This window comes from Fodinicola feengrottensis, from assembly GCF_010993775.1.
GTDB lineage: Bacteria > Actinomycetota > Actinomycetes > Mycobacteriales > HKI-0501 > Fodinicola > Fodinicola feengrottensis.
This window is the reverse complement of sequence record NZ_WOTO01000027.1, coordinates 56,154-111,476: the sequence shown is the minus strand read 5'-3', so window position 1 is coordinate 111,476 and position 55,323 is coordinate 56,154. Positions and strand designations below refer to the sequence as shown.

Annotated in this window: 58 protein-coding genes, 7 pseudogenes and 1 riboswitch (2 of these 66 running past the window's edge); of the genes and pseudogenes, 22 read left to right on the top strand and 43 right to left on the bottom strand. The window is 66.4% G+C overall.

Translation table 11 applies throughout. The features are described from left to right. Together GNX96_RS24395 and GNX96_RS54800 are read left to right on the top strand one after the other, a co-directional pair. Positions 1–393, top strand: the 3' portion of a protein-coding gene (locus GNX96_RS24395; protein ID WP_163569865.1) for a LolA-like protein. The gene continues 357 nt to the left of window position 1, outside the view; the window shows 393 of its 750 coding nt (coding positions 358–750); its start codon lies beyond the left edge, outside the window; its stop codon occupies positions 391–393. A gap of 104 nt (positions 394–497) precedes the next feature. After that, positions 498–716: a hypothetical protein gene (locus GNX96_RS54800; RefSeq protein ID WP_279581340.1), complete on the top strand. Its 219-nt coding sequence runs from the start codon at positions 498–500 to the stop codon at positions 714–716. 78 nt (positions 717–794) lie between these two features. On the opposite strand, the gene GNX96_RS54795 is transcribed toward GNX96_RS54800, so the two are convergent. From GNX96_RS54795 to GNX96_RS24380, 4 genes are all read right to left on the bottom strand, one after another. Next, the gene (locus tag GNX96_RS54795; RefSeq protein ID WP_279581339.1) at positions 795–1,079 is read right to left on the bottom strand and encodes an SDR family oxidoreductase; all 285 of its coding nucleotides are present in this window, start codon (positions 1,077–1,079) and stop codon (positions 795–797) included. Next, on the bottom strand, positions 1,000–1,548 hold the full coding sequence (locus GNX96_RS24390) for an SDR family NAD(P)-dependent oxidoreductase (RefSeq protein ID WP_279581338.1): 549 nt from the start codon (positions 1,546–1,548) through the stop codon (positions 1,000–1,002). Before GNX96_RS24390 ends, GNX96_RS54795 begins: the two co-directional genes overlap by 80 nt. A 102-nt stretch (positions 1,549–1,650) precedes the next feature. Continuing rightward, on the bottom strand, positions 1,651–2,343 hold the full coding sequence (locus GNX96_RS54790; protein WP_279581337.1) for a hypothetical protein: 693 nt from the start codon (positions 2,341–2,343) through the stop codon (positions 1,651–1,653). 98 nt (positions 2,344–2,441) lie between these two features. Beyond that, positions 2,442–2,912: a hypothetical protein gene (locus tag GNX96_RS24380; RefSeq protein WP_163569864.1), complete on the bottom strand. Its 471-nt coding sequence runs from the start codon at positions 2,910–2,912 to the stop codon at positions 2,442–2,444. A 74-nt stretch (positions 2,913–2,986) separates the two neighbouring features. On the opposite strand from GNX96_RS24380, the pseudogene GNX96_RS64700 reads away from it, so the two are divergent. Beyond that, positions 2,987–3,298: pseudogene (locus GNX96_RS64700) on the top strand (toll/interleukin-1 receptor domain-containing protein); the annotation flags it as partial. On the opposite strand, the gene GNX96_RS54785 reads toward GNX96_RS64700, so the two are convergent. Then, positions 3,188–3,547 (bottom strand): hypothetical protein, encoded by a 360-nt coding sequence (locus GNX96_RS54785; protein WP_279581336.1) that lies wholly within the window; start codon positions 3,545–3,547, stop codon positions 3,188–3,190. The pseudogene GNX96_RS64700 and the gene GNX96_RS54785 overlap by 111 nt on opposite strands. A gap of 232 nt (positions 3,548–3,779) precedes the next feature. On the opposite strand from GNX96_RS54785, the gene GNX96_RS54780 reads away from it, so the two are divergent. Further along, positions 3,780–4,430 carry a hypothetical protein gene (locus GNX96_RS54780; RefSeq protein ID WP_279581335.1) on the top strand — a complete coding sequence of 217 codons (651 nt, stop codon included), beginning with the start codon at positions 3,780–3,782 and terminating at the stop codon, positions 4,428–4,430. 157 nt (positions 4,431–4,587) lie between these two features. Here GNX96_RS54780 and GNX96_RS54775 read toward each other — a convergent pair whose 3' ends face one another. From GNX96_RS54775 to GNX96_RS24325, 11 genes and pseudogenes are all read right to left on the bottom strand, one after another. Continuing rightward, positions 4,588–4,950, bottom strand: coding sequence for an adenosylcobinamide-GDP ribazoletransferase (locus tag GNX96_RS54775; protein WP_279581334.1), 363 nt, complete (start codon positions 4,948–4,950; stop codon positions 4,588–4,590). Between the two features lie 76 nt (positions 4,951–5,026). Beyond that, positions 5,027–5,335, bottom strand: a pseudogene (locus GNX96_RS64695) (adenosylcobinamide-GDP ribazoletransferase); the annotation flags it as partial. Between the two features lie 106 nt (positions 5,336–5,441). Then, positions 5,442–5,915, bottom strand: a complete 474-nt coding sequence (locus tag GNX96_RS24360) for a bifunctional adenosylcobinamide kinase/adenosylcobinamide-phosphate guanylyltransferase (RefSeq protein WP_279581332.1) — start codon at positions 5,913–5,915, stop codon at positions 5,442–5,444. Positions 5,916–5,952: 37 nt separating this feature from the next. Further along, positions 5,953–7,038, bottom strand: coding sequence for a nicotinate-nucleotide--dimethylbenzimidazole phosphoribosyltransferase (gene cobT / locus GNX96_RS24355; protein ID WP_279581331.1), 1,086 nt, complete (start codon positions 7,036–7,038; stop codon positions 5,953–5,955). After that, positions 7,035–7,409 carry an aminotransferase class I/II-fold pyridoxal phosphate-dependent enzyme gene (locus GNX96_RS61430; protein ID WP_313885773.1) on the bottom strand — a complete coding sequence of 125 codons (375 nt, stop codon included), beginning with the start codon at positions 7,407–7,409 and terminating at the stop codon, positions 7,035–7,037. Before GNX96_RS61430 ends, cobT begins: the two co-directional genes overlap by 4 nt. 119 nt (positions 7,410–7,528) lie before the next feature. Continuing rightward, positions 7,529–8,356, bottom strand: a pseudogene (locus GNX96_RS61425) (cobalamin biosynthesis protein); the annotation flags it as partial. A 63-nt stretch (positions 8,357–8,419) separates the two neighbouring features. Beyond that, the gene (locus GNX96_RS24345) at positions 8,420–9,646 is read right to left on the bottom strand and encodes a cobyrinate a,c-diamide synthase (RefSeq protein WP_313885772.1); all 1,227 of its coding nucleotides are present in this window, start codon (positions 9,644–9,646) and stop codon (positions 8,420–8,422) included. Positions 9,647–9,745: 99 nt separating this feature from the next. Next, positions 9,746–10,360 carry a cob(I)yrinic acid a,c-diamide adenosyltransferase gene (cobO, locus tag GNX96_RS24340; protein ID WP_163569860.1) on the bottom strand — a complete coding sequence of 205 codons (615 nt, stop codon included), beginning with the start codon at positions 10,358–10,360 and terminating at the stop codon, positions 9,746–9,748. Further along, a pseudogene (locus GNX96_RS24335) lies at positions 10,360–12,348 on the bottom strand (magnesium chelatase subunit D family protein). Before GNX96_RS24335 ends, cobO begins: the two are co-directional and overlap by 1 nt. Next, positions 12,345–13,838: pseudogene (locus GNX96_RS24330) on the bottom strand (cobyric acid synthase). Before GNX96_RS24330 ends, GNX96_RS24335 begins: the two co-directional pseudogenes overlap by 4 nt. After that, positions 13,835–14,773 (bottom strand): cobalamin biosynthesis protein, encoded by a 939-nt coding sequence (locus GNX96_RS24325; RefSeq protein ID WP_163569859.1) that lies wholly within the window; start codon positions 14,771–14,773, stop codon positions 13,835–13,837. Before GNX96_RS24325 ends, GNX96_RS24330 begins: the two are co-directional and overlap by 4 nt. Before the next feature lie 31 nt (positions 14,774–14,804). Continuing rightward, positions 14,805–14,926: riboswitch (cobalamin riboswitch) on the bottom strand. Positions 14,927–15,492: 566 nt separating this feature from the next. Here GNX96_RS24325 and GNX96_RS24320 point away from each other — a divergent pair. Beyond that, complete coding sequence (locus tag GNX96_RS24320) at positions 15,493–16,944, top strand: MFS transporter (RefSeq protein ID WP_163569858.1); 1,452 nt, start codon at positions 15,493–15,495, stop codon at positions 16,942–16,944. On the opposite strand, the gene GNX96_RS24315 is transcribed toward GNX96_RS24320, so the two are convergent. Together GNX96_RS24315 and GNX96_RS54760 are read right to left on the bottom strand one after the other, a co-directional pair. Continuing rightward, entirely contained in the window at positions 16,929–17,378 is a 450-nt protein-coding gene (locus GNX96_RS24315; protein WP_163569857.1) for a hypothetical protein, read from the bottom strand. The two genes, GNX96_RS24320 and GNX96_RS24315, sit on opposite strands and share 16 nt — an antisense overlap. 79 nt (positions 17,379–17,457) lie before the next feature. Further along, positions 17,458–17,613 carry a PadR family transcriptional regulator gene (locus GNX96_RS54760; protein ID WP_279581330.1) on the bottom strand — a complete coding sequence of 52 codons (156 nt, stop codon included), beginning with the start codon at positions 17,611–17,613 and terminating at the stop codon, positions 17,458–17,460. A gap of 134 nt (positions 17,614–17,747) precedes the next feature. Between GNX96_RS54760 and GNX96_RS24305 the strand changes: the two genes are divergently transcribed. Both GNX96_RS24305 and GNX96_RS54755 read left to right on the top strand, forming a co-directional pair. After that, positions 17,748–18,593 (top strand): substrate-binding domain-containing protein, encoded by an 846-nt coding sequence (locus GNX96_RS24305; RefSeq protein WP_279581329.1) that lies wholly within the window; start codon positions 17,748–17,750, stop codon positions 18,591–18,593. Continuing rightward, complete coding sequence (locus GNX96_RS54755; RefSeq protein WP_279581328.1) at positions 18,548–18,745, top strand: hypothetical protein; 198 nt, start codon at positions 18,548–18,550, stop codon at positions 18,743–18,745. The genes GNX96_RS24305 and GNX96_RS54755 overlap by 46 nt, the downstream gene beginning before the upstream one ends. 17 nt (positions 18,746–18,762) lie before the next feature. Here the strand turns inward: GNX96_RS54755 and GNX96_RS24300 are convergent, their stop codons facing one another. Further along, positions 18,763–19,461, bottom strand: coding sequence for a DUF2306 domain-containing protein (locus tag GNX96_RS24300; RefSeq protein ID WP_163569856.1), 699 nt, complete (start codon positions 19,459–19,461; stop codon positions 18,763–18,765). Between the two features lie 266 nt (positions 19,462–19,727). Between GNX96_RS24300 and GNX96_RS54750 the strand changes: the two genes are divergently transcribed. Both GNX96_RS54750 and GNX96_RS64690 read left to right on the top strand, forming a co-directional pair. Continuing rightward, positions 19,728–20,090, top strand: coding sequence for a GntR family transcriptional regulator (locus tag GNX96_RS54750; protein ID WP_279581351.1), 363 nt, complete (start codon positions 19,728–19,730; stop codon positions 20,088–20,090). Further along, positions 20,018–20,518, top strand: a pseudogene (locus tag GNX96_RS64690) (TetR/AcrR family transcriptional regulator); the annotation flags it as partial. The gene GNX96_RS54750 and the pseudogene GNX96_RS64690, both read left to right, overlap by 73 nt. Before the next feature lie 264 nt (positions 20,519–20,782). Here the strand turns inward: GNX96_RS64690 and GNX96_RS24290 are convergent. The 6 genes from GNX96_RS24290 to GNX96_RS24260 all read right to left on the bottom strand — a co-directional run bounded on the left by GNX96_RS24290 (position 20,783) and on the right by GNX96_RS24260 (position 27,563). Then, positions 20,783–21,475: a hypothetical protein gene (locus GNX96_RS24290; protein WP_163569855.1), complete on the bottom strand. Its 693-nt coding sequence runs from the start codon at positions 21,473–21,475 to the stop codon at positions 20,783–20,785. Beyond that, positions 21,433–21,585, bottom strand: coding sequence for a hypothetical protein (locus GNX96_RS24285; protein ID WP_163569854.1), 153 nt, complete (start codon positions 21,583–21,585; stop codon positions 21,433–21,435). Before GNX96_RS24285 ends, GNX96_RS24290 begins: the two co-directional genes overlap by 43 nt. Beyond that, on the bottom strand, positions 21,582–23,561 hold the full coding sequence (locus tag GNX96_RS24280) for a glycosyl hydrolase 2 galactose-binding domain-containing protein (RefSeq protein WP_163569853.1): 1,980 nt from the start codon (positions 23,559–23,561) through the stop codon (positions 21,582–21,584). The genes GNX96_RS24285 and GNX96_RS24280 overlap by 4 nt, the downstream gene beginning before the upstream one ends. A 65-nt stretch (positions 23,562–23,626) precedes the next feature. After that, complete coding sequence (locus GNX96_RS24275; protein ID WP_163569852.1) at positions 23,627–24,472, bottom strand: carbohydrate kinase family protein; 846 nt, start codon at positions 24,470–24,472, stop codon at positions 23,627–23,629. Between the two features lie 49 nt (positions 24,473–24,521). Beyond that, positions 24,522–26,216, bottom strand: coding sequence for an ABC transporter permease (locus tag GNX96_RS54745; protein ID WP_279581327.1), 1,695 nt, complete (start codon positions 26,214–26,216; stop codon positions 24,522–24,524). Positions 26,217–26,222: 6 nt separating this feature from the next. Continuing rightward, positions 26,223–27,563 (bottom strand): ABC transporter substrate-binding protein, encoded by a 1,341-nt coding sequence (locus tag GNX96_RS24260; RefSeq protein ID WP_163569850.1) that lies wholly within the window; start codon positions 27,561–27,563, stop codon positions 26,223–26,225. Positions 27,564–27,798: 235 nt separating this feature from the next. Between GNX96_RS24260 and GNX96_RS24255 the strand changes: the two genes are divergently transcribed. From GNX96_RS24255 to GNX96_RS24245, 3 genes are all read left to right on the top strand, one after another. Then, entirely contained in the window at positions 27,799–28,800 is a 1,002-nt protein-coding gene (locus GNX96_RS24255) for an ROK family transcriptional regulator (protein WP_163569849.1), read from the top strand. Next, positions 28,700–29,017 (top strand): ROK family protein, encoded by a 318-nt coding sequence (locus GNX96_RS24250; RefSeq protein WP_279581326.1) that lies wholly within the window; start codon positions 28,700–28,702, stop codon positions 29,015–29,017. Before GNX96_RS24255 ends, GNX96_RS24250 begins: the two co-directional genes overlap by 101 nt. A gap of 431 nt (positions 29,018–29,448) precedes the next feature. Beyond that, positions 29,449–30,099 carry a glycoside hydrolase family 25 protein gene (locus GNX96_RS24245; RefSeq protein WP_163569847.1) on the top strand — a complete coding sequence of 217 codons (651 nt, stop codon included), beginning with the start codon at positions 29,449–29,451 and terminating at the stop codon, positions 30,097–30,099. Between the two features lie 21 nt (positions 30,100–30,120). Here GNX96_RS24245 and GNX96_RS24240 read toward each other — a convergent pair whose 3' ends face one another. From GNX96_RS24240 to GNX96_RS24230, 3 genes are read right to left on the bottom strand one after another with little or no spacing between them, the layout of a single operon-like run. Further along, complete coding sequence (locus tag GNX96_RS24240) at positions 30,121–30,468, bottom strand: LCP family protein (RefSeq protein ID WP_163569846.1); 348 nt, start codon at positions 30,466–30,468, stop codon at positions 30,121–30,123. Continuing rightward, entirely contained in the window at positions 30,465–30,608 is a 144-nt protein-coding gene (locus GNX96_RS24235) for an LCP family glycopolymer transferase (RefSeq protein WP_163569845.1), read from the bottom strand. Before GNX96_RS24235 ends, GNX96_RS24240 begins: the two co-directional genes overlap by 4 nt. Then, positions 30,560–31,234, bottom strand: coding sequence for an LCP family protein (locus GNX96_RS24230; protein WP_279581325.1), 675 nt, complete (start codon positions 31,232–31,234; stop codon positions 30,560–30,562). The genes GNX96_RS24235 and GNX96_RS24230 overlap by 49 nt, the downstream gene beginning before the upstream one ends. Before the next feature lie 313 nt (positions 31,235–31,547). Here GNX96_RS24230 and GNX96_RS24225 point away from each other — a divergent pair, with 313 nt between their 5' ends. Further along, positions 31,548–31,922, top strand: a complete 375-nt coding sequence (locus GNX96_RS24225) for a hypothetical protein (RefSeq protein WP_279581324.1) — start codon at positions 31,548–31,550, stop codon at positions 31,920–31,922. A gap of 58 nt (positions 31,923–31,980) precedes the next feature. Here GNX96_RS24225 and GNX96_RS24220 read toward each other — a convergent pair whose 3' ends face one another. The 4 genes from GNX96_RS24220 to GNX96_RS24210 form a co-directional block, all read right to left on the bottom strand. Next, complete coding sequence (locus GNX96_RS24220; RefSeq protein WP_163569842.1) at positions 31,981–32,430, bottom strand: hypothetical protein; 450 nt, start codon at positions 32,428–32,430, stop codon at positions 31,981–31,983. Beyond that, positions 32,430–32,897, bottom strand: a complete 468-nt coding sequence (locus GNX96_RS54740; protein ID WP_279581323.1) for an SDR family NAD(P)-dependent oxidoreductase — start codon at positions 32,895–32,897, stop codon at positions 32,430–32,432. Before GNX96_RS54740 ends, GNX96_RS24220 begins: the two co-directional genes overlap by 1 nt. Next, the gene (locus GNX96_RS54735) at positions 32,834–33,205 is read right to left on the bottom strand and encodes an SDR family NAD(P)-dependent oxidoreductase (RefSeq protein ID WP_279581322.1); all 372 of its coding nucleotides are present in this window, start codon (positions 33,203–33,205) and stop codon (positions 32,834–32,836) included. Before GNX96_RS54735 ends, GNX96_RS54740 begins: the two co-directional genes overlap by 64 nt. Before the next feature lie 79 nt (positions 33,206–33,284). Further along, entirely contained in the window at positions 33,285–33,797 is a 513-nt protein-coding gene (locus GNX96_RS24210) for a tetratricopeptide repeat protein (protein WP_163569841.1), read from the bottom strand. A gap of 245 nt (positions 33,798–34,042) precedes the next feature. Between GNX96_RS24210 and GNX96_RS24205 the strand changes: the two genes are divergently transcribed. Together GNX96_RS24205 and GNX96_RS24200 are read left to right on the top strand one after the other, a co-directional pair. Continuing rightward, positions 34,043–34,267 carry a hypothetical protein gene (locus GNX96_RS24205; RefSeq protein ID WP_163569840.1) on the top strand — a complete coding sequence of 75 codons (225 nt, stop codon included), beginning with the start codon at positions 34,043–34,045 and terminating at the stop codon, positions 34,265–34,267. Then, entirely contained in the window at positions 34,258–34,434 is a 177-nt protein-coding gene (locus tag GNX96_RS24200; protein WP_163569839.1) for a hypothetical protein, read from the top strand. The genes GNX96_RS24205 and GNX96_RS24200 overlap by 10 nt, the downstream gene beginning before the upstream one ends. 17 nt (positions 34,435–34,451) lie before the next feature. Here GNX96_RS24200 and GNX96_RS24195 read toward each other — a convergent pair whose 3' ends face one another. From GNX96_RS24195 to GNX96_RS54730, 4 genes and pseudogenes are all read right to left on the bottom strand, one after another. Further along, positions 34,452–34,973, bottom strand: coding sequence for an NB-ARC domain-containing protein (locus tag GNX96_RS24195; RefSeq protein WP_279581321.1), 522 nt, complete (start codon positions 34,971–34,973; stop codon positions 34,452–34,454). Next, positions 34,949–36,124 (bottom strand): AfsR/SARP family transcriptional regulator, encoded by a 1,176-nt coding sequence (locus tag GNX96_RS24190; RefSeq protein WP_163569837.1) that lies wholly within the window; start codon positions 36,122–36,124, stop codon positions 34,949–34,951. The genes GNX96_RS24195 and GNX96_RS24190 overlap by 25 nt, the downstream gene beginning before the upstream one ends. 176 nt (positions 36,125–36,300) lie before the next feature. After that, positions 36,301–36,480: pseudogene (locus GNX96_RS24185) on the bottom strand (DUF732 domain-containing protein); the annotation flags it as partial. Positions 36,481–36,551: 71 nt separating this feature from the next. Beyond that, complete coding sequence (locus tag GNX96_RS54730) at positions 36,552–36,962, bottom strand: hypothetical protein (protein WP_279581320.1); 411 nt, start codon at positions 36,960–36,962, stop codon at positions 36,552–36,554. A gap of 237 nt (positions 36,963–37,199) precedes the next feature. Here GNX96_RS54730 and GNX96_RS24175 point away from each other — a divergent pair, with 237 nt between their 5' ends. Both GNX96_RS24175 and GNX96_RS24170 read left to right on the top strand, forming a co-directional pair. Beyond that, positions 37,200–38,270, top strand: coding sequence for an asparaginase (locus GNX96_RS24175; protein WP_313885775.1), 1,071 nt, complete (start codon positions 37,200–37,202; stop codon positions 38,268–38,270). A gap of 154 nt (positions 38,271–38,424) precedes the next feature. Beyond that, entirely contained in the window at positions 38,425–39,456 is a 1,032-nt protein-coding gene (locus GNX96_RS24170; protein ID WP_163569835.1) for a helix-turn-helix domain-containing protein, read from the top strand. A gap of 186 nt (positions 39,457–39,642) precedes the next feature. On the opposite strand, the gene GNX96_RS24165 is transcribed toward GNX96_RS24170, so the two are convergent. The 5 genes from GNX96_RS24165 to GNX96_RS24145 form a co-directional block, all read right to left on the bottom strand. Further along, on the bottom strand, positions 39,643–40,917 hold the full coding sequence (locus tag GNX96_RS24165; RefSeq protein WP_163569834.1) for an RHS repeat-associated core domain-containing protein: 1,275 nt from the start codon (positions 40,915–40,917) through the stop codon (positions 39,643–39,645). Positions 40,918–40,931: 14 nt separating this feature from the next. After that, a complete protein-coding gene (locus GNX96_RS24160; RefSeq protein WP_279581319.1) occupies positions 40,932–41,753 on the bottom strand; it encodes an RHS repeat domain-containing protein in 822 nt (273 codons plus the stop codon). Between the two features lie 16 nt (positions 41,754–41,769). Beyond that, positions 41,770–43,509, bottom strand: a complete 1,740-nt coding sequence (locus tag GNX96_RS67345) for an RHS repeat protein (RefSeq protein ID WP_163569832.1) — start codon at positions 43,507–43,509, stop codon at positions 41,770–41,772. A gap of 367 nt (positions 43,510–43,876) precedes the next feature. Then, positions 43,877–44,350 carry a hypothetical protein gene (locus GNX96_RS24150; protein ID WP_163569831.1) on the bottom strand — a complete coding sequence of 158 codons (474 nt, stop codon included), beginning with the start codon at positions 44,348–44,350 and terminating at the stop codon, positions 43,877–43,879. 298 nt (positions 44,351–44,648) lie between these two features. After that, positions 44,649–45,959 (bottom strand): hypothetical protein, encoded by a 1,311-nt coding sequence (locus tag GNX96_RS24145; protein WP_163569830.1) that lies wholly within the window; start codon positions 45,957–45,959, stop codon positions 44,649–44,651. Between the two features lie 508 nt (positions 45,960–46,467). Here GNX96_RS24145 and GNX96_RS54715 point away from each other — a divergent pair. The 3 genes from GNX96_RS54715 to valS all read left to right on the top strand — a co-directional run bounded on the left by GNX96_RS54715 (position 46,468) and on the right by valS (position 53,155). Then, entirely contained in the window at positions 46,468–48,276 is a 1,809-nt protein-coding gene (locus GNX96_RS54715) for a hypothetical protein (protein ID WP_279581317.1), read from the top strand. Positions 48,277–48,431: 155 nt separating this feature from the next. Beyond that, entirely contained in the window at positions 48,432–50,519 is a 2,088-nt protein-coding gene (locus GNX96_RS24140) for an RICIN domain-containing protein (protein ID WP_279581348.1), read from the top strand. A 209-nt stretch (positions 50,520–50,728) separates the two neighbouring features. Next, entirely contained in the window at positions 50,729–53,155 is a 2,427-nt protein-coding gene (gene valS, locus GNX96_RS24135; RefSeq protein WP_279581316.1) for a valine--tRNA ligase, read from the top strand. 2 nt (positions 53,156–53,157) lie between these two features. Here the strand turns inward: valS and GNX96_RS24130 are convergent, their stop codons facing one another. Then, complete coding sequence (locus GNX96_RS24130) at positions 53,158–54,480, bottom strand: alpha/beta hydrolase (protein WP_163569828.1); 1,323 nt, start codon at positions 54,478–54,480, stop codon at positions 53,158–53,160. 101 nt (positions 54,481–54,581) lie between these two features. On the opposite strand from GNX96_RS24130, the gene GNX96_RS24125 reads away from it, so the two are divergent. Next, positions 54,582–54,749 carry a hypothetical protein gene (locus GNX96_RS24125; RefSeq protein WP_163569827.1) on the top strand — a complete coding sequence of 56 codons (168 nt, stop codon included), beginning with the start codon at positions 54,582–54,584 and terminating at the stop codon, positions 54,747–54,749. Then, entirely contained in the window at positions 54,749–55,039 is a 291-nt protein-coding gene (locus GNX96_RS24120; RefSeq protein WP_163569826.1) for a hypothetical protein, read from the top strand. Before GNX96_RS24125 ends, GNX96_RS24120 begins: the two co-directional genes overlap by 1 nt. A 52-nt stretch (positions 55,040–55,091) precedes the next feature. Here GNX96_RS24120 and GNX96_RS24115 read toward each other — a convergent pair whose 3' ends face one another. Next, positions 55,092–55,323, bottom strand: partial view of a hypothetical protein gene (locus GNX96_RS24115; RefSeq protein WP_279581315.1) — the 3' portion only. 233 nt of this gene lie beyond the right edge of the window; only the last 232 of its 465 coding nucleotides appear in the window; its start codon lies beyond the right edge, outside the window — the gene reads right to left on this strand; its stop codon occupies positions 55,092–55,094.

Below are 55,323 nucleotides of genomic sequence, written 5' to 3'. Positions count from 1 at the left end.
TGGACGAAGGTGGACCCGACCCAGGCCACTTCCACCGGCGGCAACGACCAGGTCGACTATCTGGGTTTCCTGAAGGGAATCACCGGGGAAGTCGCTTCGGCCGGCACCACGACCATTCACGGCGCGTCAGCGACCGGCTACAAGGTCACCGCGGACATCTCCAAGGCCATTCAGAACTCTCCCGGTGGAGTGAACAAGCTCCTGGAAAAGATCAAGAGCGGCGGCACCAGCAGCTTCCCGATCGAGCTCTGGCTGGACGATTCGGGCCGGCTCGTCCAACTCAAATTCCACTATGACGCGAATGCGCGGGGCGCGGACATCGTCAGCGATGACAGTGTGCAGTATTACGAGTTCGGCACGCCGGTGAATGTGACGGCGCCGCCGGTCGGCTGACGATTTTCCTCACGAAATGAGCGCCCTTCCCATCGCAAGGGCGCTCATTTCGTTTGTTGCCCACCCCCCCCCCGTGATGGTACGGGTCGGATAGCATTCCGCTCATGTCCTATTCTCCGTACCCACCACCGCCGCAGCGGTCGGGTTCTACCGCTAAAATCCTGATCGGTATCGCGGTCGCCGTCGTGGTTCTCGGCATCCTTTGCTGCGTCGGAAGCCTTATCTTCGTCAAGGTCACTGGCGGCGGCAGTGTGAACTGCAGCACCGGCCACGGCTGCACCTCTCGCCCTGGCGGCGCTACCAACACATTTTTCCTGGCCTGACCTGGGCGCGTACGGGCCTCGAAGCGGCCCGGGAAGCATCGGACGGACGACGTCGTCGAGCGGCCGCGTGCTGCTGAGTCATCCTAGTGACCGGCCGCCATCAACGACGATGCGTTGCCCGGTCACGAAGCCCGCACCGTCGGACGCGAGGAAACTCACCACGTGGGCGATGTCCGACGGCGTACCCATCCGGCCCACCGGCACCGTCGCCAAATAGGCGTTCCGATTGTCGTCGGGCACGTCCGCGTGCCGCTCGACCGGAATGAAGCCGGGCGCCACGGTATTAACCGTGATGCCGCCCGGCGCAAGCTCGCGAGCCCAGCTCAGGGTCAGGCCGATCTGCGCGTTTTTTTGCGGTGGCATAAGCGGAACGCCCTGGCGGTGGCCGGTGCGCGACCTCCGAGTCGATCTGTACGATCCGGCCGTGGCGACGCTGTCGCATGCCGGGCAGCACCTCGGCACCGAGCAGAATCGGGCTCTTCACGAAGAAATCCAGCTGGGCGAGATGCTGTCGCCAGGTCACGTCGGCAAGCTCGGCCTCCGGCTGTGGACCGGTCGCGTTGAGCACCAGCACGTCGATCGGACCCAGCACGTCCGAGATAGCCGCCACCAGGCCGGCGACCTGTGACGGATCGGTAACGTCAGCCGGAAAGTACTCGGCGGTGCCACCGCTCTCCCGGATACCACAGACCACATCGGAGAGTTGAGGGTCGCCTCGTAGTCCATTCACCGCGACCGCGAATCCGTCTGTGGCCAGTCGCCGGGCAATGGCCGCTCCCAGCCCGCGCGAGCTGCCTGTCACCAGGGCCACCCGTTCGTACGACCGAGTCATGAAGCCATCCTTCCACGGGTTCGCGCTCAAAGCGCTGCTGGGAAGGCCATTTGCCGCTGCGGATTCCAGAGTGTGCAGACACCGACGATCAGTCGGCCGGCTCTACCCAATAATGCTGTTTGTGCCGGTGCCGCTCAAACTCATCGATCCGCGCCTGCGCTGCCTCTTTGGTGTCGTACCGCGCGACCTCGACCTGGTTCCCGTTGTCGTCCACCCGCCACAAAACCCACCGGGGACGGGCTGTGCGCCGTTCCTCCATCGCCTCAGTGTCGCAGATCCAGCGACATGTGGTGAGAGAGATTCAGCTATCCCCCCCCCCCGACGATTTTCGGGATCAGGAGGTGTTGGGGGTTCCGGAAAGAAGTACGCGACATTGGCCACGTCGGCAAGGAGTTTCGCCAGCTCGAGCAAGGCGACCCGAACTTCCTCGAGCTCGGCGCGCAGCTCGCCGGCACGCGCCCAGGCCCGCTCGTGGGCAAGCGGTCCCACCCCGGCCGGCCGGCCGAACTCCCAGTCCTTCAGCTCTGGATGCCATTTAGTCATGAACAGGCGCAATGCCGTGTTCAGAACGCCGAACGCGACTCGGCCGAACGTGATGTCATCCTGACGGTGTCGCGGTGCCAGGTCGGGCCCGTACTTGCGCAGAATTCCCCTGGTGGTGTCAAAAAGCGAGTAGAGACTGGTCAACGCGTCTCTGAGCAACCCCTGGTCCGGCGGCAACGGCACGACGGAGACTCGGCTTATCAGCTCGGTGTACAACTCCCAGGCCGCCTCGGCCTCAGCTTTGGCTGGCACCCACGTTCCCGTTATGCCACCGATAAACGGGACAGTCAGGTTGACATCGATTTTTCGCGGGCGGGCGGCGCCTCGCCAGTTTCGTCGCCGACGCATATCTACCCCTCGCTCGATTCCGGAAAGAGCAGCGAGGCGGCGTTTGCCAACTCCGCCAGCCGGTCCACCAACGGCCGCAGGCGCACCGAAACCTCAGCAAGGTCGGCTCGGAAGGTGGTTGCGTCAGGCCACCCGCGTTCGCGTGCGGTCATGCTCACGCCAGCCGGCCTGGACTCAATCCACGTACTCAGACGCATTTTCCACCGGGACACCAGCGGGTCCACCACACCCAGCAGAATCTGGTCGGCGATCGCCTCGATCTGGAAGTTGAGGCTGCCTGGATCGGGATCGGGGCGATGCCGTCCGAGAATCTCCCGGCACCGGGTAGCCATCACTTCGACGCTGCTCAGTGCCTCGGTCAGCAGCCCCTCGCCGGCCGGCAACGAGACAACCACGACCCGGGTGGCGAGCTCGACATGCAGCTCCCACGCGACTCGCTGCTCGGCGGCCAGCGCATTGGACACGGTGGTCATCGTAAGCGCCTTGCTCCGCTCACGCATGCGCGGACGGGTACGGTCGTCCAAGAGTCAACGAAACGGCGGAGGCGATGGACGGGCGGGATGCGGACGCAGCCGGGTGGGACGTGTTCCTCAGCTACAGCCGCGGAGACGACGCGGCACCGGCCCGTACGCTCGCGGATGCGTTGCAGGGACACGGTTTGCGGGTCTTCTGGGACGACCATGACATCCAGCCCTTTCAGGGGATTTCCCGCAGCATTCTGCTCGCACTGGGTCGTTCCAAGGTCCTGTTAACTTATTTTTCGGCCAACTACCCACGTCGGCGGGCATGCCAGTACGAGCTGACCGCTGCCTTTCTCGCCGGACAACAGGAAGGCGATCCGACCCGACGGGTGTTGGTGGTCAATCCGGAGCCCGGTCGCGACCATATTGATCCGCTCCAACTCCGCGATGCGCGGCACGCGCGAGCACCGAAATCGCGTCGCGACCTCGAGCAGCTGGCGAGTCAGATATCCGCCCACGTACGGACAATCGGCACTGAGATCGGTCAGATCGAGCCGCTCGCGGCACCACCACTCTGGCTGCCAGTTCCTGCTCGTCCGCGGCCGATCCGAAGTGTCGAGCGAATCACCGAACTTTGGGATCTGCATTCGGCTCTACACCCATTCGACGCCGCGTTGACGAGTGAGCCGAACCAGCCGATCGCGGTTGTCGTCGGTCCAGCCGGGGTAGGAAAAAACCGTTCTCGTTACCGAGTACGCACACCGCTTCGGAGCGGCATTCCCGGACGGCATCTTCTGGCTCGACGGCAGTGGCGACGATCCACTGCCAGCCATCAGGCGGCAGCTGTCCGCGATAGCCGAGGCGTTGGTTGGCCACCAGGTGCCGCAAAACGCCGCCACTGCTATCGCTGCCGAACTGCACAACCGCGCCGCCAGGTCATTGTGGGTCCTGGACGGTGTCCGCCCAGGGCTCGACGACTCGGTCGTCACCGCTGGCCTGGGTCCGCATCCATTGGCGCGTACGATTATCACCACCCGCGACCGACGCTATGCCCATCTCGGCGTCCTGGTCGATCTTCGACCCGGGCCGCCCCCGGGATCGGCACCGAGCGGACTTTCCGTCAGCGCAGCGGAACGTGCGATCGCCTGGCGGCTACAAGTTGAGCTCGCGTACCGAATCAGGGAAGTAGGCAGCGGCCATTTGCGCGGCGCATTGGCGGCTTTGTATGGTCTTTTTCTCTTTGTCCGGCGCCTCCTGGCGGACGCTTCGCCGACCGCCGCCGCCGTTGTCAGAATGCTGGTCGTGCTGCACTTAAGGCTTCGACCGCTGCTGACCTACTGGCATCCAACGCTCAAGTCTTACGAGCAGAGCAGAACAAGGACATCTGATCCGGTCGACCACGAGAGCCGGTGGAATCGACGCGGCGAACTGGAAAACGCTCTTGCCGTCGTACGGGCGCAACTGGCCGGCACCATGGCCGACCTGGCCGTCATTACCGGCAGCCGTTATGGAATCGCTGGGCGTCCGTGATGGGGACGTACGCCCAGCGATCGGACCCCTAGTACTCAGTTTTCCCGTGTTCGCATGCAAGTCCTCCTCGTTCTCGACGCTCTCTCTGAGAGAGGCGTCTCCGAGGATTCCTGGCCGAGCATGAGAGAACCTTGAACAGTTCTTGCAGTGCTGCTGGTCAGCCGCCCAGTGCCAGCACGACCAGCACTGTGGTGGTAGCGGTTTCCAGCAAGGAGCCGAAAACGTCGCCGGTGACGCCGCCGAAGCGACGAACCGCGATCGTACGAAGGACGACCGCGGCGACAAGTCCTGCCAGCACAGCACAGACATCGAGAATGGCTTCCCGAAAGCCACCGGTCGCGTTTGCGACGAGCCAAGCCAACCCGAGCGTCAGCACGGACCAGCCCCAGCCGGTGAGCCGGCTGAGGCCAGCGGCGACCAAAGCACCGAAACCGTCCGGGCGGGCCGACGGTACGTGCCGGGCGCAGGCCATCACGACTGCCAGCCGGCCGGTGACGGTGGCCAACACAATCGCCCGCATCCCACGTCACGTCCAGGTGCATGCACTGTGCCAGCGCGGAAATCTGCACCATGATGACGAGAAGGAGCGTCACCACGCCAAAAGGGCCGATGTCCGAGCGCCGCATGATGGCCAGCGCGCGAGCCGGCGCGGCCCGCGACCCCAGGCCGTCGGCGGTGTCGGCCAAGCCGTCCAGATGCAGGCAGCGGGTAGCCATCGCCAGCACCGAAATCGCCAACGTGGCGGCCAAATAGTCCCCCACCGGGCCGATGGCCAAGGTGTGGACGCCGTAAAGAACAACGGCGGCGACCGCACCGAGCAACACGCCGATCATCGGCAGCCACACGATCGCCGGCCGGGCCGCGGTACGGTCGGCGCGCAGCGTCGAGGTGACCGGCACCGGCATGATCGTAAACATTGTCAAGGCCAGCAGCAGCGAAACGACCGCACGGCGGGTACGACTCACCTCAGCCTCGTGGGAATCCCTGCCGTCATGAGCACCACCTGATCACTTACGGCGGCGATCCGCGCGTTGACGCGCCCAGTTCGTCCCGGAATCGGCGGCCGGCCACGGTTGCCGGTACGACGCCGGAGCCGACCTCGTTGCTGACCACCACCACCTGTCGGTCAGTTTTGCGCCAGGCGCTCACCAAGGAGTCGATCCGCTCGGCTAGTTCCGCGTCGGCGCCCGGAATCTCCGCCCACACACCGCAGTCGTCCATGACCCCGCTTAACCAGGTGGACAAGCAGTCGATCATCAAGGGCACGTCTGTGTCCAAGGCCAACAACGGCACCAGGTCACGGGTTTCGTGCGTACGCCACGACCTCGGCCGGCGTTCGCGGTGGCCAGCCACCCGGTCGGCCCACTCCGGATCGGCGGCCGTCGGTACCGGCCCGGGCGCGACGTAGTCGACAGTGTCCACAGTGGACAGCAGACCTTCGGCCGCTGCCGACTTGCCGGACCGGGCGCCGCCCAGCACCAGCACCCGGGACCTGCTCGTACGCGGCTCATCGTTTGCCGGCTCAGCAACAGAAAACGGCGGTCGGCGTCTGGTCCGTGACGCCCGCGCTGTCGAATGTCGCCACCTCACGCAAGACGCGGACCGCGCTCTGCACCAACGGCAACGCGAGGGTGGCACCGGAGCCCTCGCCGAGGCGCAGGTCGAGATCCACCAACGGCCGCAATCCCAACGCGTCCAGGGCGATCGCGGCGCCCGGCTCGACCGAGCGGTGTCCAGCCACCATCGCCGCCACCGAGTCCGGCGCCAACGCTTTCGCCGCCAGGGCCGCCGAACACGCGATCACGCCGTCCAGGATCACCGGCACCTTCCGCGCCGCGGCACCCAACATAAAGCCGGCCAGCGCCGCGTGCTCCAGCCCGCCGACGGCGGCCAGCACGCCGATCGGATCGGCCGGATCGGGCAGGTGCAAAGCAAGCGCTCGCCGGACGACCTCGATTTTCCTGCGGTGCATGTCATCGTCGATGCCGGTGCCCCGGCCGGTGACCGCCACCGGGTCCGCGTGCGTGAAGGCGGCGATCAGGGCCGCCGACGCGGTGGTGTTGGCGATCCCCATATCACCGGTCAGCAGGCAGCGATTTCCGGCCGCTATCAGGTCATTTGCGACTTCGATGCCAATTTCCATCGCGCGTAAGGCATCCGCGCGCGCCATCGCTGGGCCCGCGGTCAGGTCAGCGGTGCCCCGCCGCACATTTCGGGACACCAGACCAGGTCCGGCTGGCACCTCGGCCGCGACACCGACGTCCACGACGACAACAACGTCTGCGCCCACCTGCCGGGCCATCGCGTTCACCACCGCCCCGCCAGCCAGGAAATTGGCCACCATCTGCGCGGTCACCTCCTGCGGCCACGGCGACACCCGCTGGGCGTGAACGCCATGGTCACCAGCGAAAACAGCGACCGCGGCCGGCTCCGGCAGCGGCGGCGGACACACTCCCGCGAGGCCCGCCAACCGTACGGACAGATCTTCCAACGCTCCCAACGAACCCGGCGGTTTGGTCAACCTGCCGTGGCGCTCCCGGGCCGCCCGCACCGCGGCCGGGTCGACCGGCCGAATCGCGGCCAGGGTTTCGTCCAGCACCGAGCTCACAGCACCTCCGCCAGAATGTTCACAAAAGCATCGGTCGTGGCTGGATCGCGAACGGCGATCCGCAGCCAATCCTTGCCAAGACCGGGAAAAGTGTCGCCGCGACGGACCGCGAACCCACGCTCGCGCAATCGCTCCCATACCCGCAAACCGCCGGCAACCCGCGCCAACACAAAGGAAGAGACGGGCTCGACCGGCACCGTTATCCCTGGCAGCGCCAGCAACTTCTCGAGCAGGTACGAGCGGTGATCGGCCAACAAAACCGCGGCCTGGTTCGCCTCAGCGAGAGCCTGCGGAGTCGAACAGGCGACGGCCGCCGCGGCCGCCAGGGTGGAAACCGACCACCGCGGCTGAGCTTGCTCCACAGTGGACACCACTTCGGCCGGCGCCAGCAGATAGCCGACCCGCAACCCGGCAAGACCCCACGTTTTTGGGTCAGGCTACGGACAACCACCAATCCTGGCAGCCCAAGCCCGGCCACTGACTCCGGCTCGCCCGGCACGGTGTCCGCGAAAGCCTCGTCGACCACCAGCATTCGACCCGGCTTGGCCAGCCGCAGCAGCGAATCCGCCGGATGCAGGACAGAGGTGGGATTCGTCGGGTTGCCTATCACCACCAGGTCAGCGTCATCCGGGATCGCCGCCGGATCGAGCCGGAATCCGCGCGAGGGATCCAGAATCACCCGCTCTACTTGATGGCCGGCCGCCCGCAGGGCCGCTTCCGGCTCGGTGAACTGGGGGTGTACCACCACGATCCGGCGGGCCGTGGTGGTACGGGCCAGCAGCACGAAAGCCTCCGCCGCGCCGGCTGTCAGCAGCACCTGCTCAGGCCTTCGCCCATGTCGTGCGGCCACCGCGGCGCGCGCTTCGGATGTCCTTGGATAGCTGGAAATATCGTCCAGCGCGGAGACCAGAACGGACCGCAACCACGCCGGCGGAGCATCCGCGCGTACGTTCACCGCCAGGTCAACCAGCCCGTCTGCGACCTCGGCATCACCGTGATGCGTGAGATCGACCTGCGCTGGGAGGCTGGCGAGGGCGACCGTGGCCAACGCGGATTTCCTTTTGGGCAAGAGAAGTTCGCCACCGCCGGCCAGCGCGGCGGCCTCGGCCACGCTGGCCGTGCCAACCGCGTGCCGGACCAGCGGGCTGGGATGCGGCACCTCGACGACGTCCAACTGCTCGGCCGGATAGCTGACCAGTGCGATGCCCAGGCCAGCCGCGGCGGCCACCACGCCCGGCTCGGCGACTCGCGAGTCCACTGTGGACATTTGGGCCACCGCGGTGGCCGACAGGCCGGCCTCGGCCAGTGCGGCTGCGATCAGCCCGACAATCTCGTCCCGGCTGACACCCGGCCGGCATCCGAGGCCAACACACCACGGCGGTCATCGGGCCGCCGCCACGAAACGCTGGGCGATCTCGGGCTTTCCGGCCCAATGCAAGTGCAAGTAGGAGGCGTGCACAGAACCACCGGCGAAGCCTTCGGCGGCACCGTCCATCGACCAGGCTGCCACCGGTCCGGACCGAGGTTCCACCACCGTACGGTGAAACTCGTGACCGGTCACCGCGGTGCCGGCCGCGAGCAGCAGCACGGAATCGGCCGGCGCGCTCGCATCTCGGTAGCCGAGCGACAGTTTTGGTGTCATCTGGCCGGCCGCGTCCAGCACCGCGCACATCGGGTGACCGTCAAGTTCCCGGGCCAGATAAAGCAATCCCGCGCATTCGGCCGCGATTGGGCCGCCGGCGGCAGCCAGCGCCGCGACCTCCTTGCGCAATATCTCGTTAGCGGACAACGCTTGGGCGTGCATCTCCGGAAAGCCACCGCCGATCACCACCGCGGCCGTACGCTCAGGAAGGTGCGAGTCGTGCAGTGGGTCGAAAGGGACCACCTCGGCACCGGCGGCAGCGAGCAACTCGGCGGTTTCCGCGTACGAGAAGGTGAAAGCCGGACCCGCCGCGATCGCCACCACCGGCCGGGTAGGCGAGGAGTGCGGTGTCGGCACCCACGGGCTGCCGCCAAGAGGTCCAGCCGTACGAGCCAACGCGACCACCGCTTCCAGATCCACCGCCGCGGCGATCGCGGCACCCAGTCGGTCCACAGTGGACACCGCCGCGTCGGCGCGCTCGGCGGCCGGGACCAGACCAAGGTGCCGCGAGGGTGCCGCCACCGCGTCGTCCCGGCGCAGCGCGCCGAGCACCGGCATGTCCAGTTCTTCCAACGCGGCTCTCAATATCTCTTCGTGCCGGTCTGAGCCGACCCGATTCAAGACGACTCCACCGATGCGCAGTTTCCGGTCGTACGAGCGAAATCCAGCGACCAGAGCGGCCACCGACCGGCCCTGCGCTGCCGCGTCGACGACAAAAAGCACAGGAGCGTCCAAAAGCGCCGACACATGTGCGGTTGAGCCAAAAGCGGTGGTCCCGCGGCCGTCGTAGAGGCCCATTACGCCCTCGATGACAGCGATATCCGCGCCGGCGGCGCCATGCAAGAAAAGCGGTTCGATCAGGTTTTCGCCGCACAACACTGGATCCAGGTTCCGGCCGGGGCGCCCGGCGGCCAGCGCGTGGTAACCCGGGTCGATGTAGTCCGGCCCGATCTTGTGCGGCGACACGGTAAAAACCACGCGATGACAGAGCCGCCATCAGGCCAGTAGCCACGGTTGTCTTGCCATGCCCCGAAGCGGGCGCGGCGACCACCAGCCGGGGGATGCTCACCATTCGATCCCCCGCTGCCCCTTCTGCCCACTGTCCATCGGGTGTTTTACCTTGGTCATCTCGACGACCATGTCGGCCGTGTCGATCAGCGGCCCGGCCGCGTCCCGGCCGGTGATCACGACATGCTGGTGACCGGGCCGCTCCCGCAAGGTGGTCACCACCTCGTCGACTTCGACCCAGCCCCATTTCATCGGATAGGTGAACTCGTCCAGCACATAGAAGTCGTACGTCTGGGCGGCCAGATCGCGTTTGATCTGTGCCCAGCCCTCGGCCGCACTGGCCGCGTGGTCGTCCTGCCTCCCAGGTCGTTGAATCCACGACCAGCCCTCGCCCATCTTGTGCCAGCCGACCGCGCCGCCCTCGCCAGTCTGCTCATGCAGCCTTCCCAGCGCTCGAAAAGCCGCTTCTTCGCCGACCTTCCATTTGGCGCTCTTGACAAACTGGAAGACCCCGATCGACCATCCCTGGTTCCACGCCCGCAACGCCATGCCGAAGGCCGCGGTGGACTTGCCCCGCATCGGTCCGGTGTGGACGATCAGCAGCGGCCGGTTTCGGCGTTGTCGAGTGGTGAGGCCGTCTTCGGGCACATCGGTCGGTTTTCCCTGTGGCATCAGGCTGCTCCAGTGAACGTACGAACCGAAGCCGCGAGGGTGTCCGCGGCCAGTTCCTCCAACCGCACCGCCGGTCCGCCCAGCGCCATGGCGAGTTTCCCAGCCAAATCCAGCAGCCGAACTGGCCCACTTTCGCAGTCGACCACCACGGCCGCGGTCCCCTCGGCGGCCAACAATGCGGCCGTACGATAGGCGTCTTCGAGGTCGCCACCACCGCGCCGGGTCGCCCGGCCGTCGGTGACGACCACCATCAACGCCCGCCGCCGGGGATCACGCAGGCGCTCGACCCGCAGGACTTCCCGTGCCCGCAACAAACCGGCGGCCAGCGGCGTACGCCCGCCGGTCCGCAAAACAGTCAGACGTGCGGCCGCGGTGTCCACGGAGGACGTGGGCGGCAGCGCGAGTTCAGCGCTGTCACCGCGAAAAGTCACCAGACCGACCTTGTCCCGGCGCTGGTACGCGTCTAGCAGCAACGAAAGCACCGCCCCCCTTGACCGCACCCATCCGGGACCGGGCAGCCATCGAGCCGCTGGCGTCCACCACAAACAGGACGAGGTTGGACTCGCGCCCCTCTCGGCGGGCAAGGCGCAGATCCTGGCGGCGCAGAATCATCAACCGGCACACTCGTACGGCCGCGAGCTTTTTGCTGCGGTGCGGCGGCAATCATCGTCGAGACGAGGTGCAGACGGCCGGCTTTGCCGGTCGGCCGGCTGGATCCGGTCACCCGGCCGACATCCGTCTTCGCCCGGGAACGTCGACCGGCGGCGCCGCTGCCCACCCCTGGCACCTCCAGCCGGCGGGTCCGGAAAGTGTCGGTAGGGGCGGCAAAAGACTCGCCCGGCGCTGGCATCGGCCGCTCGGGCGCAGAGCCGGAATCAGTCGGGGAGCTGGAGTCTGCCGGCGCGGGACTGTCCTGCGGTGCCGGCGCCCCACCCGGACCGTCATCGTGGGGATCATCGTCGTTCGAATGATCATCGAGCGCGTTGTCGAGTTGCTCCTCATCCAGACCGGGAGCGTCGAACGGATTTCGCCGGCGCCGGTGCGGCAACGCCAACCGGGCGGCCATTCGTACGTCATCTCCATCGACCACGCTCCGCCCTTCCCAGGCGGTGTGCGACGGCCGTACGAGCGATGACGATGTCCGCTCGCAGCCCGTCGACTTCGAATGAGGCACACACCGATGCGATCTGGCGCAGGACCGCGTCCGGAAGTGCCACCTGAGCGAGAAGTTCCCGAGCGGTCAGAATGCGAGACGCCAATTCGCTTTCGGCGGCCGAAAACCCGGCAGCGAAAGAAGTTGGATCAGCATCGAACGACAGTCGTCGGCGAACTACTTCGGCGCGGGCGTCCACCTCTCGCGGGGCGGCCACCTCGACGGTCAGCCCGAACCGGTCGAGCAGCTGCGGCCGGAGCTCACCCTCCTCCGGATTCATCGTGCCGACCAGCAAGAACCGCGAGCGGTGCCGGATCGAGACACCTTCACGCTCCACATAGGACATGCCAAGTGCGGCCGCGTCCAACAAAAGGTCCACCAGATGGTCGCCGAGCAGGTTCACCTCATCGACATAGAGCAGGCCGCGATGGGCGGCGGCCAGCAGCCCCGGCTCGTACGCCTTCACGCCCTCGGCCAGCGCACGCTCGATGTCAAGTGCTCCCACCAGCCTGTCCTCGCTTGCGCCGACCGGCAACTCGACCAGTCTGGCCGGCCGGCTTTCCCGCGGACCGGCGAAATCGTGTGGGCCGTCCGGACAGTCCGGGTCGATATCGGCCGGGTCACAGCTGAAACGGCAGCCGCTGACCACCTCCACCGCGGGCAACACCGCGGCGAGAGCCCGCACGGCGGTGGACTTGGCGGTGCCTTTTTCGCCGCGTACCAACACTCCACCGATCGCGGGGGAGACCGCGTTGAGCACCAACGCCAACCGTAGGTCGTCCATGCCGACGACGGCGCTGAGCGGGAAAATGGGGGCAGTCACTGCGCTCCTCATGCGGGTGGTCCCGGTGGTACGAACGGCAGACCAGCCGGTGGGCCGTCCGAGATCAGCCGCATCACCGCGGCGGTGTCCAGGTGGTCGGCAATCAGATCGCCCACCAGATCGAGCCATCGTTGGCGCGTATATCGGCGAAACAAACCTCACCTGGTACAAAGCGCCGGCCGGCCTGCGCGGCGGTCTCGGCCAGGAAGGCTCGCCGGAAACCGTCGTTTTCCAAGACGCCGTGCCAACTGGTCCCGCAGACCGTGCCGGCTGAACACCCATCAAGGAAAGCCTCGCCGCCTGCCACCGAAACCCGGCCGTGCCGAATCTCGTACGCGTGCACCGGTTGCCCGTACGCCTGCCCCGAAGGACGGCCGAGCACCTTTTCTGGTCCAAAGTGGACAGTGGTGGGCAGCAGGCCGAGGCCGGGCACGATTCCCTGCCGGCTTTCCACCTCGTCGTCGATCGAGCCCGCCAACATCTGGTAGCCACCGCAGATCCCGAGGACCGGCCGTCGCTGGGCGGCCCGTCGTACGATCGCATCGGCGAGCCCGTTTTCCCTTAGCCAGGCCAGATCCGCGACGGTGGCACGGGTGCCTGGCAGGATCACCAGATCCGCATCGGAAAGTTCCTCCGGCCGGGTGACAAACCGCAGCACCACGCCCGGCTCGGCGACCAGCGGGTCCACGTCGGTGAAATTCGAGACGCGCGGAAAGCGGACCACCGCGACGCGCAGCACATCCTCGCCGACCGGCGGCGCCACCGCTGGCCGCTCGGCAGTCAGGGCGAGCGAATCCTCGGCGTCCAGCCAAAGGCCGGGTACCCACGGCAGCACACCGAGCACCGGCCGCCCAGTCAACCGGCGCAGCGAGTCCAGACCCGGTCCGAGCAGCCGAGCGTCACCGCGGAACTTGTTGACCACGAAACCAGCCAGCAACGCCTGGTCCGCCGGCTCCAGCAGCGCCAGAGTGCCAAACATGGCAGCGAAAACGCCACCCCGGTCGATATCTCCCACCACCAGGACAGGCAGCCCCGCGGCGCGCGCCAAGCCCATGTTCGCGATGTCGGTGTCCCGCAGGTTGATCTCGGCGGGCGAGCCGGCGCCTTCACAGATCACCACGTCGTAACGCGAACGCAGGTCGCTAAGCGACTCCAGCGCCGCTTCCCGGAGGCGGGGTTTTTAGCTGCCGGTACGAAAGCGCGCTGACCTCGGCGATCGGATGGCCGAGCAGGATCACCTGACTATGCCGATCGCTGCCGGGTTTGAGCAGAACCGGGTTCATCACCGCTTCCGGTTCGATCCGGGCGGCCGCCGCCTGCGCGGCCTGCGCCCGGCCGATTTCGGCGCCATCGCGGGTGACCATGGAATTCAGCGACATGTTCTGGGCTTTGAAAGGCGCGACTTTCACGCCCTGGCGGGCCAACCATCGACACAGTCCGGCCGTGACGATGCTCTTGCCCGCGTCTGAGGTGGTCCCGGCGACCAGCAGAGCGCCACTCACGTCGCGACCTTGCGGGCCATCGCGAAAAGAATGGCAGCGGCGACTCCCACCAGACGGGACAGCCGCACTGCCCGGCCAATGTCCTGGACCGTCGGTTCGCGCCCATCTCCCAGCACACCACGAATTTCCACCCGGTCGCCGTACCGGTTCACGCCCCCGAGCCGGACGCCCAAGGCACCCGCGAAAGCCGCTTCGCACTGGCCCGCGTTTGGGCTCGGGTGCCGGCCGCCGTCCCGGATCATCGCGGTCACCGCGGCACGCGGGCTGCCGTCAACGGAACCCGCGAGGGCAGCGGCCAAAAACCCGGTCAACCGGGCCGGCACCCAGTTCACCAGATCGTCGAGTTTCGCAACGGCCCAACCGAAACGCTCATATCGCTCGTTATGGTGACCAATCATCGCGTCCAGCGTGTTAATCGCTCGATAAGCCAGCAGCCCCGGCACCCCCGCCACCGCACCCCAGAACAGCGGCGCCACCACCGCGTCGGAGGTGTTCTCCGCGATCGACTCGACCGTCGCCCGACTGAGCTCGGCCACCCCGAGACCGGCCGCGTCCCGACCGCAGAGGTGGCTAAGGCGCGTACGCGCACCAGCCAGGTCGTCGGCGGCCAGCAGGGCCCGCATCCGGGCGCCCTCACGCGCCAACGACGTGCCACCCAACACTGCCCAGGTGCCGGCCGCGGTCATCGCGATCGCCGGCAGCGGTGTGCGGGCCGTACGCGCGAGGACGACGCCAGTGAGCCCCGCAGCGCTCACCAAGGCCCCACCGTAGACGGCTCCGCTGCGCCGGCTGTCCGCCCACACTCGCCGCTCCAGTGCGGCCGCGACCTGCCCAAACGCGGCTACCGGATGGCCGCGCCGGGGATCGGCGAGGGCCAGGTCCAACAGGGTCCCCGCGAGCAGGCCGACCGGGAGCGTCCACCGGGACGCGGCCATCGCGAAACCTTCCTCGGGGTGTCCGCGCCCCAGGACGAAGGGATCGACGACCGGAGTTCCTGGCTCACCGGGCTCGCACCCGGCTGACAGTGGCGGGACCGCGCCGGAGTCGCACCGGCTTCCTCCCTGGTCATCGACGAACCTTCGCAGGCAACCACAGCCGTTTCGGCACTGTCAAGGCGGCCGCCTATGACCCACCGCCACGCCCGATGGGTCCTGTTCCATTTTTGGGGCACCTTGCGGAGATGGATCCAGATCCCACCCAACCGCTTCGGCCGCTCCCTCGTACGGACCCGAAAGCACGTTCCAACGCCGACATCCCGATATTCGCCGCGTCCCGGGCGACATCCACGCCACCAGCGACAATGTCTCGTCACGCGGGCGAGATTTCGCTGCCCTCGGGCACAAAGAAGGACGCGACCAAGTCGCGTCCCAGCTGATCGTCCCGCGCGCGTCGGCGGTCAACGCGCAGGCCAGCGACAGAGAGTGCCTACTGAACAGGGAAGTTCCCGACAGGGGAACGAAAGTGCGCCGGGCCGGTCGGGGGCCCGGTCCGGCGCAGATACCAAGATATACGTATGTGCTGACATAAACAACCGCTTCCCGGAGCAGGGCGGGTTAAACTTCCGGTAAACCCCACACAGTGCCAGCCTTGCTGTGTTTGGGTCATGCCGTACGGATATCTGGTGGCACAGATCGGCTCCGGAAGGGCAAGACAGATGACGGAAGCAGCGGTCGATCCGGCTGGCGACACCCGGGGCACGGCGGTGAACGGTCGCGCGGCGGTGGTCACCCTCACCTATCTCGGCTTCACGCTGCAACTCCTGCAAGTCGGAATAGTGCCGTTGTTACCCACCATTGGCAAACAACTGCACCTCGGTGTCGCCGATACCTCCTGGCTGGTGACCTCGTCGCTGTTGGCCGGCGCGGTGGCGCTGGCGGTGATCAGCCGGCTCGCCGATCTTTACGGCAAGAAACCAATGATTATGGTGTCTCTCGCGCTGGTGCTCGCCGGCTGCCTGATCGACTGTTTCGCGACCAGCTTCCCGCTGCTGATCCTCGGCAGGGTGTTAATGGGAGCGCAGTTCCCGATGCTGGCGCTCCCGGAGGCGATTGCCAGCGACACCATGCCGAAAAAGCGCGCGCAGCTCACGATCGGCGCGATCCACGCCGGCAACGGGGTCGGGGTCGGGATCGGCGGCGGCATCCTGTTGGGCGCGCTGGTCGGCATTCACCCCACCGCCTGGCGGTCCTTTTTCGTCATCGGAATTATCACGGTCGTCATCGGGATGGCTGCGACCGGTTGGCTCGTACGAGATTCCCGGCATCGGGCGGCCGGCCGGCTGGACCTGACCGGCGCGGTACTGCTGGCGCTCTCGCTGGTCGGCATTCTGCTCGGCCTCAGCAAAGGACCCACCTGGGGCTGGGGATCGCCGCGAGTGGTCGCATTGCTGGTGGCCGGGGTCGTGTTGTTGCTGCTGCTGGCTGGTTTCGGCCGGGCGGGCGAAGAATCCGCTGATCCGGCTGAGCGACATTCTGAAGCCGCACGTGAGAGTGCCGTATCTCATGACATTCCTCATCGCCTTCGGTGTCTACGGCTCGCTCTCCGCGGTCACCAGGCTGGCGCAGACCCAGCCGGCGGTGGCCGGTTTCGGCTACGGATTCACGATCCTGCAGACCGCGTGGTTCGCGGTCCCGCAGACAATCGGCGCCATCGTGGGGATAATGTTGCTCCAGCGGCTGACCAGGCGCGGCAGCATGGCGGTGTCCGCGTGTGTGGGCGTCGGCCTCAATGCCCTGTCATTTGTGGCCTTCGCGGTGCTCGCCGGCGCCCCGATCGCCGTTTTGACCGCACAGGGCGTTTATTCGATGGGCACCGCGATCGCGCTCGCCACCACCCAGATCCTCATTGTCGGCGCGGTGCCGGCGTCCGAGTCCGGGGTCGCGCTGGGGATCTCCATTGTCGCGTACGCGGTGGGAAACTCCTTCGGCAGCGACATCGTCGGCCTGCTGCTGAGCGCCTTCGGCGGCGCCGGCGGCGCTCCCACCGAGACCGGTTTTCTGGTCAGCTTCTGGGTTGCTGCGGCGCCAGCCTGCTCGCGCTCGCCATCGGCGGCTCACTGGCCGTCAGGTCCAGGATCAGCGGCGCGGCGGCTCATGCCGCCGGCTGACCCGGGTCGGCGGGCCCGCCGATTTTCGTCCGCTCCACCGCTTTGCGGGGCGTACCAGCCGGTGCGGGTCGCGCCGCGACCGTCTCGGCTTCCAGCTCGTCCACCATCCGAAGGCCCGCGAGCGCCCAGCGGACTTCCTGTTTGGCCCGCTCGATCAGCCCGTGGTAGACGTGCACTTTGTAAGCCACGACTTGCTTTCGCAGGTGTTCCGGCGCCTGCGCGAGCCGAATCCGGAGCAGGTCGGTGTCCCGGTTCTCCAGCTGCTTGACGTGCGCCTCCCAGCGCCGCCGCCGCTGCTCTTCGTGATGAGCCCGGTGAGCCTCGAAATGCTTGCGCGCGCTGGCATAGTCACCGTATTCAAAATAGCTGCTCTTCAGGTAGGCGGCGTCTCTTTCGCGCGGCAGCGGAGAGAGTTCCTCGACCCACCGCGCCAACTCAACGCGCGGCCGTCATCGGTCAACGAATAGATCCGCTTGGTGGCGAAAGTGCCGCGCGCCTCGGAGCGCCCGGTGATCATCCCGGCCTGCTCATTCGCCGCAGCTCCGGATAGATCTGCGAATGCGGTGCGTGCCAGACGTAAGCCACCGACTGGTCGAAGAACTTGGCCAGGCTGTAGCCGCTCATCGGCTCGGCTTCCAGCAGGGCAAGCAAGGCGTGCCGAAGCGACACGGCACGCACCTCCCTTCGTCGTCCGCACGGCGCGGATGCTGCTGCACATACTACGGCCGATACGTATATATCGGAGTTGTCGCAGGATCGACAGACCAGCACGCCGCGGCGGGCCGGCAGGAACGGGAGGCAGCATGAGCGTACGGGTGCCGATCACGATTGCGTGCTGGGACTACGACCGTACTCAGGCGCTGGCCGACGGCCGGATCCGGCCGGAGGGCGTCGACCTGACCTATCTGGCCCTGCCGGTCGAGGAAACCTTCTTCCGGATGGCCCGCTACCAGGAGTTCGACGCGGCCGAGATGTCACTCTCGTCCTACGTGCTGTCGTTGTCCGGCAACGATTCTCCGTTTGTGGCCATCCCGATTTTCCCGTCCCGTGCCTTCCGGCACAACGGCATCTACGTACGAGCGCAGAGCCCGTTACGTGAGCTGTCGGAGCTGGCCGGCAAAACCGTTGGCATCCCGGAATACCAGGTCACCGCCGCGGTGTGGATTCGCGGCATCCTGGCCGAGTTCCACCAGGTGCCGGTCGAGTCGGTGCGCTATCGCACCGGAGGCCTGCAGCAGAGTGGCCGGGTGGAGAAAATCCAGCTGAGTTTGCCAGCCGGCGTCGACGTGGAACCGGTGCCGGCGGACCAAACGCTCACCGATCTGTTGCTGAGCGGGGAACTTGACGCGATCTACAGCCCGCGAACCCCACAGTCCATGTTGGACGGTGACATCTCGATCCGCCGGCTGCTCGCGGACCCGCGAGCAGCCGAGGAGGAATACTTCACCCGGACCGGCATCTTCCCGATCATGCATGTGATCGTGCTTCGGCGTGATCTCTACCAGAGTCATCGCTGGCTGGCCCGCTCTCGCTCTTCCAGGCTTTCGTCGACGCCAAGCACAACGTCCAGCAAAAACTTGGCGAGACCGCGGCAAACCGCTATATGCTGCCCTGGCTGTATGCCGCGGTCGAGCAGACCCAGTCGGTGATGGGCCGGGATTTTTGGCCGTACGGACTGAAAGCGAACGACACGACGCTGCGCACCTTCCTGCGCTATTCGTACGAGCAGGGACTGGCCGGTCGCCTCTTCGAGCCGGCCGAGCTGTTCGCACCGGAGTCTCTGCAGGCGTACCGAATCTGATCCGCGGCCGGGATGCCTCAGGACGCGGCGGCCGCCGCACGACGGGCCCGGCGCTTGCCGACACCGCGCTCGACCAGCCACCATTCGGCCAGCAACAACATTGTCGTCCAGCCCAGCCAGGCTCCCAGCGGAGCGATCTCGGCTGGTGAGGGCGATGGCAAGGCGATCGCGAAGATGATGCCCCAGATCCGGTTCGTGATAATCGAGAAAGTCAGCGCGAAACTGCGAATCATCCACCGTCGGTGGTCGGCGAACCGGCGCTTGCGGGCCATCCGGAACCCCACCGCGGTAAATGTCAGCCACAGCACCGCAAGCATCACGTCACTGGCCGCCGCCGGCGGCCCGTACGGGCTCGCCGCGCCGATGATCAGACCGCACACCCCGGCCGGCAGCACCCCGGCGAAGACGTACACGCGACCAATTCTGCGGTGCACGATCGGATACCGCTGGCGAAACCACGGCCAGATTTGCAGGCAGGCGGTCAGCATCGCGACCGACGCGAACCCGATGTGGGCCACCAGGAACGGGTAGTGCAGCGGGAAGGACGACGGCACTCTGGACAGCTGGGGATTGAGTGTTGTGTACGGCGGCAAGGAAAACGCCAAGAAGAGCAGCGCGATCAACATCAACGGCACCACCCACGGCCGACGCCACCAAGGCGTTGCGGGCCGCCGCGCGGTCTCGGCGGCCACTGCCTGTCCGGTGGATGTTGCCATGACTGGTCCTCCTTCCCTCGTATGTCACTCATACGCCGTACGGCGAAGTGTTCGTACAGCGTACCAATTGACGGCCACACCTCCCAGAGACGAAAGTATTACTCTACTGTACCGACTAAAGCATCATAGTGGCCCCCACCTCCGAGCTAGTGCACTAGCGCACCGGCGCAGGAGGGATGGTCACCAGACATAGAGGCGCACGACCGTAGAGATCTGCTAAGTTTCACCTCAGGTGCACTAGTGCACTAGGAGGGAAGACGGTGGCGATGCCCGATCCGCGCTATCAACTGATCGCCGACGAGATCCGCGGCCGGATCGAATCCGGCGCGCTGGCTCCCGGCGAACGAGTGCCGTCGACCCGGCAGATCGCCCGCGACTGGCAGGTCGCGATGGCCACCGCCACCAAGGTGCTCACCACCCTCCGGCAGCAGGATCTGGTGGAGGCTCGACCGGGTATCGGCACGGTTGTCCGCGCTTTGCATGCGAAAAAGCCCCGAAAGGCGGACCCGACCGCACCGCACTCAGCAAGGACACGATCGTCACCGCCGCCATCACGATGGCCGACGCCGAGGGCCTCGCCGCCCTGTCCATGCGCCGCGTCGCGGCCGCGATGGATGTCGGGGCGATGACCCTTTATCACTACGTTCCCAGCAAAGAGGAGCTCGTCCGGCTGATGGCCGAAGCGGTCTTCGCTGTCGAGTCGCTCCCCGACCCAGCCCCAGCCGGCTGGCGAGCCCGCCTGGAAACCGTCGCCCGCCTGCACTGGCGTACGTACGGACGCCACCCCTGGGTGGCCGCGCCGGCCATGACCTCCCTGGCGAGGCCACCGGTGCTGCCCAGTGCCATGGCCCAGGTCGAATGGCAACTCGCCGGACTGGACAACCTCGGTCTGACCCACCTGGAAATGCTCCGCGCGGTAGGAAGCCTGAACGGCTTCGTCGGCGGCGTCGCCCTAGGCCGCGGGATGGAGCTTGAAATCGAACAGAACTCCGGCATCACCAGCGAAAAACGCTGGGCCGCTACGACTCCCTCGCCCGGGAGGTCATCTCCAACGGAAACTTCCCCACTCTCAGCAAAATGCGCATCGGTCGCGGCGAGAGCGCGGACCTCGCCGCCCTCTTCGAATTCGGCCTGCAGCGCCACTTGGATGGGTTCGCCGCCTTCATCGACCGAGCCCGGCAACACCCCCCCCCCCCGCGAAGGTGACGTTCGACGGCCGGATTGCCTGCTCTATCACAACGGTTCCCGCTCGCCAAACCACAACAAAAGATCGGCCGCGCCGCAGAGTAATCTGCGACGCGGGCGACCGTACGAGCGATTGCTACCGAGCGGACACCGTCTGGCTCGCCACGTTCCAACCGGACAGGCTCACCACTGGGCTCGCGCCCTTCAGGTCCGACAGCCGATAAGTGGCCGTCAGAGTCTGGCTCTGGCCGGGCCAGAGGGTGATGTCGTTGTCGCTCCACTGAATCGGGAGCACCTGGTTGTCACCGGAAAGCGGCTGGCCGCCGAGGGTGCCACGCAGAACATCGGCCCGGGTGAAGAAAGCCGGAGTTTTCTGGCCACTCACGTTGCGGACGGTCACGGTGGTCACCGCGTGGCCATCGCGAACGGTCGTGTGCGAGGTCGCCTGCACGGTGGCCTTTCCGAGGCTCTGCAGCCCGGTCAGGTCCGCATAGCCGTTCGCGTTGTACGTGGCCCCGAAACCTTCGCCCAGCGTCTTGTTCCAGTCGATGCTGTCCGCCTTGGTGGACAGCCAGTAGACGTTTCGGCTGACGACGCTCGCACCGCGGGAGAGGGTGAGCTCCAGGAAGTACGTCTTGGAAATCCCGGCCGGCGCCTTCGTCGACAGCACGGTTTTGACGTCCTGGCTGGAAAGCGACGGAACCGACGCCTGGCTGGTGCCGGCGATTTTCCCGTTGAGGTCGATGAACTTCGCGGTGGCCTTCAAACCGGGCTGCTTGACGTTCGTCAGGTTGGCGACCTGAATCGAGCCGTCGTCGTACGAATACATGATGTGTGCACCGGCTCACCAGACTTCTTGGCTCCGAAATAGACGCCGGACTGGTCGAAGTCGTCGCCATAGATGCTCCACTGCAGGGACGGCCACGCCTTGTTCATCATCCAGTAAATGACCCCGGTGCTCGGGTTCGCGGCATCCTTGGAATGTCCGAGATATGCCTCGAACTGGGCCCGAGTGACCTCGTACTCGCCGACCTGCGCTTCTTTCTGGTACGAGGCGAGGTCGGTCCATGGACCGTACCGGTTGTAGAGCGGGGTGTTGTACTGGCCGAGCCGGCCGGCCTTTGTGTAGTTGTTGTACGTATAGACGTGATAGATGTCCGGTCCGCTCCCGCTGCCGGCGGTCGAGCTGAGGTCCCCCAGATCTTGTTCTGGTCCGCGGTGGGCAGGAAGCGGTTGAGGGAACTGGTGGTGGGGATGGTGTTTCCGGCGCTGGTCTCAGTGTCGAGGCCGTAGGCGCTGCCCGCGTTGGTGAAGGTGTCGTCGTTGGTCGGCGCGGTTTGGAGCCGGTGGCCCACCAGTAGTTCGGCGGCACGTAGTTGTACGGGCCTTCCTTGGAACCGGAGCTTCCCAGCTGCGCGGAGGATTTGTACTCCGCCGAGGAAACCTGCGGGGTCTGCCAGTCGGCGGCGGTGAAGGCGGTCAGGTAGATCGACTCCTTCGCCGGGTCCGGCTCGTTGTCGCTGCCCTGGTAGAACGTGAAAACGCTGGGGTGGTCCCGCAGTTCCGCGGCCACGTTCGACGCTTGGTTGGCCGCGTTGGCCTTCATGTTCGCGTCCCAGGTCTTGGAAAGATCCTCCCAACGATTGCAGCACTGCCAGCCAGTCAGCGCCAGGATGCCGGCGCGGTCCATCTGCTGGAACATGTCGTCCGGCGGGAAGTTTCCCTCGAACCGCAGGGTGTTCAGCCCAAGGTTGCGGATGTACGCGAGCTGGTCGGCGATGTTTTTCGAGGAGTAGCGCAGAAACATGTCTGGCGACCAACCGCCGCCACGGATCACCAGCGGCACGCCGTTGATGACGAACTGCCGCGAGCCGGACGGCAGCAGGGGGTCTTCCGGGCACCACTTTGGTCAGGTACGACGTGACCGTACGGATGCCGAAGTCATCGGTGTAGGCGTCCGAGCGCTGGCCCTGAACGACCGCGGTGGCGGACAAGTGATAAAGCGGCTGGTCGCCCATTTGCGCTGGCCACCAGATCGCCGGATGCACCACGTGCAGGCCGGGGGCATCCTGCCGGCTCACCGACACCGTGACTGTTTTGCCGGCCGGCACCGTGACGGTCTTGCTGAACGGAATCCGTGTCGCACCACGAGAAATGCAGCCGGCGAAAGTCGCCGACTGGTCTGTCGTGGTGTTGTTCCGCAGATCCGCCTTGACCGTCAGGTCGGACGTACTGAGGTCTTTGGCATTGTTCTGCAGGACATGCGTGTCTCGCAGCGAAATAGCGCCGTCCTGCGCCAACTGCGGTGCGAACTGCAGACCGGTCTGGCCGTCCGGTGCCTTCGGGTTCCAGTCCACCGTGTTGGACGTCAGATACTTGTTCGCGTCGTTTTTGTAGATGTCCAGCGCGATCGCGTTCGCGCCATCATGGACGTACGACGTGATGTCGTACTCTATCCGCGAGTACGCGCCCTGAAGTTGCGCCTCGTCGGCGAGTTTGGTGCCGTTGAGCCACAAGTTCGCCCGGCCGGAGATGCCGTTCATGATGAGATACGTGTGCTGGCCCGGCCGCGGGTGCACGGTCAGCTGGTTCCTATACCACCAGTTGACGGTGAACTGCGCGGTTGGCACCGAGGCGAGATTGTTGGAATAGAAGACATTCGGATAGCGGCCGTTCTCCAGCAACGCGGCCATCTCGGTCTCCGGCCGCGAAATCGGCAGCCAGCCAGCGGTGGAGTAGCCCGGGTCGGAGATCTTGTCACCGGTCGCGGTGGCCACCGCGGAGGTTTGCACCGCCCAGCCCTTGGTCAGGTCGGTCGTGCCCTGAGCCGTGCCGTGCAGGGTGTCGGCCGGGCCGGCCCACGCGGTGGCGGGCAGCATGCCCGCGGCGAGTAAGACGCTTGCCAGTACGGCCACCAAGCGGGGCCTACGTGCTGACATTGCTCCTCCTTGATAACTGTCAACTCAAGTAACGACTGGGTTTAGCGGGAGACATAACGCTCGCCGGACGGGCGGGACACTACCGTCGAGGCGAACCTGGTGGCCGCGCGCATTGCGGCCGGGAGTGACTCGCCATGCGCGAGGGCTCCCACCAATCCAGCATTGAAAGTGTCGCCGGCCCCCGTGGTGTCGGCGACCACCACTTTCGGTGCTGCTTCGGCAAAGGTGACACCGTCCGGTCCGGCCGCGTGGCAGCCGTCGGCGCCGAGTTTGACGACCACCCACCCGCCGGAGATTTCCTGCAGCGTACGAGCGGCACTATACGGGTCGCGGTCGTCGACCAGCGCGCACGCTTCACTCTCATTGGGGACAAATACGTCGACCAGTGGCAGCAGCTCATGCACCTCGGCGCGGGCCTGCGGGCCGAATCCGTCCGGATCCCAGGCGGTGTCGAAAAAAAACGTCTGCGCCCCGCCGGCTTTGGCTCCTTCCAACAGCTTCCGGGTAGGTTCACCACGCAGGGCGGGCGCACAGAAGTAGTCGCACACGAGCACGCTTGACGATGTCAGCGCGTCCGCCGGGATCATCGAGAAGTCGTAGGTCGCGCAGACTCCGAGCAAAGTCAGGAAAGAACGATCCCGGCCGGGCTTCTCGCAGGCGATCGTGACGCCGGTGGACTGGCCGGGCACCACCACCGTATCGGCGGCCAGCCCGCCGATCTCCTCCAACAGCCAACGACCGACGAAATCTTCCCCCACACAGCCGAAAAGTCGGGTGTCCAGCCCGAGCTCGACCATCGCGAGGGCGGCATTCGCGCCGGCGCCGCCGACCCGCATCGCCATCGTGTCAACGAACTGGGCGGCCCCCGGCGCCGGTAACTCCCCCACCGGGGCGGCGTGATCACATCCAGCTGAACCGCGCCGATAACGCTGACGGTCATCCCTTCACCGCCCCGCCGGACAGTCCGCCGACGATCTGCCTCTGGAAAATCGCCGCGATGATCACCGGCGGCAGCGCCGCGAGCACGCCACCGGCCGCCTGCAGGCCGAAGTTTGTGGTGTATCGCCCGGTGAATTCGGAAATCGCCACTGGGATGGTCTTGGACGCCGCCGTTGAGGTGAAGATCAGCGCGTAGAGGAACTCGTCCCACGCGATCAGGAAGGCGAAGAGCATCATCGCCAGCAAGCCCGGCCGGGCCAGCGGCAGGATGACCCGGAACAGCGCACCCATCCGGCTGCAACCGTCGATCCGGGCCGCCTCCTCCAGCTCGAACGGGATCGACTGGAAGTAGTTTCCCATGATCCAAAGGACAAACGGGGTGGCGAAGGAGCTGTAGACGACGATCAGTCCAAAGACGGTGTCCAGCAGGTGCAGCTGCACCATCACCAGATACATCGGGATCACCAGGGCGATCGGCGGCACCATGTACGTGGAGAGGAAGAACATCAGCACCGCGCGCCGGCCGCGAAATCGCAGCCGGGCGAAGGCGTACGCGCCGAAAACCCCGACCGTGGTGGAAATCAGCACGGTCGAGGTGGCCACGATCAGACTGTTGAAGAACGACGACCGAAAGCCCGCGAAGACGTTGTCTCCCTGTGCGGTGAAAATCTGCACGTAGCGATCGAAGGTCGGGTGCTGCGGAATCCAGTGCAGCGGGACCGCGAGCAGGTCGTTGTCGTTGGCGATGCTGGCGATCAACAGCCAGCCAAAGGGCGCCAGAATGACCACGCAGACGGCGATCGCCATCACGTGGACAAAAACACTATATCGCCGCGAGGGCGTTAAGACACTCATATCTCGTTGGCCGCCGAGCTGCGTAGGGCGCGGATGTAGAACGCCGCCAGGACAAGGATGACGATCACGATCAGGTAAGCCAGCGCCGAGCCATAGCCGAAGTTTCTCGTCGGAGAAGGCTCGTACGTATGTGAAATAGGCGATGCTCTGGGTGCCGTTGGCCGGACCACCGCGGGTCATGATGTAGATGATGTCGAAGACCTTGAAGGCCTCGATCGTACGCAACACCAGCACGACCAGGATCGACGATTTGAGCAGTGGCATAGTGATCCGCCAGAACCGCTGCCACGGTGACGCGCCGTCGACGACGGCCGCCTCGTGCAGGTCGCTGGAAATTGTCTGCAGGCCAGCCAGCAAAAAGAAGGCCACCAGGGACGTGTTCTTCCAGACGTCCGCCATGGTGACCATGTTCAGCGCCAGGAAGGGGCTGCCCAGCCAGGACTGGTACGAGCCGATGATGTGCAGCTGCGTCAAAAGGGCGTTGAGCGCGCCGTACTGCGAGTTGAGAATGAACCGCCACATCTGCGCGTTGACGACCGTCGGCAGTGCCCACGGCAACACCACGATGGCCCGGAAAAGCCACCGCAATCGCAGTTTGGCGTTCAGCAAGCAACGCCAACCCGATGCCCAGGCCGATTTCCAGCGCGGTGGACAGCAACGTGAAATAGGCGGTCCGGCCGATCGCCGCCCAGACCGCCGGATCGGTGATGATCTTGCCGTAGTTTTCCAGTCCGACAAACGGATAAGTGCCCGGAAAAGGGGTGTCCACAGTGAAGAACGAGGTGTAAAGGGTCCGCAGGATCGGGTAGAGCACGATGCCGAAAACGACGATGACACTGGGAATCAGCAGGGCCGCGGCGAACCGTGGCTCTCTCGTACGAACCAGCCAGGAACGTTTCTGGGTACCGGCGGACGGCGCAGGCGCAGCCACCGCGCCGCCCACCGGCGGTTCAGTTCGAAGCCGTGAAGGCATGGGCGGCTTCGGTCAGGGCGGCGGCGGCCGGGTCCTGGTGGCCCAGCAGCGCCTTCTGGATGTCGACCTGCAACTGCTGCGAGGCCGCGTTGTAGTTCGGCACCTGCGGCCGAAGAATCATGTCCTGCAGCTGGGTTTTTGGCGACCGAGACGACCGCCGGCGTGCCGGCCTTCTGCACCGCGGGCTCGTCGTACGAAGCTTTCCAAATCGGCAGCGAGCTGGTCGCGAACTTATCCTGCACGCTCTGGCTGGTCAGGTATTTCACGTACTCCCAGGCGGCGTCCTGATGCTGACTGCCGGAAGTGATCGCGAGCGCGGACGCGCCGTTGACGCCAGGCGCCTTGCCGCCGGGACCGGCCGGCGTGCGCAGCATGCCGACCTTGCCGGCGACCTTGCTCGCCTTCGGATCGTTTGCCTGCCCGTACATGAAAGTCCAGTTGAGGGCGATCGCCGCATTGCCCTGCGAGAACGTCTTGACGACGTCGTCCTCGATCGACTCGGCGGAGGCCGGATTGGCCAGGCCACTGGAAATCAGGTCACGCATGAACTGCAGTGCCTGCAGCCCCCCGCCGGACGTGAAGGCAGGTTTTCCAGCGGCATCGAGGAAACTGCCGCCAAAGGCGCCAACCAGAGCGGCGTAGTCACAGACGACCGCCTCAGCCTGCGCCCAACTGCCGATGAGCGGGTATTTGACGATGTTCTTGGCCTTCAATGCCTGCGCGGCGGACTTGACGCCGTCCCAGGTGGCCAGCTGCTCCGGCTTGATGCCGGCCTTCTGCAGCATTTCGGTGTTGTAGAACAGGTATTTGGTGTCCAGCAGCCACGGCATGCCGTAATACTTGCCCTCGTACTGAGCCGTTTGAATGGCTCCAGGGAAAATCCCGCTCAGCCCGGACAGCGCCTTCACTTTGTCGCTGATGTCCGCGACCACGTGCTTTTTGGCGAACTCGGCCGGCCAGATGCAGTCCATCAGCACCACGTCGTACGTGCCGGCCGGCGCGGCCGCGACGATCTTGTCGTGCAGCGCCTCGTACGCGACCAGGGTGTTCTCCACCTTGATGGTCGGGTTCGCCTTCATGAACGCGGTGGTCATGCCCTGGATGTCGGACGCGCTGTAACCGGCCTGCTGCTGCTGGTGCGCGCGCCCGGATCGTCGTCGTGCCGCTGCCCGAGCCGCCGCCACCGCAGGCCGCGAGCGCGGCCCCGGCACCAACGCCGACCGCGGCGGTCAGAAACCCGCGCCGGCTGAGCCGGGTCGCGTCAAACAAGTTCTCGGGCCGCGCTGCCATGCCGTCCTCCACGCCTGGCCGGCCCGGTGCGGGTCGGCCCCATTCGTTAAGGCTCCGAATAAATGAGGACTGTATTAGCGCACAGTACGTATGGTCAAGGGGGTGCGCAGTGCCAATTTGATCGGTAACCTTCCTGTCGAAAGGGGGTAACACGGCATGTCTCAACCAGACCAGCAGCCCGGCACGCCCGGCCGATCGCAGCTCAATCTGCTCCGCGAGCTGAGCGATCAGGCGGTGCTGGAGGCGATCTTCCGGGACGGGCCGATCACCCGGCCGGAGATCGCCGAGCACACCGGCCTGTCCAAACCCACGGTGTCCGAGGCGGTGCGCCGGCTGATGCAGGCGCGGCTGGTCCGGCCGATGGGCGTACGCGCCGGCAAGCCGGGCCGGTCTCCGGTGTCGTACGCCGTGGACGACGCGGCCGGGTTCGTGGTCGGCGTCGACATCGGCGGCAGCAACATCCGGGTCGGCGCGGTCGACATCTACGGCGAGAAACTCGCCGAGCTGGAACAGCGGACCGACACCAACAGCACCCGCGCGGTGGCCCGGCAGGTTTACGACATGGTCCGCGACGCGGTGCGTACGGCCGGCGCCACCCACGGCCAACTGCTGGCGCTCGGCGTTTCCACTCCAGGGGTCGTCGATCCGGTCACCAGGCGGGTGACTTCGTTGGCATACAACATCAGTCCCGATGGCGCGTACGATCCGCTGGCCCTGATTCGGGACCGCTACGAAGTGCCGCTTTTGGTGGACAACAACATCAATCTTTCCGCGATCGGCGAGAAATGGCGCGGGCTGGCCACCGGGGTCAGCGATTTCGTGTTCATTTCCATCGGCGCCGGCGTCGGATGGGCATCGTGCTGTCCGACGAGCTGGTGCGCGGCGCGCGCATGGGGCCGCCGGCGAGATCTGCTATCTGCCCTTCACCGGCGATCCTTTCGATCACCGGCACCGCATGCATGGCGCGTTCGAGGACGAGGTCGGAGCGGCCGGCGTGATGGCGGCGGCGCAGGCGCGGGAGGACTGGATAGGCGAGCAGCCGCGTACGGTCGAAGAGTTGTTCTCCCGCACCGAAACAGAGCCGGCCGCCCGGGAGATCGTGCAGTCCGAGGCGCTCAAGGTGGGCACCGCGATTGCGTCGGTGTGCGCGATGCTTGACCCGGCGGTGGTCGTGCTCGGCGGCGGAATCGGGTCCAACCCGGCTTTGCTGCGGCCAGTCAGGGAAACCACCGCCGCGTTGCTGCCACTGACCGCCCGGATAGAAACGTCGATGCTGAGAGAACAAGCCGCATTGCATGGCGCGATGGCGATCGCGCTGCGGGAAGCGCGGGACACGCTTTTTTTCCGCCGGGGCGTACGGGCGGCAGCTCTGTAACCTGGCTCACAGTCGCGAGCGGTCGGTCTTTCGCTTTCATCAAGGCAACCGAGCGTACGGCCTATCTGCGGCACCTCGTACCAGCTGGCGGTGCTGGCGAACCGCGATGACGTGGGCCACGGCTGACCGCGCGGTCGCCCTTTCGGGAAGACTCGGTCATTTTCCGGTGCGAGTCGATCTCGTTGCGTAGATTCCGGGACGGGGACAGCGGGAAGGCTGTCCCCACCTCTTTGACGAGAAAGGCGGCACCGTGCGGATTCGATCGGCCATCGCGGTCGCGGCAGCGGTGCTGGCGACCTTCACGGTCGCACCACCGGTGTTCGCGGACTCACCGTCCGACACCGACAGCCACCACCAGGTGCTCGGCCCGGAGGCGCGTTCTGAGCTGGCGCCGGCCGCGACCGATCCGGGCGACGGACCGATGGGCCTGGATGTCTCGCACTGGGACCATCCGGGCGAAGCGCCCATCGACGACGACGAAGGTGGCCGCGGCCGGCAAGTCTTTCGCTTTCATCAAGGCGACCGAGCGTACGGCCTACCTGAACCCCGCCTTCGCCACCGACATTCACGAAGCGGCCGCCGCCGGGCTCGACGTGGCGCCGTACCATTTCTACCGCGGCGAGTTCGACCCGAAGGAACAGGCGGAATTCTTCGTCAAGACTTTCCATTCGGCCGGCTACAGCGGCTTTGCCCCCGGTGAGTTGCCCCCGGTCGCCGACGTGGAATGGGCCGCCAACGGCGGCTGCCCACCCGGCACCACCGTCGACAACGTGCTGACTTTCCTTCGTACGGTCCAACTGCTGTCCGGCGTCCGGCCGATGATCTACACCCAGCAGTCGTTCGTGAACAGCTGCCTGGGCGGCACCACCGCGCTCGGCCACTATCGACTGTGGACGGTCGACTACAGTCGGACCCCGCCGCGGCTGGCTCCAGGATTCCCCGACTACACCTTCTGGCAATACACCATCGGCGCCGTCGACGGCGTGCCGACCAGCGCGACCAACAAGGTCGACCTGGACACTTTCCACGGCACCGCCCGCCAACTCGCCGAGCTGGCCCATCGCTGCTGGCGTCAGCACTAGGGCCCCCCCACCACGGCGAACTTACAGTCCGTGGGACGCGTCGTTGGCTGGATACCGCTTGAGGTAGCTGGCGAAGTTGTCACTGTTCAGGGCGGTCCCCAACGCGGCCGTCGCGTCCGGATTCACCCGCTCGTAGTCCACGCCGCCCATCACCAGGGTTCCATTGGTGGGCAGTGTGGAGAAAGTGATCGAGTTCATCGTCAGGCCACGAGCGGCGAAGGCGAGGTCTTTCACCGGCATTCCTGTGTCGACGGTCAGTGAGGACGTCACGGCTTGCAGAAGGTCGCTGAGTTTGTACGGATTACTGAGGACGCCAGCCGTGCCGGCCTGTTTCACCAAGGCGTGGATCAGCTGCTGCTGGCGCTTCATCCGGTCATAGTCGCCGTCGGCAGGCCGTGCCGCTGTCGTACGTAGAACTCGGCCTGTTGGCCAGTCAGGTGATGCCAGCCTTTGGTCCAGGTCAGGTGAAACTGGTCGTCGTACGTCGTCTTGTCGACGTAGACGTCCACACTCCACCGACCGCGTCGACCGCCTTGATCAAAGCGCTGAAACTGACCACCACGACGTGGTTGATCTTGATGCCGAGCAGGTCCTGGACGGTACGTACGGTGAGCGCGGGACCACCGTACTGCAGGGCGGCGTTGATTTTGGTTTTTCCGCCGTCCCATGATCCGGCGGCGGGGACGCTTACGTACGAATCGCGCTCAATCGAGAAAGCGTAGACGTGGTCGAATGTGGTGTCGATGTGGAACAGGATGATCGAATCGGACCGTTGCCCGTCCACTCCCTGACTCTTCGCCCGCGCGTTGTCCGCGTTGTCCGAGCCAAGCACCAGAATGTTCATCGGCCCGGCGATCGGCGCGCCCGATGGTGGGGCGCTGCTGGCTCGCTCGTCCTGAGGCACGCCAGCGAGGAAGTTGTTCTTGTGCACCTGATTGGCGTAGTGGTCAGCGATCGCGTTGACCGCATAGGCCGCGCCGCCACCGACCACCACGACGACGATGCCGACCACAAGACACACCCGCGCCCATCGCGGCAGCCGCTTCTTACCCCCACCCGAGGGGGCCGGCCACCGCGGGGCGTTCCATAGATCGTCAACTCCGCCCAACTCCTTTGTTGTCCGGAAGCTCACCATGTCCCGGTCTCTGCCGAAGGCGGTAGCCAAATGCCATGTCTCTCTGACGACTGATGCCCGTAACTGGTTCCCGGTGAATCGACACTTTAGCGAAAACGATCCAACCGGCAACCGTACGGTCAGGAAAACCCAGCTATCACCAGGAAACATGGTCCAAAGTTTTACCGTCGACGATTCCTTCAGTAATTGTTTAATCTCCGGCCGGATTTCGATGCGTGTCGCATATGTCGCGTTTGTAGGTTTTGCCGTATGGTCGGGCGAGCGGCCTCCAAGGCCGCTGATCGAACCATTTCCCGAAAGGAGTTTCGCCTCAATGAAACGACATGTGGCCACTCTCGGAGCCATCGCCGCGGTGGCGGTAGGCGTGGCGGGTTTCACCGGCGTAACGGCGACGGCCAGTTCCGCGGCCGTGGTTTCGCCGTCGTACGCCAGTGCGCCCACCAAACCGAAACCGCATACGGCATCGATCAACGGGGTCATCGTCGGCATCAAGATCGGCCGGAACCGTGAGATGGTGACCCTGCGCACCACTCGCGGGCTCGTACACGTTGTCGTCACGAACAAAACCAGGATCGCTACCCCGACCGGCCGGCACGCCCGGCTGCGGGTAGGCGAGAAAGTGACCGTGACCGGCATCGCGATACTACACACCCAGACAATCAGCGCGACCGCTGTCATCGTTCACTAGTGTCCTGCGCTTCGAACCCAGTTTGGGCTGCCGGTTTTCCTACCGGCAGCCCAAACAGCTAACCAGGCAGCGCGATGACCAGCAGTACGGCGGCAGCCAGCAAAAGCACCAGCCGAGCGGTCGAATCGCGCAGCCAACGGCGACCTTTTTCCTTCAGTTCCGGCGAATCAGGACCGTCGACGTCGACTTTGTTAAAGGCGACAACACCGGGAATGAACCAGATAAGAGTGGCGATCCAGGCAGCCAGGTAGCAAACGACGGCGGCGAGGACGAAACCAGCGCGGCCAGTGCCAAGATTTCCGATCGTCGCGAGGACGAGCGCGACGAAAGTGATCGCGTGCAGCGGGAGCCAGAACTTCCACGAGGTGTCCGCCTGGTATCGGCGAAGAGAGGCAGGCGGCGCCGAAAAGTACGTCGGGAAAACGTAAATCGCCTGATAGCCGCCGACACTGGCGATCGCGATCATCCCGAACGCGGCCACCGCGAGCGTCGCCGTCGCGAAAGGCATCACCGCTCCTGCTCGTACGGCGGCATCCCGGCCAGCAATCCGCCGTCGACAGACAGGCTGGTGCCGGTGATGAATGCGGCGCCGGGGCCGCACAGCCACACCACCGCCGCGGCGACCTCGGCCGGCTGCCCGAGCCGCCGCATCGGCACCGAAGCCGCCACCTTCTCGCGAGTCCGCGGCCCGGCCCGGTCGAGGTTTTCGGTGCGTACGGGCCCAGGCGTCAGCGCGTTCACCCGGATGCCGCTCGCCGCGTAGTCGAGCGCGGCCGTACGGGTCAGCCCGGTCAGCCCGGACTTGGCCGTGACGTAACCGGCGAGCCCGCCGACGGCCCAGTGCGCCGCGGTCGAAGACATGTTGACGATGGCGCCGCCGCCGCCGCGCACCATCGCCGGGATCTCGTACTTCATCGCGAGGAACACCCCGCGCAGGCTGACCTGGATCGCGCTGTCGAAGTCGGCGATCGCCACCTCCGCGAGCGGGGGGTCGGCCGGTGCCCGCCGCCGGCCGCGTTGTTGACGGCAACGTCCAGCCGCCCGTACGCGCCGAGCGTGCGCGCCACCTGGCAGACCGAGTCCGGGTCGCTCACGTCTGTTGGCACCACGATGGCGCTCCCACCGCGCGCGGTGATCTGGTCGGCCACGGCCTGCAACGCGCGCTCGTCGCGCGCCGCCAGCACGACCCGCGCGCCCTCGTCAGCCAGCGCCTGGGCGGTCGCGGCTCCGATCCCACGGCTCGCACCGGTGACCAGCGCGACCCGCCCCTGCATCGTTCCCATGATCGTCTCCCTCAGTATCGTCGCTGGTCACGACGCTAAAGCGGGAGTCCGTCCGGCCGAATCGGCGAAGTTGCCGGTGTTATCGCCGGTCGGCGCCGGTGGGTTGGGCGAGCCCGAGGATCCGGTGGCGGGTGGCGCTGGCCTCCGGACCGCGGTGCTGCTCCTCGTACATGGTCAGGGCCTGTTCCCACGCCTGTTGCGCCTGCCTTGGTTCGCCGAGCGCCGCGTGGGCGTCGCCGAGACTGTCCAACGCGGCGGGTTCCAGGTATGTGTGGCCGAGGACGCGGAAGAGCGCGATCGCGCGTCCGTAGTAGCTGACAGCGTCGGCATAACGCTCTGTGTGCAGCGCGATGTAGCCGAGACTGTCGCAGGTGTACGCCGAACCGGCCCGGTCCTGATGCCGCTCGTACCCGCTCAGCGCGGCTTCGCAATGCCGGCGAGCCTCTTCGTAGCGGCCGAGCTGAGCGCTGTACCACCCCACCAGATTCAGCGCTTCGGCCGTCATCACCGGATTGCCGACCTCCCGGAGCAGGACAAGCGCCTCGCGAGCATGCAGCAGCGCCGGCACGTCCTCGTCCTGCCGAGCCAGCACCCAGGCGAAGGTCGCGTGCGTGTGGGCCCGGCCGACCGTGTCGCCAGCGCGTTCGGCGAGCGACAGCGCCCGCCGCAGGTGCGACCGAGCCTTGGCCGGCGCCCCGGACCGGGCCCAGGCCAGGCCGATCCGCCGATGCGCCTGCGACTCGACGGCGGGATCGCCGAGCCGCTCCGCGGCGTGCGTGCAGCCCCAGCTGCCAGCTGGCGAGGCTGTCCGTCAGGCTGCCGCGGCGGTGCTGGAAGGTGCCCAGCGACCAGGCCAGCTGCCACGTACGAGCATCCCAAGCCCGCTCGGCGGACCGCCGCAAGGTTGCTAGCAGGCAGGCATATTCGCTGGTCAGCCAGGTCAGCGCGGTGGCCAGGTCGGGCATCGGCAGCGGCCGGCAGCCGGCCACCGCCGGGCTCAGCGCGATCGGCGGGCGCACGGTATCGAGCAGCCGTTCGCCGGCGTACGCGGTGTGCAGGTAGAAGTCGACCAGGCGGCGCAGCCCCTCGTCGCGCTCGACCTCCGGTTGCGTGATGGCGGCCTGTTCGGCGGCGTAGAGCCGGACCAGGTCGTGCATCCGATAGCGGTCCGGCACCGGTTGACTGACCAGGTGCGCGGCCTCCAGTTCGCGCAGCTCGGCGCGCGGTGACTCGGTCGTACGCGCCGTCAGCGACGCGGCCGCGGCCAGGCTGATGTCCGGTCGGGCGCCTGCGCCAGCCAGCGGAACACGTCGTACGCGCCGGGGCTGAGCGCGGCCATCGAGGTCTGGAAGACCGCCCGCAGGTCGGTGCTCAGCTCGCCGATCTCCAGCGCGTCCAGCCGGGCCGACGCGTCCCGCAGCTCGCCGGCCAGCCGGGCCAGCGGGAAGTCGTTGGCGGCGGCCCGGGCCGCCGCGATCGCGAGCGCCAGCGGCAGGCCAGCGCATCGCTGGACGAGCTCGGCGGCGGCGGCCGGCTCACCGGCGATCCGCCGCTCACCGAGATGGTCCGCGAGCAGCCGGATCGCCGCGTCCTCGTCCAGCGTTTCCAGGCTGACCACCGACAATCCGTGCGCGACCGAAAGACCACCCAGCAGCCGCCGGCTGGTGACCAGCACGGTGCAGGTCGGGCTGCCTGGCAGCAGCGGCAGCACCTGCTCGGAGTCGCGGGCGTTGTCCAGCACGATCAGCATCCGCTTGTCGGCCAGCAAACTGCGGAACAGTCGGCCTGGGCGGCCTCGTCCGCCGGGATGGCCGTACTGGACACGCCCAGTGCCATCAGGAAGCTGCGCAGTGCGGTCGAGGCGTCCAGCGGCGGCACCGCCGGGTCGAAGCCGCGCAGGTTGACGAAGAGCTGACCGTCTGGAAAGCGCTCCAGCCGCTCGTACGCCCAGCGCAGCGCCAGCCAGGTCTTGCCGATCCCGCCGATGCCCTCGATGGCCAGGATCGCGGTCCCGTCCCGATCGCTGTCCAGCGCCTCGGTCAACCGGGCCAGCTCCGCGCCACGGCCGCTGAACAGCCGTGGCGGAGCGGGCAACTGGCGGGCCACCGGCCAGCGCGCCAAGATAGCCGGTATCACCGCTGGAGCTGCCGCCGGAACCGGCTCCGGCGCGCTGGCCAACAGCCGCTGATACTGCTGTTGCAGCTGCTCACCGGGGTCGGCGCCGAGTTCGTCGCGGAGCCGCGTTCGTACGCTCGCATAGCAGTCCAGCGCCTCGGCGGCCCGCCCGGAACGCGACAGCACGGTCATCAGCCGCAGCCACAGCGACTCACGCAGCGGATACTGGCTGGTCGCCTCTCGCAGCTCGACGATCAGGCCCTGGTGTTCGCCGAGCGCGAGGTCGATATCGACTCGCCGCTCCAGCGCGTCCAGCCGCTCCTCGAGCAGCCCGAGGCCCACGTCGTTGGCGAGGTGTTCGGGCCGCAGGCCGGTCAGTGGCTGACCGCGCCACAGCCGCAGCGCGGCGGACAGCCGGTCTCGCCGCACCTGGAGGTCGGTCAGCTGTTCGGCCTCCTGTACGAGCCGGCGAAACAGCCACACGTCGACCTGGTCCGGCCGCACTTCCAGCAGATATCCGTTGGAGGCCGCCCGAATGGCCTCTGATCGCAGCGCGGTGCGCAGCCGCGAGACCAGGCTCGCGAGGCTGCCGCCGGTGTGGGCCGGCACGTCCGGGCCCCAGAGCCAGCCGGCCAGCCGGTCCACCGGCACCGGCTGGCCGGCGGACAGCGCCAGCGCGGCCAGCAGCGGCCCCAACCGACCGGAGGGCAGCTCCAGGTCGACGCCGTCCACACTCACTTCCAGCGGCCCCAGCAGGCCGACTCGTACGCCCGCGCCAGCCGCTGACGGGTCGGAAATGCTCATCGTTTTCCTCAGGCACTTCGTCGAGGGATGCGAGCTTCTTCCAGTGACCACGTCCAGCATCCCTCCGCGGTTCGAAATCGACCAAAGAATCACCTTATTTGACGGAACCGACAAATGGTCTACCGCACTGTCAAACCGGCGCCGAAAACGCGCGCTGACCAGATTTCCTTGGACTGCTAGTTGGAGGGAACCTTGCCGCCGTTTTCGGGGCAGTACGTCTGGACGGCGGTGCTGACGAGGAAATGCTTCTGGTCGGAGGTCAGGTCGGTCTTGCTGAAATCGGACACCACGTCGGAATAGCTCTTGCCGCCGGCGAACTCCAGGCACACCAGATGGCCAGCCGCGACCAGCGTCGAGTCCGCCGGTGGAGGCGGTGATGCCCTGACTTTTCAGCTTCGCCACGAAAGCGCTGTCGGTCGCCGCGCTGTCAGACGCCGAGGTGGACGGCGACGCCGACGGGGTCGGCATCCCCTCGGTCGGGCCCGGCGCCGGGTGCGAGGTCGGCGACGGGGTCGGCTTGGGCTGGTTGAGGGCCACCACCGCGAAGACCCCCGCCGCCGCAAAGCACCAGCAACAGAACCGCCACGCCGATGACGATGCCGATGATCAGCCCGGTACGGGACTTCTGAGGCGGCGGCGGGTACGGCGGTTGCCCACCTGGCTGATACCCCGGTTGTCCGTACGGTGTCTGCTGGTGGGGCTGTTGATACGGCTGCTGATAGGGCTGGCTATATGGCTGCGGGGGCTGGTACGGCCGCGTCGGATCGTTCTGCTGATATGGGTCATAGCTCATGCCAGTCGCCTCCAGATGGCGCCAGGTCGCCCACCAGAACGGCACGCCGGCATTCCCCCGGTTGGCGAATGCGCGCCCAACCCGGCACCCAAGACCTCCATACTGCGACCAGATCCGGCGAGAACCGACCACCTGATCGGTTCAAGGTTTACACACGTTCGGCCGAGTCGGTTTTGCCCGTAGGGGCAAGACGTTTTACCGATCGAGAGGAACACACCATTTCGCACGTGGCGCTCATCCTGACCGGCGGAACGATCGACTCACTCGGCGCGTCCCGCCTGGATCTGGCCTGGTATCCGGACCACGGCCGGCGACTGGCGGCCGGCGCGCTGGTGGCGGCGGGTGCCGGAGCTGGCCGAATTCGGCACCGTGCGGGAGATCCCGTTCCGACGGTTGTCGAGTCACGCGCTGACCTCCGCCGACTGGCTCGATCTCGCTCGTACGGTCCAAACCCTCCTGGACCGCGCGGACTGCGATGGCGTGGTCATCACGCACGGCACCAACACGCTCGAGGAAACCGCCTATTTCCTGCGGCTCACCGTGAATTCCGACAAACCCGTGGGGCTGACCGGAGCGATGCGGCCGGCCTCGGCGCTGGGTGCGGACGGCTACCTGAATCTCGTACGCGCCGTCCAGGTGGCCGCCGCACCGCAGGCCCGCGGCCGCGGAGTGCTGGTCGTGATGAATGACCGGATCCACGATGCCAGGGATGTCACCAAAGCATCCACGATGCGGGTGGATGCCTTTGTGGCGCCCGATTCCGGCCCGCTGGGCAGCACTGATACCGACGGCCTGGTCGTCTTTTCCCGCGAGCGTACGCACCCGGACTCACCGATCTTCACCCTCCCGGATGTCCTGCCACGAGTCGACATCGTGCTGTCCTATGTGGACGCTGACGGTGTTTTCGTGGAGGCAGCGGTCGCCGCCGGCGCGAAGGGCATCGTCTGCGCGGCCACCGGCGCCGGCTGGCCGACCCCGCTCCAGCAGACCGCACTGGAGCGCGCGGCGGCAAACAATGTGGTGGTGTGTTTCGCCAGCCGGACTGGCTCCGGCCGAGTGCCCCACACCCGTCCCGGGCCGGGTGATCACCGCTGTCACCGCGGACAGCCTTTCGCCATGGAAGGCCAAAGTGCTGCTGGCGCTCGCCCTCACCCGGACCACCGACCTCGGCGCGATCCAACACCTCTTCGACCACAGCTGACGGAGGTACGTCGGCGGGCGTCGCATCCATCGGACAGCGCCTCGTCAGAGGTCCTTTATCGCTACATGAGGATGTCGGGAACGACGGCCCAGCTCTTTCGTTCGAAATCTGTGCAGTTTCGCCCGACATGGGGTCAGAAAATAGGTAGGTAAGACATTTGCCGGCAGCCTGACGGACAAATACCCACATTCTCTTTAGCCAGTTCTTAGCGGATATTCAGGTTCTCCCCAAGGACGCCTTGACGCTGTCTCACGATTTCAGTAAACGGTGAGTCACCGGAAAGCCGCCACACGGCCAACCGGCCGGATGTGGGTGGACGAGAGGCCGAGACGGGATGACTGGCGCGATTGCGAGCAGGATCGGCGTACCACCGGCACCTCCCTGGAAGTGGGCGGCACCACCGCGGTACAGCTGTCGATCAATCCATTGGTCAGCCTTTTCTCCACGCTGGCGGACAGCATCGGCGGGCCGACCCAGGGCACGCCCCCGGCCGTACGCACCGCTGTCCGCGCCGCGGTGTCCCGGCCCAGCCTGCTGCAACCGCTGTTCGCCAGCGAAACCGTCGCCGTACCGGACTGCCTGCTGCCATTCGGCCGGCCCGGCCGGGTAGCCCTCGCCGACCAACTGGCCGAGCTTCGCTCGCTGCGCCCGGAGGTCCTCGTCGAGGAAATCGAGACGATGTTCAGCGGCAACCCGCCGCTGTGCTGGGCCCCCGTACTCGCCCACCCGGCCCGCTGGCTGGTCGGCTACGCGGACGCGCTGGAAGAGATCTGGACGGCCACCGAGCAGCTCTGGTCCCGCGCCCAGAACCTGCTCGCCCTGGAAGCCGAACGGGTCGGCATGGCCGTGGTCACCGCCTCCGTCGACGTGCTGCTCGGCAGCCTCAGCAGCCGCTACTCGTACGCGGACGGCATGCTTACCCTGCCCGACCGCTACCCGATGACCGCCACCCTCGGCGACCGCCCGCTTGTCCTCGCGCCGCTCTTCTCCGGCATCGGGGCCAGCGCCTTCAACCTCGACATGGCCGAGCTGGTGTGGGTCGGCTACCCGGTGCCCGGCATCGGCAGCATCTGGGAACGCGAAACCCCCACCACCGGCGCCGACGACCCTCTCAGCGTCCTGGTCGGCACCGTCCGCGCCACCCTGCTGCGCGGCCTCTCCCGCCCCATGAGCATGAGCGACGCCGCCACTCTCGCCTCCTGCAGCGCCACCACGATGACGCACCACTGTCACTATCTGGAGCGCGCCGGCCTGATCGAAAGGCGTCGGCGACAGCGCTCCATCATGATCCACCGCTCCCCCCGCGGCGACGGCCTGGTCGACATTTTCGCCGGCTAACTGTTGGGTCGCGGCCCGGATTCTCGGCCGAGTGCGGGACTTTATCCCGCTCTCGGCGTCGAGTGTGGGGTTTTGTCCCGCACTCAACGCCGAGCACCGCTGCCAGCGAGACTGGTGTGACGAGAGAACCCAACAAACAAAGCTGGGCGGACCGGAATCGGCCCGCCCAGCTTCACAGATCCAGGCCTAGTGGCCGATCTTGAAGATCACGTCGAGGGCGTTGAGCCCCCAACCGACCAGCTTGGCCACCTTGCTCCCACCGCCGGGGAAGCGTTTCATCTTCCCGTCATAGCCGGCTGGAGTGTGGTTCTTGTATTTGTAATCCTGGTGTTTGTCGACCGCTCGTTGGTCGGCGCCGCTCATTCCTCTGGAATTGCCACCGTGTTCTTGTACTGTGCCGGTTTGCCACTGACTGGGGTCGGGGCGGTCGGGGTCGATTTGTTGGGACACTCCGTCGAAATTGTAGCCGCCGGACGAGGCGGAGCTGGATGAGCCGGATTCGGGCAGTTCCGGCAGCGGGATGCTGGCGGCGGCTGTCCAGACCGCGACTTCGAGCAGGCCTCTTACCAGACAGCCGGCGCCCGCGGTGCCGGCGCAGGCGGCGATGGTGAGGCCGATATCCAGCGCGGTGTAGAGGATCTGTTCTCGGTTTTCCCAGGCCCATTTCGCCGCCGCCGTGGCCGCTTTCGCAACCGCCTTACCGGCGGCGACCGCGGCCGTGCCTATTGCCGCGCCGACTTTCTTGACTGTCTGTTTGATCGCGGAGGCCACCTTCTTGGCGACTTTCGCGACCTCACGGACGACCTTTTTTACTTCCTTGACTATCTTTTTGACGACCTTGGTCACCGTCTTGACGACCTGTTTGACGACTTCGACGGTTTTCTGGACGAAGGTCTTGACCGCTTCGACGGCCGCGGTCACCTGGTCTTTCACCCAGTTGATCACCGGGGTGACCACCTGGACCGCGGTCTTCACGGTGTCCACGACCCGGGTGACGACGGTCTCGGCCACGCTCTTGACGGTGGAGACGATGTCACTGAACCAGGAGGTGCCCTGCGGGTCGGTGAAGGTCACCGGGTTGTTGTTCGCGTACGAATAACCGTTCAGGGTCTGCGGATCCTTGAAGTCCGCTTCCGGGTCCACCGAGATGAACCGACCTATTGTCGGGTCGTATTCGCGCGCCCCGAGATGGATCAGACCAGTGGTCGGATCGGCCGTACCGCCCACGAACGAGCGCTGACCGGGCCAGGCCGGCGGGGCCACGGTCCCCCGGTTGTTGCCGAAGGGATCGAAGAACCGGCGGCTGACCGCCTGGGTGGCGGTGTCCGCGATCGCGGTGTTCGACGTACCGTTCTGGTCCGCGCCGAGCCAGTAGAGCTGCCCACCGGTACGAACGGCGACGGTTTGGCTGCCGTGCTTGTAATACCTGGTGCCGGCGAGCGTGCCGTCCGGTTTCAGCAATGCCTCGGTGTCACCTAGGTAAAGCGTCGTGCCGGTGCTGTCGCGCCGCAGCAGCCGGTTGCCGCGGCGTCGTAGACGAAGTCGGTGGACTTGCCGTCGGCACCGGTGACCTTGGTCAGGTTCCCGTCACCGTCCCAGGTGTAACCCTCGTTTCCGCTGCCCGCGAGCGCGCGGGTGAGCTGGTTTCCACTGGCGTCGTACGAATAGGTGTCGGTCTTGCCGCCGGACGGCATGCCGGTGCCGGTGGTATTGACCTGCGTGACGCCGTGCGGCCGGGGCGCGCCAGGCGCCGGATACGTGTACGTCGACGTGGTGGACGCCGTCGGTGTCGACTGCGTCGCGGTCTTGCGGTTTCCGCTCTGGTCGTAGGTGTACGAGTTGGAGTAAGGCGCCGGTCCACCGAGCGCGTTTTGGCTTGCGGCGGTCGAACAGTCGTTGCTGGACGGTGTCCAGGCCGCGGTCAGCCGACGCAGGTTGTCGTAGTTGAAGCACTGCGTGTCGACCGGCTGGGTGCTGGTGGACGACGGCGTGTCGGTGATCTGGGTGATGTTGCCACCCGCGTCGTACGCGTAGTCGACGCTGTTGACCCGCCGCGGCAACGTCTGCTTGTCCGTCGTCACCTTGCTGAGCCTTCTAGTGCCTTCCTCGTACTCGTACCCCAGCTGCACCCACTTGCCGCCGGTGCTTCCCAGCGTCACCAGGGAAACCTCGCCGTACGGGGTGTATTGCGTGCCGGTGACGTACGTCGTCAGGTCCGACTTCAAAGTGGTCGGCTGGTCGGCGGAGTCGTAGCCGTATTGAAGCGTTTCGGCCGCGAGTCCAGCCACTGCCGGCATACTCGCCGAGGCGATCTCACCATCGGCGTTGTACGTGTCCGTGGTGCTGTAGGTGCCGGCCAGTTTCCCTTCCGAGTCGGGGATCGTGACGGTCGCGCCGAGCGGCTTGCCCTGCGGGTTGAAGCCGGTGATCTGGGTCGTGTACGCCTTCCCGTCGACGAACCTGGTCGACGAGGTCGGCGAACCCGGCGCGGCGGTGCCGTCGGCGAGCGTGTCGTATTTCCTCGGCGATCTTGGTGCCGGTCGGCGATCCGTTGAACTCACCGGTCTTGCGGCCGATCGAGTCGTACGTGTACGCGAGGGTGACACCGCGCGCGTCCGTACTCGAGGTCATCTGGTCCAGGTCGTTGTACGTATACGTGGTCTGGCCGCGGTCCGGGTCAACGTCCTTGACCTTGCGGCCGCGGATGTCGTATTCGAAGCCCCACCGGTTGCCGCTCGGGTCGACCACGCTGGCGAGCTGCCCAGCCGCCGTGTAGGTGTAGTTGGTCTTGTCGTAGTTGCCGGTCGCCTTGCTGCCGGCGAATTCCCGCAGCTCGGTGAGCTGGCCCTGGACGTTGGTGAACTTGGTGCTCGGCGCGTCGCCCTGCGGCGGCTCGTCGGTCTGGTGGTCCCCGGAGTAGGTGTGGTTGGTCTGCCACTTCGTCTCGCCGTCGGACCGGAAGGCCTCCGCGGTGGGCCGGGCGGCAAGATCGTACGTGAGCACCTTCTGGGTCGGTAGCACCGACTCGTCCGGGTTCAGCACGTCGGTGTTCGGCGGCGCGTCGTTGTAGTACGGACCGTCGTCCTTCACTTCCAGGCCGCGGCTGTCGTAGCGGACATCGGTCAGCGTGCGACCGCCGCCCGGCGCCGGCTCCTGGGTCTGCCGCTTACGCAGCAGGCCGTCGGACATCTCGTACGTCGTACGGATGCTGTTGTCGGTCTGCAGCGTGGAGCTGGTGACGACGCTCGGCGCGTCGGCGTTGATCTGGTACGAGTAATGCATGTTCGGCACGGCGGCGTTGTCCGCCGCGGCCGCCTTGCCGGCGATGTCCTTGCCGGGTTTGGCGGCCGGGTCGCCGGCCGGGGTGGAGGCGCCGCTGCGTCCGGGCAGCCACACGTCGGTGGTCCGGCCGAGCGGGTCATAAGTGGCCTCGGTACGCCGGCCGCCCTGGTCGGTGATGGCCAGTTCCTTGCCCCAGGCCGGTTCCAGTTCGGTCACCGCCTGCTGGCCGTTGGCCTGGGTGACCGTCGTCTTGGTCACCGGCGCGGTGCCGTTCGGGGTGAAAAAGCGGTCACCGTGGTGTTGTTCAGTGCGTCGGTGACCTGGGTGGCCCGGCCCTGCGGGTCGTACTTCGCGGTGGACACCGTCTGGTAGGTCGGCGTCCCGTCCCGAGTTGAAGCCGGACAGCCGGTCCGTACGGGTCACGTCACCCTTGGTCGGTGGCGTGCTGGCCGAGGTCGCCCCGTCGTAGAAGGTGCGGGTGTCGGACAGCACCTGCGCCGAGGTGAACGACTTGTCGCAGCTCACCGACACCTTCTGGGTACGGGTCGGCAGCTCGCCAAGGCCCGCGCTGGCGTTGTTGGCGTATTCGAAACGCGTACAGGTGTCGTCGTTCGGGTTGGACACGTCGTTGAGGTCGTTCGCGGCGGTCAGTACGCCGTTGGCGTCGTACGCGTTGGTGGCCGCGCTCTCTGTCGCACGGCCCCGCCGTCCAGGCCTTCCGCCTGGTGGTTGCCGGCCTGCTGGGTCTGGTACGCGCTGGTCGTACCCCATGCCTTCACGCTGGTCGCGGTCGGCGCCGACACCCACGGATCGGTGATCGTACGAGAGACCAGCTGTGCACCGTTGAGAGTGTCCTGCTCCCGGGTGGTGCCGGCGAGCGCGACCTGGTCGGGGGCAGTGCCACCGGTCGAGTCGGTGATCGACACGCTCTTATGGCTGCCGTCGGCCTTCAGGTCACCATCCATGCCACGGAAGTACCGCGACTCGCTGACCGTCTGCGGACCGCCGGCGTTGCCCTTGAGGGTCCGTACGAGGTCATAGCCGCGCCACTGCGCCCAGGTCTTCTGACCGATCGGGACCAGGCCGTCCTCGTCATCGTGCCGCCAGGACGGCGGGTTCGGATACTGGACCTGGGTGATCACCGGCTCGGTGCCGGACACCAGATCGGACTCGGCGACCTGCTGCACCACGTACTTGTGGAACCAGTCGGTGCGCTCGGCGGTCTCCCCTGGCGGGTCCACTTCATCGGCATGCAGCGGCGGGCGTTGCTGTCCGGCGCGGACGGCACGTCACCCGGCTTGCAGTCCGGCGGATAGTACGTGACCGCGAGCATGCCGCCGGTGCCGTATTTGACCGCGCTGACCCGCAGCCACTTCATTGCCGGCTGTCCGTCGCCGGCCGCGTCCACCCGGTTGGCCAGCTGGATCGAGTCGAACGAGATCTGCGGGATCTGCACCGCACCGCCGACCAGGCCAGCGTTGGTGATCGCGTCCAGCCAGAGACCGGCACGGGTGCCGTCGCCGGGATCCCGGAAGGAGTGCGTCAGAGTCCACGAGTCGACGTCCCCGAACGCCGTACCGCGCCACACCTGAGACGTGACCCCGGTGAGCATCTTGGTGGTGAAGAACGTCGGGTTGAACTTGTTGTCGCAGTTCGTGGTGCTGGTGCACAGCTGGTCCAGCGGCGAGTCCGGGTAGGTCGTCGGCTGGCTGAAGCTGCAGGCGCTGCCGGCGCGATGCAGCGCTCGCCGGTGGTGAAGTTGATCCGACCGATCGGCGGGCTGGTGAACACCGAGCCGTCCTGCTGGCCGTAGTCGATCCGGGAGATGTTGCCGGCCCGGGTGTACGAGCTGACGGTGGTCGCGGTTCCGTTGCGGCCGTAGTTGTTGGTCTCGGTGTCGTAGAACAGGCTCATCGTGTTGTTGTGCCTGTCCACGACGTAGTCCAGGTTCCCGGGTACGCCTGCATGCACGAGGAGTCGGCGAAGGCGGGCTTGTTGCAGGGCTCGCCCGCGTTGTTGCCGAAAACCGGCAGCGTGAAGGTGGACTTGGTCTCCCGCTTGGTGTCGCTCGGCGCGCTGTCGTACCCGGGCAGGTGGTTGAGGCCGAAGTAGTACTTCGTGCCGTCCTTGGTGGTGAAGACCCAGTACTCGCCCTTGTCGCCGGGGTTGGAGCCGTTGGCCGCGGCACCGTCGTCGCCGTTGGGCGCGCCGGTGAGCCGGGTGACGGTGGTGCCGTCGTCGCCCTTCATGTGCCAGACGCCGGTCTTGTCGTCCTTGACCAGCTCGCCGCCCTTGCCGTTCAGGGTGAAGGTGGCGTTGTCGGTCTTCCAGCACTGGTCGCCGACGGCCTTGGTGCCGTTGTTGCCGGTGGTGTCCTGCGCGCAGGAGGCGTACCGGCGCTCGACCGAACCGCCAGGCGTGAGCTCGAAGCCCTCACCGACCCAGGACGGCTGGTTGTTGGTGGTGCTCGTACGCCCGTCCACCCCGCCGGACGAGTACTCCAGCGAGACCTTCGCGGACGGGCCGCCAATCGCTGGCGGCATCTCCATCGGGTACTGCCAGTTGAAGTCGCCGGACGAGCCGCCGACCGACCAGGTCGCGCTCGGCGACAGGCTGGTCGCGCCGAAGTTGCCGGCCCCACCGGACGGGCCGGCGGCCAACGCGAACGCGGTCGGCGCGGCGCCGTCAGCGGCCACCGGTACGTCCGCGGTCACCACGCCGGAGCCGTCGTTGTGGCTGGGCAACATGGTCGGCGTGCAGCCCGACGGCACCGCCGCCGCCTTGCCGCCGCCGGCCTCGTACTGCGCCTGGTTGGCGACCGCGCAGGCCGGCAGCCCGACCAGCTGCAGCCGGCTGGCCCAGTCGCCGCCGAACGCGTTGCGGAACTGCTGGTAGCTGACCTGCAGCTGGACCTTGCCGGCCTTCTCCACCCCGTCCGTACGCGCCACCCGCAGCCAGAGGGCGTTGCCCTTGCGGCCGAGGTTCTCCACCCGTACCGAGGAAGGCACTACCTGCGGGTCGACAGCGGCCGCCTTCCCAGCCACCGCTGGCAACTTGCCGCCGGCGGCCGGCGCGGTCACCCAGACCGGCAGGTCGCCGGCCCGGCCGGTGGCCGGAACCTGCGCCGCCAACGTTTTGCGAGCGGCGGCGGAACCCTTCGCGGCCGGCACCACCGAGGTGGCCACCTGAGCCTGTGCGGTGGCCGCTGCTGGCCAAGCCACCGTGGGTGTTTTCTTTACCGCTAATTGAGCTCCGGGGTCGGTCGGTAACGGTTTCGGTTTGACCTTCGCGACCGGAACCGACTTCTCTTTCTTGGGCTGAAAGACCGGATCAACCGGTTTCGTGTTGGCCGCTGCCGCTGGATCGTGGCTGGACACGACCAACGAAAACGCCACAAAGATGGTCAAAGCCGCATGCGAAAAACGGCGTAAACGACGACGTAAGGACGAATGTGGAGCGGGCATGACGGATCTCCCACAAGCCGGCGACAATCCGGGCGGAGTGTCACATGCCAGCGGAGCGCGACGCTATTAGTTCGACGATCGTCGCGGTATCCCAGGCAGCGGTAAAGCTTCGACAACGATCGCAGTAATTCCGGCCCGATTCGGTAAGTGCGAGGGTGATCTCGCCTGGCCGACGGCCGGGGAGTGCAGGCTGAGAATTTTGAGGTGGAGAATGCCCCGACCCAGCCCACGCGGTCACCGAATAGTTCTGTCCGCCATGGCGATGGTGCTCGCGCTTCCGTTCGGCGCCGCGACGGCCGCCCAGGCCGGTCCGCAGCGGCCGGCGCCCGTACCAGCGCCCGCGAAGGCGCTGGATCCGGCGTCCGTCTCACCCGACGCGCTGGCTGTCCAGTCCGCCCGGCAGAGCGGCAAGCGGGTGGAAATTCCCAGCCAGCGCACCGAAACCTCGCAGACGTTCGCGAACCCCAACGGCACCAGGACGCTGGAACAACACGCCATGCCGGTACGCGTACGCCGTGGCACCGGCTGGGTGGCGCCGGACCCGACGCTGCACAAGCAGCCCGACGGCACGATCCGGCCGGCCGCGACCACTACCCCGATGGTGCTTTCCGGCGGCGGCAGCTCGGCGCTGCTGACCATCGGCACGCCGTCGGCCCAGGTCCGGATGGGCTGGCCGGGCAAGCTGCCGGCGCCGACCCTGGCCGGCGACACCGCCACGTACCCGAACGTGTTCCCCGGCGTTGACCTGCAGATCAAGGTCAACGTGGACGGCTTCTCCCACCTGTTGGTGGTGAAGGATCGTACGGCCGCGCAGAACCCCGCTCTCCAGACGCTGCATTACCCGATCAGCGCTACCGGCGTGACGATCAAGGCCAAGGCGGACGGCACCACGGTCGCCGTCGACTCGGCCGGCAAGACCGTCTTCACCGCCGGCAGCCCGACGATGTGGGACACCCCGCCGGCCGCACCCGCTGGCCTTGGCGGCAAAGCGACTCCGCGCCGAGCCCCGGTGGGGCTCTCCCTGCTGGCCGCCGGCAAGATCACCAAGGCCGGTATCACCGGTCCGGCAGTGGCGAGTCCCGCTGAATTCGTCCTCAGTCCGGACGCCAAGATGCTGCAGGACCCGGCCGCCCGGTTCCCGCTCTACATCGACCCGTCGCTGAGCGGCGGCATGATCCGCTGGCTGCACACCAACGCGAAGTTCCCGAACGACAACGACTGGGGCTACGACACCAACGACGGCGGCGCGAAGGTCGGTTGGGCGTACGACGACAGCGGCAACCTCTACCGGTCGATGTTCCAGCTGGCCACCACCAACGGCGCCCAGACCATCGCCGGCAGCCAGATCAGCGGGGCGACCTTCCGGATCACGCTGAACTACAGCCCGTCCGGCGGGCAGTGGCCGACCGACCTCTACCTGCTCAAGGACCTCGACCCGAATGTGGCGCTGACCTGGAACAACACCGCCGGGCACTGGCTGAGCAAGCTGGACACCCGCAACGGCCAGGCCCGCAACGGGGCGACCACGATGGAGTTCGCCAGCCAGGGGCTCACCAACGCCCTCCAGACGGTCGCGAACAACCGTACGACCACGATCTCGCTCGGTCTGCGAGCGCCGACCGAGTCGCAGAATCCCAGCCAGGCGCCGCAAAACGACCCGGCGAACCTGGAGTGGAAGAAGTTCAACCCGAGCACCGCGGTGCTCGCGATCGACTACGACACCGCACCGCGAGTGCGCGCGCCGCGCGGCCTCAACATGACCCGCCGGTGCCGTGTGGTTCGGCCACCGCGCCCACCGCGATCGCGACCCACGTACCGCAGTTTGGTGCCACTGCTGACGATCCGGACTCCGGCGACAACGTCACGACCACCCTGCAGATCGTCAATCCGGCCGGCGCGGTCGCGTACACGAGCAATGTCGGGCCGACGGTGTCGCAGTCGTCCTTCTCCTGGCCACAGGTGCCCGATGGCGTCCTTTCCGACGGCGTCGTTTACCACTACCACGCATTCAGCAACGACGGTTTCGCGAATGGGCCGACCACGCCGGACTGCTATTTCATCTCCGACACGGTGAAACCCAGCGTGCCCAAGATCCAGTCCGCCGACTACCCGGACGGCGAGCCGACACTTTTCGTCCGTACCACCGGATCCGTCACCTTCAGCCCAGGTAGCGCTGCCGACAGCGATGTGGCCGAATACGTTTACGGCTTCCAGCAGGACAAAGTCACCATGCGGGTGAAGGCGGACGCGAGCGGCAAGGCGACCGTACCCATCACGATTTCCCCCGCGGCAGGCGAAGTTCCCAGCAAGAAGCTCTATGTACGGGCAGTGGATCGGGCCGGCAACGCGAGCGCGATCCGGCCGTCCTGGAGTCTGCAGGCTTTGGACGATGACGATCCGAGCGACCCGCATCCGGTCCGGCACGTACGCGCGGATGCCAGTGGTGACGGGAAAGCCGACATCACCGCGGTGGTGGACCAGGGCTTCGGTCGTACCACCGTCTGGAACGTCACGTCCGGCCAGACCTCCGGTTTCGTGAACGGCTACATCGGTTGGGACAGCGGCGAGGGCGGCGGTTTCGCGCTCTATCGCACCCGTCCGGTGCAGGGCGACTTCGACGGTGACGGCAAGTCCGACATCGCGTTGTTCCGGGAAGGCGCTGGCCGGCAGATTTCGCTTTACAAGCTGATGTCCGACGGCAACCGGTACGACGCACCACCGGCGGTGTGGACCAGCGGGGCCAACGGATTCCCGCTCAGCACCGCGCGGGTGGTGGCCGGGGACGTGGACGGTGACGGCAAAGCCGACATCGTCGTGCAGAACGCCGGCACCAACAACAACTGGCAAACGCTGGTTTTCCTGGCCTCGCGCGGATTCACCAACCCGGTCACCTGGGGACAGTCGGCGGCCGGTACCAACTGGGCGCAAAGCACCCCGTTGCTCGCCGACCTGAACGGCGACGGCAAGGCCGACCTGCTCAGCATGCGCAACGTGGACGGTTGTCGTACGGCGGTGGACGCGTACCTGTCCAATGGTTCCGCTTTCGGTGCGGCTACTACGGTTTATGATTCCGGCGCCGGCAACTACTGCTGGGACAAGAGCAAGCCGGTGGTGACCGACGTGAACGGGGACGGCAAGGACGACATCGTCGCCGTGTACGAGTACGGCGCCAACGATGCCGGCCTGAATGTGTTCCTCTCCAACGGAAGCAGCCTCACCGAGTCGTCCTGGTTGCGCCGCAGCGGCACCCTGGACCTGTCAAGGCGACCGTGGAGGCCGGCGACTTCGACGGCGACGGCAAGGGCGATGTGGCCCTGCTCTATGTCGGCGGCGCGGCCGGCCATCAGCAGGTTTTTCACCTTCCACAACACCGGAACAGCGTTCGCGGACTCGGTGCAGGGCTGGGATGGCGAAGTGGACGCGAACACCGGTCCGAAATTCGACCTGGACCACCGGAACTACGAGCTGGTCAACCGCAACAGCGGCAAATGCCTCAACGTGCTGGGCGCGAGCACCGCGGACATGGCTAACTTCATTCAGTACCAGTGTCTGCCGCTGGACCTGAACGCCCGGTTCCGACTGGACGCGATTGGCGGCACCGACCAGTACAGCATTCGCCCGATGCACGACATGCTGTGCGCGGACGTTGCCTTCGCCAGCACCGATGACGGGGCACAGCTCGTCCAACATCCCTGTGGTGGCGGCAATGGTGAGCCGTACGCGAACCAGCAGGCCACCATCCAGTACGTGGAAGGTGCCAGCTACGACACCGTCGTCCAGCTGAAATTCGCGCACAGCGGCAAATGCATCGGCGTTGACGGCGCGCGTACGGACGACACCGCGCCGGTCAAGCAGATGACCTGCGGGCAGGGCTCGAACCAGCAGTGGATCCTGCGGGCCGCGTACAACCCGACACAGCTCGGCGAGAACGGCACCGCCCGCTATCGGGTGGAGGCCGACACCAACCACGACATGGTGCTCGACGTGACCAACTGCGAGACGCCGGCGGACCGCGGCGGGGACGTACGAATGTGGGACTGGGTGGCCGGCAGCCCGTGTCAGGGCTGGCAGTTGGAAAGCCTCGGTGACGACGTTTACCGGATCATCGACCCGGATCCGCGAGCCAACCGACCGTTGGATATCGACGGCTGCTCGAAACTCACCCACGGAGAAGTCGCCACCTGGCCTCGAAGTGACTCCGAATGCCAGCTGTGGCGCATCGAGCCGAGTCCGGGTGGGACGTACAGCGTGACGCAGGTGGCACCGGCTATTCGATGGATGTGGCCGGTTGCCTGCCCGATCGCGGCACCGACGTGATCACCTGGCTCTACCACGGCGGCCCTTGCCAGCGGTGGACCTTCCGCAAGCTGTAAGAGGGCGTCGCTGACCCCGCCGGCCGAAATTCGGTTGGCGGGGTCAGTATCGTTCTGACATGACTCCTCTACGTCCTGTCAGTGTGCCAGCCAAGCCGTCCCTGGACGGCCTGGAGGAGAAATGGTCGCACCGGTGGGCAGAGTCTGCTGTATATGCCCTTCGACAGGTCCGCGACGCGGGATCAGGTCTATTCCATCGACACCCCGCCGCCGACGGTCAGTGGCTCGCTGCATGTCGGGCACGTTTTCTCGTACACTCACCCGGACATCTTCGCCCGATTCTGGCGGATGCGCGGCAAAGCGGTGTTCTATCCGATGTGGTGGGACGACAACGGGCTGCCCACCGAGCGGCGCGTGCAGAACCATTTCGGCGTCCGCTGCGATCCCTGGATTCCGTACGATCCGGATTTCCAGCCGCCGGCCGCGCCGGGCAAACAACAGCTGCCGATTTCCCGGCGCAACTTCATCGAGCTGTGCCTGCGGCAGACCGAAATCGACGAGAAAGCCTTCGAGGAACTATGGCGCCGGACCGGTCTGTCGGTCGACTGGTCGACGACGGACCAGACCATCGGGCCGCGGGCCCGAGCGTTGTCCCAGCGGGCTTTCCTGCTCGGCCTGCAGCGCGGTGAGGCCTATCAGGCCGAGGCGCCAACGCTGTGGGACGTGACCTTCCGGACCGCTGTCGCGCAGGCTGAGTTGGAGGACCGGGAACGTCCCGGCGCCTTCCACCGGATCGGTTTCACCGCCGACAACGGGCAAAAGGTCTTCATCGAGACCACTCGCCCGGAGTTGCTGCCGGCCTGCGTGGCGCTGGTCGCGCATCCCAGCGACGAGCGCTATCAGCCGCTTTTCGGGAAGACCGTGCGGACTCCGCTGTTCGGGGTGGATGTGCCGGTGAAGGCGCACCACCTCGCCGATCCAGCCAAGGGCTCGGGCATCGCGATGGTGTGTACGTTCGGCGACACCACCGACGTGGTCTGGTGGCGTGAGCTGGACCTGCCGATGCGAACAGTGTTTCGGCCGGACGGCCGGTTCGCCGCCCAGGCACCTGCCGGCGTGGATTCCGGTGCGTACGAACAACTTGCCGGCGCGACCGCCTACACCGCCCGGGAGCGGGTGGTGGCGATGCTGCGCGCGTCCGGCGACCTGGTCGGCGAGCCGCGGACCGTCACGCATGCCGTCAAGTTTTATGAAAAAGGCGATAAGCCGCTGGAAATCATCACCAGCCGGCAGTGGTATATCCGCAATGGCGGCCGCGATCCGCAGTTGCGCGCGGCTTTGTTGGCCCGCGGGCGGGAACTGCAGTGGCACCCGCCGTACATGCGGGCCCGCTACGAAAACTGGGTGCAGGGCCTGGCCGGCGACTGGCTGATCAGCCGGCAGCGGTTTTTCGGCGTGCCGATCCCAGTGTGGTATCGGCTGGACGAGGACGGCTCGCCGCTGCGCGACGAACTGGTGCTCCCGCCGTACGACAGCCTGCCCGTCGACCCGAGCAGCGATGTGCCGCCGGGTTTTGTCGAGGAGCAGCGCGGAAAACCAGACGGTTTCATTGGTGACTCAGACGTGATGGACACGTGGGCGACCTCGTCACTGTCCCCGCAAATGGTGTCCGGGTGGGTCGTCGATGAGGACCTGTTCGGCCGGGTCTTCCCGATGGATCTTCGCCCGCAGGCACACGAAATCATCCGTACGTGGCTGTTCTCGTCGGTGCTGCGCGCGCACGTGGAACAGGGTTCGCTGCCCTGGCGGCATGTCGCGCTGTCCGGCTGGATCCTGGATCCGGACCGCAAGAAAATGAGCAAGTCGGTCGGCAACGCGACCACTCCCATCGGCGTGCTGGAGCAATACGGCACGGACGCGATCCGTTACTGGGCGGCCAAGGGGCGGCTCGGCACCGACACCGCTTTCGACCCCGCGCAGATGAAAATCGGCCGCCGGCTGGCGATCAAGATCCTCAACGCCAGCAAGTTCGCGCTCAGCCTGGGCACGGCCGGCGAGGTGACCGAGCCGCTGGACCGCGCCCTCCTGCACCGGCTGGCTGGCGTTGTCGAGCGGGTCACGCAGGCCCTGACGGCGTACGACTACACCCAGGCGCTGGAAAGCACTGAGGAGTTTTTCTGGTTCTTCTGCGACGACTACCTGGAGCTGGTGAAAACCCGTGCGTACGGGTCAGATGCCGCCAGCGGTTCGGCACAGGCCACGCTGACTGTCACCTTGTCGACGCTGCTCCGACTTTTCGCGCCCTTCCTGCCTTTTGTCACTGAGGAAGTGTGGTCGTGGGGTCAGGAAGGCTCGGTGCATGTGGCATCTTGGCCGGACCCCGACGAGCTTCGCGCTCTCGCCGGCGCCGCCGAGCCGGCGGTGCTAGCCGCCGCCTCCACCGCGATTGGCGCTGTCCGCAAGGCAAAGTCGGACCGCCAAGTCTCGATGCGGGAGCCCATTTCAGTGCTGGCCGTGACCGCACCGCAGGATTTCCTGACGGCGCTTTCACCGGCCGTGGCCGATCTTCGGTCCGCCGGGGTCATTTCCGAAGTGAAACTGACCGTCGGCGACACGCCTTCCTTTGAAGTGGCTCTATAGCCTCAGTTTCCGAGGCCCGCCTGGGCCGCGGCCGGTGCGAACTGAGCCACCAGCGCGGCGATCCTGCCCAGCAGGATCGCCGACGCTGGGTTCGGGTTCGTGGTGTCGCCCAGGCCCGGGACTGGCTGCTTGAGCTGCGCGTACGCGTCCGCCACCGGCTTGACGGCCTGCGTGAAAGCCACGTCCAGCACCTGGTTCTGCACTGATGGGTGGCCGGACGGCGGCGCGACCGGCGCCGGCCGAGTACCCGGAGCCGAGCCGCGTACACCCGAGCCCGCACCGACCACCGAGTCCGCGAATTGCAGCATCCGTTGGTTCGCGAGCGGTGCGGTCCGCTCCAGCTCGATGTCGTGCCCGGTGTTCGGCACCGCGTACGCCTGCACGCTCGTGTTGTAGAACTCTTTTTCATGCTGCAGCAGGGTTTCCGAGCTCGTACAGTCCGCGCTGTTGAGGCCGCAGAAGAACGGGTCCTTCGTACCGGTCACCACCAGCACCGGCACGTGCACCTTCGCGATCGCGTTGGTCGCCGTATAACTGGCAAGCGTGACGCCTTCAATCAGATTGTCGGTGTCCTTCAACGTCTTTTCGTCGTACGCGTGCACTGCCGGATCGGTGTTCGCGGTGTTGGTGAACAAACTGCGGGTTCCCGGCTGGCTGGTCCAGAACAGCGGGTCCAACCCGGAGTTGGCGAACTTCGGATCGCTGACGGCCGGATGGTCTCGGCCGGCGATCTCCACGTACGCATTGGCATAGTTGATAGCGCTCGAAAATCCAGTCGTCACCAGCGCATCCACGTCACCGTAGATGCCGGCTTCGCCCTGCGCCACAATCGATCCAAGGCTGTGGCCGACCGAGATCACCTTGTCGAACGAGGTGCCGAAGCTGCCTTTTCGGGCTGCCTGCACAACTTCGTGGACGGTCCGGATGTCAGCTTCGGTCGTACTGAAGAGGCTGAGCGGATGCAGCGAGGCGCCCGCACCAAGCCGGTCAATCGCCAGCGTCGCATAGCCCGCGTTATTGGCCGCCCGCGCGTACGAATAGGTCTGCGGATCCAGCGAAACGTCGAAATAACCTCGATTGTAGGTCCAGCCGCTGATCAGCAGCTGCAACGTACGCGCCTTCGGTGGCACGCACAGGGTGCCGGCGATGGACCCGGACTGCCCCGCCACAGTCACCGGCACAGCGACGTTTTTGCAGGTAGTGGCCGCCGCGGTCGCCGCCAGCGCAGTCCCGCCAACAACCCCCACCGCCAGCGCCGCAGCCGCCGCGGCAGCGCCCGCCACCCATCGGTTGCGTACGAGACCCACGTGTTTCCCGAGGTACATCGTTGTTCCCCCAGCCAGTCAGCGCATGTGCCGCGAGACCATACACCCGTACGGCATCCACCCAAACCTGGCCAACCCGACAGTCTCGTACTCTTGTCACCATGAAGTCACGAACCGTCGCCCAGTTCGGCCTGACGGCCTGGTTCTTCGGGAACCTCTACGAAGCGGTCGTCGGCATGCCCCAACTGCTCGCCGACGCCCCGCCCCGCGGCTTGCTCAAGCCCGGCAGCCCTGTCCGCTACTACGCGCCGCGCCCCTCGCCCCGGTGATGCTCGCCGCCACCACCGCCACCGTGGTCGACCGATGGCGCGACAACAAGCCAGCGGCGGTCGCCACCGCTGTCAGCACCGCCTCCGCTGTCGCCCTCACTGCTTATCTCGTCCGTACGGTCAACATCCGCCTCATCCGCGAAGACACTCTTTCCGCCAACGAACAAGCCCACCTGGTCAGCCGCTGGCACCGCCTCAACGCCGTACGCCTGGCCCCCTCACGGTCGCCCTCATCACCCTCCGCCGCCCCAAGACTGACTAGATCAGCAGCTTCGACAATCTACTCGTAACAGCGCGCCCGGTAATGTATTCCGCAGTCACATTGAATTGCACCCCATACCCTCAGCGAGATGGATGACTATCAGTCTCCGCGAGCAGAGCCCGAAGGCGCCTAACCTCGCTCACAAGGCGCGGCACAGCCTCCCGCGCCATGGCGATGAAGGCCGCATTCTGGTCCCAGAGTCCGTCAACGGAATCAACATAGCGCGGCTGCTGAACCAACGTTGCGGCAATTATTTCACCGTGATCAAATTCCGGCCATCTCTCGCCAAGACCGGTGTCTGGTGTCGTGCTC

Coding starts and splice junctions, on each gene's coding strand:
- GNX96_RS54775 (WP_279581334.1), bottom strand. CDS start 4,950: ATGCGGGCGATTGTGTTGGCCACCGTCACCGGCCGGCTGGCAGTCGTG.
- GNX96_RS24390 (WP_279581338.1), bottom strand. CDS start 1,548: ATGACTCGGTCGTACGAACGGGTGGCCCTGGTGACAGGCAGCTCGCGC.
- GNX96_RS67345 (WP_163569832.1), bottom strand. CDS start 43,509: ATGGGGTACGACCAGCGCGTACCAGACCCAGCAGGCCGGCAACCACCA.
- GNX96_RS24290 (WP_163569855.1), bottom strand. CDS start 21,475: ATGTATTCGTACGACGACGGCTCGATTCAGGTCGCCAACCTGACGAAC.
- GNX96_RS54755 (WP_279581328.1), top strand. CDS start 18,548: ATGCTGCCCTGGCTGTATGCCGCGGTCGAGCAGACCCAGTCGGTGATG.
- GNX96_RS54735 (WP_279581322.1), bottom strand. CDS start 33,205: ATGGGAACGATGCAGGGGCGGGTCGCGCTGGTCACCGGTGCGAGCCGT.
- GNX96_RS24170 (WP_163569835.1), top strand. CDS start 38,425: ATGTGGGTGGACGAGAGGCCGAGACGGGATGACTGGCGCGATTGCGAG.
- GNX96_RS24325 (WP_163569859.1), bottom strand. CDS start 14,773: ATGGCCGCGTCCCGGTGGACGCTCCCGGTCGGCCTGCTCGCGGGGACC.
- valS (WP_279581316.1), top strand. CDS start 50,729: ATGCCCTTCGACAGGTCCGCGACGCGGGATCAGGTCTATTCCATCGAC.
- GNX96_RS24240 (WP_163569846.1), bottom strand. CDS start 30,468: ATGAAGCGCCAGCAGCAGCTGATCCACGCCTTGGTGAAACAGGCCGGC.
- GNX96_RS24300 (WP_163569856.1), bottom strand. CDS start 19,461: ATGGCAACATCCACCGGACAGGCAGTGGCCGCCGAGACCGCGCGGCGG.
- GNX96_RS54795 (WP_279581339.1), bottom strand. CDS start 1,079: ATGCCACCGCAAAAAAACGCGCAGATCGGCCTGACCCTGAGCTGGGCT.
- GNX96_RS24285 (WP_163569854.1), bottom strand. CDS start 21,585: ATGATGAACAAGGCGTGGCCGTCCCTGCAGTGGAGCATCTATGGCGAC.
- GNX96_RS24160 (WP_279581319.1), bottom strand. CDS start 41,753: ATGCCGGCAGTGGCTGGACTCGCGGCCGAAACGCTTCAATACGGCTAC.
- GNX96_RS24120 (WP_163569826.1), top strand. CDS start 54,749: ATGCTCGCCGCCACCACCGCCACCGTGGTCGACCGATGGCGCGACAAC.
- GNX96_RS54785 (WP_279581336.1), bottom strand. CDS start 3,547: ATGCAGATCCCAAAGTTCGGTGATTCGCTCGACACTTCGGATCGGCCG.
- GNX96_RS24245 (WP_163569847.1), top strand. CDS start 29,449: ATGTCTCGCACTGGGACCATCCGGGCGAAGCGCCCATCGACGACGACG.
- GNX96_RS54800 (WP_279581340.1), top strand. CDS start 498: ATGTCCTATTCTCCGTACCCACCACCGCCGCAGCGGTCGGGTTCTACC.
- GNX96_RS24190 (WP_163569837.1), bottom strand. CDS start 36,124: ATGAGCATTTCCGACCCGTCAGCGGCTGGCGCGGGCGTACGAGTCGGC.
- GNX96_RS24150 (WP_163569831.1), bottom strand. CDS start 44,350: ATGCTCACCGGGGTCACGTCTCAGGTGTGGCGCGGTACGGCGTTCGGG.
- GNX96_RS54750 (WP_279581351.1), top strand. CDS start 19,728: ATGCCCGATCCGCGCTATCAACTGATCGCCGACGAGATCCGCGGCCGG.
- cobO (WP_163569860.1), bottom strand. CDS start 10,360: ATGCCACAGGGAAAACCGACCGATGTGCCCGAAGACGGCCTCACCACT.
- GNX96_RS24225 (WP_279581324.1), top strand. CDS start 31,548: ATGAAACGACATGTGGCCACTCTCGGAGCCATCGCCGCGGTGGCGGTA.
- GNX96_RS24380 (WP_163569864.1), bottom strand. CDS start 2,912: ATGACCACCGTGTCCAATGCGCTGGCCGCCGAGCAGCGAGTCGCGTGG.
- GNX96_RS24130 (WP_163569828.1), bottom strand. CDS start 54,480: ATGTACCTCGGGAAACACGTGGGTCTCGTACGCAACCGATGGGTGGCG.
- GNX96_RS24220 (WP_163569842.1), bottom strand. CDS start 32,430: ATGCCTTTCGCGACGGCGACGCTCGCGGTGGCCGCGTTCGGGATGATC.
- GNX96_RS24320 (WP_163569858.1), top strand. CDS start 15,493: ATGACGGAAGCAGCGGTCGATCCGGCTGGCGACACCCGGGGCACGGCG.
- GNX96_RS24125 (WP_163569827.1), top strand. CDS start 54,582: ATGAAGTCACGAACCGTCGCCCAGTTCGGCCTGACGGCCTGGTTCTTC.
- GNX96_RS24140 (WP_279581348.1), top strand. CDS start 48,432: ATGCGGGTGAAGGCGGACGCGAGCGGCAAGGCGACCGTACCCATCACG.
- GNX96_RS24255 (WP_163569849.1), top strand. CDS start 27,799: ATGTCTCAACCAGACCAGCAGCCCGGCACGCCCGGCCGATCGCAGCTC.
- GNX96_RS24305 (WP_279581329.1), top strand. CDS start 17,748: ATGAGCGTACGGGTGCCGATCACGATTGCGTGCTGGGACTACGACCGT.
- GNX96_RS24230 (WP_279581325.1), bottom strand. CDS start 31,234: ATGGTGAGCTTCCGGACAACAAAGGAGTTGGGCGGAGTTGACGATCTA.